The following is a 52,659-nucleotide window of genomic DNA, read 5'->3' as shown; positions in this document are numbered from 1 at the left end:
ACACCTAAAGCATCTAACTGTTCTGCGATGACTAACTTCTGCTCTTTATTGAGCTTACAACCAGGAACTTGTTCTCCATCACGAAGCGTTGTGTCGAAGATTTGGATTGTGTTATTTGACATTTATCAAAATATAGATTAGTATTGTCTAACAAAGTTAAATTTTGAAATTGTCTGAACCACTTAGCTTTATCCTTATTTTACGATGTTCAACACAAAAATTTTATTTCAAATTAATGATTATCAGATTTTTAACCAATATTTCGTTTGATAACTAAAGACCAAAAAGATAATTTGTTTTTACTCGTTAAGTCTCTAACCAAGTCTGAAAAACGACAGTTCAAGCTCTATGTAGGTAGACTAGGTGTCAATGCAGATTCTAAATTTCTTAATCTTTTTAACCTTTTAGATAAAGCCAAAATCTATGACGAGGCATTAATAATAAAAAGTGGCATTGTTAAAAAGCGACAACTTGCTAATGTAAAAGCACATCTTTACAAACAGATTCTAATAAGTCTAAAACTAAATCCTTCTCATCAAAATGTACGTTCTCAAATAAGAGAACAGCTTGATTTTGCTTCGATTTTATATCACAAAGGTTTATATAAACAAGGTCTAAAAATATTAGATAAAGCCAAAGAACTAGCCATAAATAATGAGGAGAAAAATATGGCATTTGAAATTGTAGAACTCGAAAAAATTATTGAAGCTCAATATATCACAAGAAGCATTAGTAATAGAGCTGATGAACTTGTAGTACAAGCAAAAGAGTTTAGCGCCCTAAATGTAATCGCATCTAAATTATCAAACTTATCCCTTCAATTGTACAGTATAATGCTAAAAACCGGATATGTAAAGAATGAAGAGGAAAGTAGAATCGTAAATACATACTTTAATAAGCGGCTTCCGAAAGTTGATATTAAAACACTTGGATTTAGAGAAAAATTATGGCTATACAAGGCTCATTTATGGTATAATTTTTTAATGCAAGACTTTTTAAATTGCTATAAATACTCATCTAAATTAGTGGACTTGTTTTATGAAAATCCTGAGATGATAAATCTGAATCCAGTATTTTTCTTAAAAGGTAACAATTATCTTTTAGAATCTATCTTTTTTCTAAGAAACAGACCTAAATTTATAAAGAAATTAAATGAATTAAAAGCAACCGTAGAGAACCCCAAATTCATTAAAGACCAAAATGTATCTACTCTTGTATTTTTATACACTAATTTTCATAGTATTAATCAACACTTTATTGATGGTAGTTTTGAAGAAGGGTTAGAACTAGTTCCAACAATTGAAAAAGACCTAATTCATTACAAAGATAGAATAGACCCACATCACAAAATGATATTCTATTATAAATTTGCAAGCTTGCATTTTGGCGCAGGCAACAATAAGGCATCTATTAAATATTTAGATAGAATTATTTCTAACAAATCGCTTTCTATGAGAGAAGATTTGCTTTGCTTTTCAAGAGTTTTAAATCTAGTAGCACATTATGAAGCCGGATTAGATTATCATTTAGAATCACTCTTAAAAAGTACATACAAGTTTCTGATTAAAATGAATGACTTGCACGAGGTTCAAAAAGAAATGATAAAATTCATCAGAGGTTTACAAGATATCTATCCTCATGACCTTAAAAATGCATTCAAAGAATTATTAGAAAGATTGAAAACCTACGAAGAACATCCTTATGAGCGTAGATCTTTTTTATATTTAGATATAATTTCATGGCTGGAAAGCAAAATTGAAAACAAATCAGTAGGTGAAATCGTTAAAACTAAATATTTGACAAAGTATGCGCCTTGATAATTAGAAATTCATAAAAAATCCATAAAAACGGTAAATAAATTTGGTTTTTAAATTTTTGTAATGCAATATTTGTATTCATAAAGTTCAAAATCTTACTGAAATGTTATCAAGAAAGGTGGAGGGAATAGACCCGTTGAAGCCTTAGCAACCCTTAGATTTACTAAGAAGGTGCTAAATTCTACTTGAACAAGCAAGTCATTTTTTGCAGGTTCGGATAGATAACTCAAAGCTAATTACTCATCTGTAATTGGTATTTTCTTTATAACATTTTTCTATTAAGTATGCTTCATAAGAAGCTTATTTGGCTTTTGGTTTAATCGTGCTATTTGTTGAGCGAGATTGATGAAGAGAAAACAAATAGATTTTTTGATTAGATAAGAAATAAAAAAATAGCATAGCCTTAGCTACGGTTGTTTTTTATTTTGAAGTATAAGCGAAAAAGATGCTGTTTACTCCATTAATCTTGTTTAGCGAATAGCACTCATTATTAACTCAAATACTTAGAAAAATGAGTACACAAAAATTCGCAACTAAAGCGTTGCATGCAGGACACGATGTCCAAAAAAATGGAGGAACACGAGCAGTTCCTATTTATCAGTCTACGGCCTATGTCTTTAATGACTCAGATCATGCCGCAAACCTTTTTGCCCTCGCTGAAATTGGTAATATTTATACCAGAATTAACAACCCAACTAATGACATTCTAGAGCAAAGATTAGCAGCATTAGAAGGAGGTATTGCGGCAGTAGTTACTGCTTCAGGCACTTCTGCAATCGCAACATCTTTACTTACGTTATTAAAAGCTGGCGACCATATTGTAGCTTCAAACAGCCTCTATGGTGGAACGTATAATTTGCTTAGTGTCACTTTACCAAGACATGGTATTACCACTACATTCGCAGACCCTTCAAAACCTGAAAACTTTAATAAGGCTGCGCAGGAAAACACACGTGCATTCTTTATTGAGTCCTTAGGTAATCCAAAACTAGATGTATTGGATATTGAAGCAATTTCAAAAGAAGCCAAAGCTTATAAAGTTCCGCTAATTGTTGATAATACCGTAGCTACACCTTACTTGTTAAACCCTATTGAATATGGAGCAAATATTGTTATCCATTCATTAACGAAATACATTAATGGAAACGGAACTGCATTAGGTGGGGTTATTATAGATGCCGGTAACTTTGACTGGACCAACGGAAAATTCCCCGAATTCACCGAGCCATCGGCAGGTTATCACGGTTTGGTATATAGCGAAGCATTGGAAGCTGCTGCTTTTATCGCCAAGGTTAGAATTGAAGGTTTGCGAGATTACGGCGGAGCTTTGAGCCCATTTAATGCTTTTCAAATTATTCAAGGGTTAGAAACTCTAGAATTACGTATTAATAAACACAGCGAAAATGCACTAGAACTAGCTAAATGGTTACAAGAGCAACCTGAAGTAACTTGGGTAAATTATCCAGGATTAGAATCTAGCGATTATAATTCTTTAGCTAAAAAATACTTATCTAAGGGACAAAGTGGTATTGTAACTTTTGGTGTTGAAGGCGGCTATGAGGCTGCTAAAATTATTGCCGATAAGACAAAAGTATTCTCTCTGTTAGCCAATATAGGAGATACCAAGTCATTAATTATACATCCTGCAAGTACTACCCATCAGCAATTAAGCGATGAGGCACAAGAGAGTACAGGAGTCACAAAAGATCTTATTCGTCTTTCTGTTGGAATAGAAAATATTGAAGATTTAAAAGCTGATTTAAAAGACACTTTCGCAATTGTAAAACTGCAAAAGACACTTCAAAATTAGCTTTTAGTGTTATTTAGTTTACGCAGGTGTCCTTGCAAGAGGACATCTGTTTAATAATTCAATTTTAACAAGCAGAAAAATGAAAAATTTAAAATATATCCCAATTTCAAATTATAAAACAAAAAATGCAAATACATCAAATATTATGTTGTCTTACCAAACTTTAGGCGTGGAGCTAGGTAAAGCGCCTATTGTGCTGATTATACATGCACTTACAGGAAACTCTAATATTATTGGAGATAATGGATGGTGGAATGATTTAATTGGCAATGATAAATGTATAGACACTAATGAATATACCGTATTGGCTTTCAATATTCCAGGAAATGGTTATGACGCATCAAAAAGTAATCTCATCGAAAATTATAGAAATTATACGGCAAGGGACATTGCCCAAATTTTTGTCAATGGACTTGAACAACTTAATATTGAATCGTTATTTTCGGTAATTGGAGGATCTGTTGGCGGTGGTATAGCATGGGAATTGGCAGCATTAAAGCCAGATTTAATTGAACACTTAATTCCAATAGCCACGGATTGGAAATCTACAGATTGGCTCATTGCAAATTGTCATATTCAAGACGCCATTCTTAATAATTCTAGCAGACCCTTGGAAGATGCCAGAATGCATGCCATGACCCTCTATCGCACACCAGAATCACTTAAACAAAAGTTCGAAAGAACAAAAAAACATGATTCACTTTATAATATTGAATCATGGCTAAATTATCATGGAAATAACTTAAGCAATCGATTTAATTTATCAGCATATAAAATGATGAATCAAATTTTACGAACTATCGATATTACTGAAGGTCGAGGTGATTTTGTGTATGTTGCCTCAAATATTAATTCTAATATTCATATCATTACTATTAACTCGGATCTGTTTTTTAAATCCGATGAAAATTGGAAAGATTTTGTTGAACTAAAAAGTAGAAAGGACAATGTTTCAATTCATGAAATAAAATCCATTCATGGACATGATGCGTTTTTGATAGAGTTCGACCAACTTGCAAAGTTCTTAAAACCTGTGTTCAAAACACAACAAAAACATAAAAAGCGTTATGAGAAAAATGTTGCATAACAACCTTAATTGTATTCAAATTAAAGCTGAACTGTATGTTCGGCTTTTTTTATTTTAATAAGTATCTTCGCTCAGCGAATAAATCATCAATTATATGAATGATAAAAAACTATTCATGATTGAAGCTGTTAATACAGCTTTAAAAGGCATGAGTAAGAATGAAGGTGGACCATTTGGTTGTGTTATCGTTAAAGATGGTAAAATTATTGGTCGTGGCAACAACAAGGTTACCTCAACTAATGACCCTACAGCACATGCCGAAGTTATAGCCATTAGAGATGCATGTAAATCATTAAATTCTTTTCAATTAGAAGGTTGTGAAATATATACCTCTTGCGAACCTTGTCCAATGTGCTTAGGAGCTATTTATTGGGCACGACCAGATAAAGTCTATTATGGTAGTAATCAATCTGATGCCGCACGTATTGGGTTTGATGACGAATTTATTTACAAAGAAATCCCATTACCATATAATAAAAGAAGTATTCCATTTGAGCAGCTTGCTCGTGATGTTGCTATAGAAGCTTTTGAGGAGTGGACCAAGAAGGAAGACAAAATTAAATATTAAATTTTATCACTTTTTCCAAGGACAACTAAATTTTATAATATTTTCTGTAATCTTTAAGAATTAACTTCGACAAAAACTCTTATATTGATTTTTGGTACATAATTTAAAAATATATACATGTCTAAGACCTATTACGATCCAGCAGATTTAAGGAAATTTGGAAATATCACCGAATGGGATGAAGAACTTGGTAACAAGTTCTTTGATTATTATAGTAAAGTATTTGAAGACGGAGCATTAACAGCTCGTGAAAAATCTTTGATTGCATTAGCCGTCTCTCATACAGAACAATGCCCATATTGTATTGATGCTTATACTAAAGATACCTTACAACGTGGAGTAACAAAAGAAGAAATGATGGAAGCCATACATGTTGGTGCCGCAATAAAAAGTGGAGCTACTTTAGTACATGGTGTGCAAATGATGAATAAGGTAAATAAATTAGACGGTTAAATTTAAAACCTTCTTTCTATTTATTACGTAAGTAAAATAAAAGACAACCCAACTAATGATTACGAAATCCTTAAAAAAGCGTGATAGCGATTTAGCAAATAGCAATAGACAAATAGAAATTCTTTCAAATGGTATTTTCCAAAATGGTGAGCTACCAAAATTTAAAGATAAAATTGCAGAAACCAATCAGTTTCCACTGAAAGCTAAAAAGCTTGAAATACTTCAAATCAATGTTGGCTACATGTGTAATCAAGTTTGTGAGCACTGCCATGTAGACGCTGGTCCAGACCGAAAAGAGATTATGACACGAGACACGATGAAACAATGTCTCGAAGTTATAAAAAATTCTGGAGCGCATACGCTAGATTTAACTGGTGGAGCACCAGAAATGAATCCAGATTTTAGATGGTTTGTGGAGGAAGCTGCGAAAGTTGGGATTAAGGATTTTATAGTACGCTCTAACTTAACGATTATTCGTGCCAATAAAAAATATTACGATTTACCAGATTTCTTTAAAAAACATAACGTTCACGTCGTAAGCTCAATGCCACATTGGACGAGAGGCAAAACGGATAAGCAACGTGGAGATGGTGTTTTTGACAAGTCGATTAAAGCACTGCAAGAACTTAATGACGTTGGATACGGAATGCCAGATAGTGACTTACGTTTAGATTTAGTTTATAATCCATCTGGTGCCTTTTTACCAGGAGATCAAACATCCATGGAAAGAGATTTTAAAAAGGCATTACTTGAAGATTTTGGTATTCAATTTCATAATTTATTCGCAATCACAAATTTACCGATAAGCCGTTTCTTGGATTACTTAATAGCTTCAGAGAACTATGAAGATTACATGTATCAATTGGTGGATGCCTATAATCCGTCTGCTGTGGCAAATGTAATGTGTACCAATACACTATCTGTAAGTTGGGATGGTTATTTGTACGACTGTGACTTTAATCAAATGTTAGAATTGCCTGTTAACAGTAAGGCAAAACACATCTCTGATTATAACGAAGATTTATTAGAAGGCAGAACTATAGTCATTTCGCAACACTGTTATGGCTGCACAGCAGGTGCTGGAAGTAGTTGTCAAGGATCAGTCGCATAATCATATGATTAAATCAACTATCCATATAATCGTATTTGTTATTGGGTTTGTAGGCTTCCCACAAGACTCATTATCAGAGGTATTAGAAAAACATAATTCTGAAAGTATTCCTTATATCTCTGTTGAGGAATTAGACAAAGTATACTCAGAAACTATTATTCTAGATGCCAGAGAAATTACAGAATACAATATAAGTCATCTTAAAAATGCAACTCATGTTGGTTATGATGATTTTGATATTTCTGTAATCAAAACAAAGCTTAAAAGTTCTGAATTAAAAATTGTTGTGTATTGCTCAATAGGCGTTCGTTCAGAAGATATTGCAGAAGAGCTTAAAGCGGCTGGTTTTACCAATATTTTTAATTTGTTTGGCGGAATTTTTGAATGGAAAAATAATGGGTTTACGGTTTATGACAATGAAAACAAGCCAACAGATAATGTACATGCTTATTCTAAAAATTGGGGTAAATGGTTGCTAAAGGGAACAAAAGTATATGACTGAAGCACTTGTAATTGTTTTTGTAAAGAACATAAAATTAGGTACTGTAAAAACCAGACTTGCCAAAACCATAGGAGATTTAGGTGCTTTTGAGGTATACACGGAATTAGTGAAAATCACCGAAAAAGCTACCTCCCAAATTTCATTTGATAAGCGCATATATTTTTCTAATTCAGTTGTAGACTATCAATGGTCAAATGAATTTAAGGCTGTTCAATATGGAAGTGATCTTGGTGAACGTATGTTGAACGCCTTTAAAGATGGATTTAATGCTGGTTACAAAAAAATAGTGCTCATTGGATCTGATTTACCTGATATCGATGAAACTCACATCACAAAAGGTATAGAAGCTTTAAGCAAAAGCGATGTTGTTTTTGGTCCTGCGGAAGATGGTGGTTATTATCTTGTTGGACTCAATAAATTAATTCCTGACATATTTAGAAACAAACCTTGGAGTCAACCTCATCTCCTTTATGAAACATTAAAAGAGTTACATAAACTTGACATTGAAGTAAGTACTTTGGAAACCCTAAATGACATAGATACTTATGAAGATTTGATTACGTCAAACTTCTTCAAATCTAATATAAAACTACAAGAAAAAATACAGCAACTAAATGATTAAACAAATTACTGATAGCGTTAATTACTTGCAGAGCAAAGGATTTGAGAATCCAGAAGTTGGTATCATTTTAGGCACAGGCCTTGGTCAGCTTATCAATCAAATAGATATCATCGCTCAAGCAAGCTATAATCACATTCCAAATTTTCCCACAGCAACAGTTGAGTTTCATAAAGGCAAACTTATTTACGGAATGCTTAGTGGAAAGAAAGTTGTGGTAATGCAAGGGCGTTTTCACGTATATGAAGGTTATACATTACAAGATGTTACTTTTCCTGTTAGAATTATGGAAAAACTTGGTATCACAACTCTTTTAGTATCAAATGCCGCTGGTGCTATTAACCTCAACTTTAAAAAAGGAGAATTAATGCTTATTGATGATCATATAAATCTTCAAGGCAGTTCTCCATTAGCATTTAAAGGTGTTTCAGAGTTAGGTGAACGCTTTACAGATATGAGTGCGCCGTATGATAATGAAATCATCGCAAAATTTGAAAACATAGCTAAATTCAATAATATTCAACTTCACAAAGGAGTTTATGCTTCTGTTGTTGGTCCTCAGCTAGAAACACGTGCAGAATATCGCATGCTTAAAATCATTGGTGCTGATGCTGTCGGCATGAGTACCGTACCAGAAATTATAGTTGCTAACCACTTAAACTTAAAAGCAGCGGCAATTTCGGTTTTAACGGATGAGTGCGATCCTGAAAATTTAAAACCTGTTAATATTGCTGAAATCATTGCAATGGCCAATCAGGCCGAACCAAATATGATTACACTTTTTAAAGAATTAATAAAATCATTATAGAATATGGGCTATTTAGAGGCTACAAATACTTTATACAAAGAAGCTGCATTAACACCAGATGTTGGCCTTTGTTGCACTACCAATCCTATTTGGGAGTTACCTGGTTTAAAAATCCCAAGAATAATGCAAGAAATGAATTATGGTTGTGGTTCTACAGTGCACGCTCGTGATTTAACGAATAATCCAAAAATGCTCTACGTTGGTGTTGGAGGAGGCATGGAATTATTACAATTTTCATATTTCAACAGACAAAAAGGAGGCGTTATTGGTGTAGATGTTTTAGATGAAATGTTAGAAGCATCACGTAAAAATTTTATAGAAGCTGAAGCTCAAAACGATTGGTTTAAGTCTGATTTTGTTGAGCTAAAAAAAGGTGATGCTATGAATCTTCCTGTTGAAGATAATAGTATTGATGTGGCTGCTCAAAATTGCTTATTCAATATTTTTAAAGCCGATGATTTAAAGAAAGCCATTGCTGAAATGTATCGTGTATTGAAACCACATGGACGCTTAGTAATGAGTGATCCAACTTGCGAGCAATCCATGAATGAGGAATTACGTAATGACGATCGTCTTAGAGCATTGTGTTTAAGTGGAAGTTTACCAATTGCTGACTATGTAAAAGCATTGACAGATGCTGGATTTGGAACTATTGAAATTAGAGCACGTAAACCATATCGAATTTTAGATCCAAAAAATTACCCAACAGATGAATTAATTTTTATAGAATCAATAGAAGTTGCTGCCATTAAAGATCCTATGCCAGAAGACGGTCCTTGTATATTTACAGGAAAAGCTGCTATCTACTTTGGTGATGAGGATTATTTTGATGATAAAGCAGGTCATGTATTACTTAAAAATCAGCCTTTAGCAATTTGCGATAAAACTGCAGACGCATTGGCAAGCTTAAATAGAAATGATATTTTTATTAGTGAATCTACCTTTCATTATGATGGTGGAGGATGCTGTTAAATAATAGATTTTTATGAGAGTTTTAGTCATAGTTATAAGCTTCTGTATATTGTCTTGCAGTTCGAAAAAAACAGTTGTTGAAAAATCAAATTCTACGCAAGCAGTGGCAGACTCTTTAGTTGTCACCAAAGTACCTAATGCAGTTGAGTCATCTTCTCCACCTTCTATACCAGAACCACCAAATGTTTCTGGCCCTAAAAACATAACAGAAGAGACTAAAGCAAATAAAAATGACTCTTTAGGATTTTATCAAGAGGTCACTAAAAGAACCTTAACTGAACATCAGTTATGGAACGAACTTTTAAAAATATATGTTTCGGAACATGGTAATGTAAATTATTATGCTTTAAAAAAAGACCATAAAAAACTTTTGGGTTATATAAAAGTACTTCAAATCACATATGAAAAAATTAACCCTAAGACCAATAGACCAAAGGAAGATCTTCTTGCCTATTGGATTAATGCTTATAATGCCTTAACTCTTGATTTAATTCTGCGTAATTATCCCTTGAAAAGTATAAAAGATATTAAAGATCCTTGGGATCAGCGTTTGTGGAAATTCGGTGATAAATGGATGAATCTCAATGATATTGAACACCAGATTCTTCGTAAAATGGACGAACCACGAATTCATTTTGCGATTGTTTGCGCATCAGAATCTTGTCCTAGACTTCAGAATGAAGCTTTTACAGCTAGCAAATTAGAAGCGCAACTTACTATAGCCACTAGAGAATTTTTAAGCGATACTACTAAAAACGAAATTTCGGAAACTAAGATTAATCTTTCGAAAATATTCAAATGGTTTAAAAAAGATTTTGAACAAAACGGAACTTTAATTGATTTTCTTAATCAGTACACGGATATCAATATTTCAAATGAAGTGAAAAAGAGTTACAAAGATTATAATTGGGACTTGAATGATTAAATTACCGACTTGTCATTCTGAACTTGATTCAGAATCTCATTAAATGTTAGGTGCTGAAATAATTTGAGCATAACAAAATTCTATGAATAAAATCTCTATAATAATCCCTGTTTTAAACGAATCTAAGTTTATAAAAGATCTACTCTTTCACCTTATAGATAATGCATCACTAAATTCAATTTCTGAAATCATTGTGGTAGATGGAGGAAGTACTGATGGCACTAAAGAGGTCATTGAATCTTTAAATCTAAATATCATCCTTTTGCATTCTGAAAAAGGAAGAGCCAAACAAATGAATCTTGGAGCAAAAAAAGCCAAAGGAGACATACTCTATTTTTTACACGCCGATTCTTTTCCACCGAACAGATATGATAAACTCATTATAGAAGAAGTAAAAAAAGGGAATAATGCAGGTTGTTTTAGGATGCAGTTCGATAGTAACCATTGGTGGTTGCGTTTAGCAAGTTGGTTGACTCAATTTTCCTGGAGAGCTTGCAGAGGTGGTGACCAAAGTCAGTTTATAACACAAACACTTTTTTATGAGATTGGCGGTTATGATGAAGACTATATTATTTACGAAGACAACATATTAATTAACGAATTGTATAAGCGTAATCAATTTGTAGTAATCAACAAAAAAATAAGAACATCAGTCAGACTCTATAAAAAAGTCGGAGTTTGGAAATTACAGTACCACTTTTGGATTATTTATGTTAAACGTTGGTTTGGTGCTTCAGCTGAAGAATTGTTGGTTTATTATCAAAAGCACATTCAATGATTCTACTTATTCCTTCCCTTTTCGTTAGGATATAAATCCTTTAAAATATCACTTTGAAAAATCTCTTTTGTATCTACACCCATAACAGATAATCGGCCTGTAAATGCAGCGCCTGTATCTATATTCCAAACATTAGCTGCACTCATTGGGTGCATTTTAAAATAATTTGTTGTTGGTGTGTGTCCAATATATATTTCGCTATAATGCTTCAAACGGTTTGGATATATTTTAGAGTCTTTTTTAATCCGCTTATCCATAGTCAAAGCCATTTCCCAGAGTGTACGGTCAAAATAAAAACTTTGAATTTCGTATTCACGCTCTACACCATGCATGGATGTAAATCCTGCATGAACAAACAAGCGTTTATTGTCATCAATATGATAGAGCGGCATAGCTTCAAAGAAGTCTAAATGTGTGGCTTTTTGTTCTTTTGTGAAGCTTTGATAGCTTTCAAGAGTTTCCTTACCGCCATGCATATACCATATCTTATTCTCAATGCCTTCAGCTAACCACTGCTCACACCAAACATCATGATTGCCTTTAATAAAAATACAAGAGTTGGTTTTAGCTAACTCAATTAAATATTGAATCACCTGAGCGGATTCACTCCAACCGTCAACATAGTCTCCAAGAAAAATAAGCCGGTCATTTGCAGTCACTTTTGCTTCATCCAGTACTTGAATAAGAGCCCTAAGCCCACCATGTATATCACCTATAACTAATGTTCTCATATGACTTAATATGTTTTATAGTAGTTTTTAATAACCTCTTCTACTGGTTTATTCTGCGGTGTGAACATGTTGTTCTGTAGTCCACCAACTCTGTCATGACTGTGAAACCATTTCCAAACAAAACCACCAGCGAACCAATCCTCATCCCAAAACGTTTTAAAAAGTGCCTCAGTAGCATTTACCTGAGCATCAAGATTAACTAAGCCACTACCTCTATTATAATCCCACGGTTGTTTACCTGTAAAATCAACACTACGATAACCATATTCAGTAAAAAGTACTTGTTTTTTATGTGAATTAGTAAATTTTACTATTTCTGGCTTATGTTTTTCCCAACCAACAATACAATCTTCTACACTAGGTGTTTTGTTGTCACTAACTGGAAAATAAGCGTCAATACCAATATAATCGAGTTTATCCCAAAATGGAGTCTTCCTATATTCATTCCAGTTGGCAGCATAAGTCAATTTACCATTATAAATTAATCGAATTTCATCGATTAGAGCGTTCCAATACTCCGGACGATATTTTGTAAATAATTCTAATTCTGTCCCAATACATAAAATATCTGCTTGAACTTCTTTAGCAAGTTTGGCATACTCCAAAATAAAATCTCTGTAAGAAGCTTCTAACTTCATCCAAGTGTTTTCTGATTGCATCATAATTTCACCTGTAAACTGTCCACGTCCAACCCATAACTGAGGTTTAATCATAACAGCAATATTCGATTTCGCTAGTTCTTGTATGTACTGTTTTGCACCAGCTCTAGTTTCACCAAACCACTGTCTATCTGTGTTATGAATAATTCTTGGATGATCTAAATCTCTAATAAAACCAAAAGGCATGATGGCGGCAAAATTAGCATTGACCGCCACAACCGGCGCAATATTGGTACTATCCACTGGACTACCCGAAGCCACAAAACTTACACCGTTAATTTTTTTTGGTGTAAACGGAGCTGCAGAACAACCCAATAACATCAAACTTAAAACTGCATATAAAAAATAGCGCATAGTGTAAAATTATGTCTAAATTTAAAGAAAATCAGCTAGGTGATTAAGGATTTAACAAAACCTTCGACCTATTATACACTAACAATCAAAATTATATGGAACACATCGTTATTATTGGTAACGGTATTTCTGGTGTTACTCTAGCCAGACATATTAGAAAGCTTTCTGACAAAAAAATTACTATTGTATCAGCTGAGACAGACTATTTCTTTTCTCGTACCGCATTAATGTATGTCTATATGGGACATATGAAATTTGAACATACACAACCGTACGAAAACTGGTTTTGGGAGAAAAATAGAATAAATCTTAAAAAAGGCTATGTAAAAACGGTTAACACGAAATTAAAAACACTTCTTTTTGCAGGAGGAGATACACTTAAGTATGATAAACTAGTTATTGCCACAGGAAGTAAACCCAACAAGTTTGGGTGGCCAGGACAAGATTTAGAAGGTGTTATGGGTATGTATCATAAACAAGACTTAGAGAATCTTGAAAAGTATACACCCAATAAAGACGTTTGTAAACGTACAGTAATTGTTGGCGGAGGTTTAATAGGAATTGAATTAGCAGAAATGTTGAGCTCTCGCAGTATTCCAGTCACATTCTTGGTACGCGAATCTAGTTTCTGGAATGGTGTTTTACCTGAAGGCGAAAGTAAAATGATAAACAGACATATTAAAAACCATCATATTGATTTACGTCTTTCTACAAGCTTAAAGGAAATAAAATCCGATGACAATGGTAAAGTGAAATCTGTGATTATTGAGGAAACTGGCGAAGAATTAGCTTGTAACGTTGTTGGACTTACAGCTGGAGTTTCACCCAATATTGATTTTTTAAAAGATTCAAACATTAAAACTGGTCGAGGAGTAAAAGTAAATCGTTTTTTAGAGACCAACATTAAAGATATATATGCAATTGGAGATTGTGCGGAACAGCACGAAGCTATTGGAAACAGAAGACCTATTGAAGCCGTTTGGTACACTGGTCGGATGATGGGTGAAACTCTAGCGCAGACCATTTGCGGTAATCGACTACAGTATAACCCTGGACATTGGTTTAATTCTGCTAAGTTTTTAGATATAGAATATCAAACCTATGGTTGGGTTCATGGCAGTAAAGGACGACCAGATTACGAAGCTCAGTTTCATTGGAAACATGACGATGACACCAAATGCATCACTGTAGCCTACCATAAAGACACCAATAAATTCTTAGGTATAAATACGTTTGGCATAAGAATGCGTCACGAAACTTTTGACCAATGGCTTACGGAAGAAAGGAATGTGGACTATGTAATGAATCATCTTTCTGATGCCAACTTTGATCCTGAATTCTATCAAAAATTTGAAAATGAGATTTTATCAGCCTACAATAACCAATTACAAACCGCATAATGATGAGTAATAAATTACATCAAAGTATGTCTTTAGCACAACCAGATGCTATACATTTATCCATAAAGCAAAAATTGGCTGTCGGCACAGGAGTGGTAGGTTTGTTTATTCTTGTATTGGCAATCTTTAACATCGATTTACCAAATCATACTATTCTACTTATAACAGCATTATTATTGATTTCAATAGGCACCATCATTTTTGCCAATGACGCCTACCTAACAAAGCAAAAAGTCATAAAAAATGACGGAGTTTGGTTCAAATCCATTTCCTCTCGTGGCACTTTAGCCTGGATTACAGGTATTGTATTAACTGCTTTCTACGTTGTACTCTATTTTTACGAGGGCTTACTTGGTGCAGGTACAGATGGCGTGGATAACACTGGTTTAGTTGCTTTATTTGATCCTCTAAGTCAATTACTAAGTGGTAGACCAGCGAGCCAATGGTTTGTGTATGGCACTTTATATACTATTGCCATTTTAGCTTTTGGTTACAAGTTTATTCTCAAATACAGACATAATAGATATGAACAAATTAGAACGGTCTCAGTGATGTTCTTCCAGTTGGCATTTGCTTTTTTAATACCAGAATTTATGTATGTGATGAATTCTGATTTACCATATTATGATCTTAAAAACATTTGGCCATTAAACTATTATAATTTTGAGCAATATCGTGTCAACGCATTTATCAGTGCTGGTAGTATAGGTATAGGTATGCTAATTTTTGGTGTCGTTTCTATATTTGTAATTACACCAATTCTAACTTATAAATATGGTAAACGCTGGTATTGTTCATGGGTATGCGGTTGTGGTGGCTTAGCGGAAACAGCTGGTGATCCTTTTAGACATCTAAGTGATAAAAGCCAATTTGCATGGCAGGTAGAACGTTGGGTTATTCATAGTGTTTTAGTCTTTGTCGTCTTAATGACAACAGCCGTGATTTATACCTATTTAGGATACGACCCTGATAAATATTGGCTTACGAGAGATGTGTTTTTATATGGTGTTGCAGGATTTCTCACTTTAGTATTTACACTTACCATGGTATTTAAACGCCATGAATTGGGCAAAGATGCAAAATACGGAGCTATCGGTTATTTTGTTGTAATTCTTGCATTAATAGGTATCCATATCTTTAGTTCTGAAACGAAGCTATTTTTATTTAAGGCTGAAACATTGCGCTCCACCTATGGATTTTTAATAGGAGCTATCTTTTCTGGTGTTATAGGCACAGGCTTCTATCCTATTTTTGGCAATAGAGTTTGGTGTCGTTTTGGTTGCCCAATGGCTGCTATACTAGGTTTTCAACAACGCTTGTTTTCAAAATTTAGAATTACAACTAATGGTGGACAATGCATTTCGTGTGGCAATTGCTCAATCTACTGTGAAATGGGTATTGACGTTAGAGCATATGCCCAAAAAGGAGAAAAAATCGTCCGTTCTAGTTGTGTGGGTTGCGGTATTTGTTCAGCAGTTTGTCCGAGAGGGGTTTTAAAACTAGAAAACGATAGTATGAAAGGACGTATAAATCCAAACGAAATTTTATTAGGGAATGATGTTGACCTAATGGATTTAGTAAATCAAAAATAAGAAGTTTACTTTTGCATCCTTAATTTAATTAAATGTCTATAATTAAAGTAATTATTCCTGCTTTTAATGAAGCAGAATCCATCCCTTTAGTCATTAGAGATATTCCAAGTATTGTAAACGAGGTTATCGTAATAAGTAACAACTCAACCGACGATACGGAAAAAAATGCTAAAAATGCAGGAGCCACAGTTCTTACAGAAAACCGTAGAGGTTATGGTTACGCTTGTTTGAAAGGCATGAATTATATCTCTCAACAAGAACAAAAACCAGATATCATCGTTTTTTTAGATGGTGACTACAGTGACTACCCTGAAGAATTAACAAAACTGGTTGAGCCAATTCTAAAAGACAATATAGATTTTGTTGTTGGTGCTAGAGTTAAAAAATTGCGAGAAGAAGGTTCTATGACTAAACCTCAAATCTTTGGCAATTGGTTGGCTACCTCATTAATGAAACTATTTTTTAAATCTACGTTTACGGATTTAGGCCCATTCAGAGCAATAAAATACAGTAAGTTGTTAGACTTAAAAATGGAAGACAAAACTTATGGTTGGACGGTAGAAATGCAACTCAAAGCATTAAAACAAAAGTTGACTTATAGAGAAATTCCTGTCAATTACAGAAACAGAATAGGTGTCTCAAAAGTTTCAGGAACGATAAAAGGTGCTATCTTTGCAGGCGTAAAAATCTTGACATGGATTTTTAAATATAGTTTTAAATGATATACTTCCATTACACTATAATAATCATTTACACTATTGCCATCGTACTCATTTTTATGTACGCCCTGGCACAACTAAACTTGCTTTTTAATTATTTATCTTCAAAAAAAAAGAGAGAACATTGCGACACGTTTGATTTATCTAATCCAGATGAAGTCCCATATGTTACAATCCAACTTCCAGTATTTAATGAGATGTACGTTATGGAGCGCTTACTCGATAACATTGCATTACTTGACTATCCGAAAGAGAAACTTGAAATTCAGGTGTTAGACGACTCTACGGATGAAACTGTGCATACCACAAAAACTCACGTCGAAAAATTAGCAGCAACAGGTTTAGACATTAAACATATTATACGCACAAATAGAGTTGGTTTTAAAGCTGGTGCATTAAAAGAAGGTTTAGAAATTGCAAAAGGAGAATTCATTGCCATTTTTGATGCAGATTTTCTACCACAACCTAACTGGTTAAAACGTACGATTCCCTATTTTAAGAATAAAGATATTGGTGTTGTACAAACGCGTTGGGGACATATTAATAGAAATTATTCTTTGCTTACAAGAATTCAGGCTTTTGCTTTAGACGCACACTTTACTTTAGAGCAAGTCGGAAGAAACTCTAAAGGTCACTTTATTAATTTTAATGGCACAGCAGGTGTATGGCGAAAAGCATGTATTCTCGATGCTGGTAATTGGGAAGGTGATACGTTGACAGAAGATTTAGATCTGAGCTATAGAGCTCAACTGAAAAACTGGAAATTTAAATATCTAGAGAATGTTGAAACTCCTGCTGAACTACCTATTGTGATTAGTGCAGCACGTTCGCAACAATTTAGATGGAATAAAGGAGGTGCCGAGAACTTCAGAAAAATGTTGAAGCGTGTGATAAAGTCAGACAATATTTCTACAAAAACTAAAATACATGGTTTATTACATTTATTGAATAGTACCATGTTCTTAAGTATTTTTATTGTTGCTATTTTGAGTATTCCGATGCTCTATATAAAGAATGAATATGCGCATTTACGCGACTATTTTTATGTAATGAGTTTCTTTATAATGAGTACCATTATTTTCTTTGTGTGTTACTGGTTTATGTACCGTAGCATTTATGGCAGTGGCTTTAAAAAATTCTTTGGATATATCGGTATGTTCTTTACGTTTTTCTCAATAGCTATGGGCTTTTCGTTACACAATTCTATTGCAGTTTTAGAAGGTCATGCTGGTAAACGTAGTGAATTTGTACGCACGCCAAAGTTCAATCTTAGCAAATACAAAGACAACTGGAAAAACAACATATACTTACGCAAAAACTTATCACCTCACGTAATCATTGAAGGCATATTAATGCTCTACTTTGGTTTTGGAATGTACAGTGCTTTTATAGTAGGCGATCAAGGAGGTGACTTTGGATTGTTTCCGTTTCACCTTATGCTGTTTATAGGATTTGGCTATGTCTTTTTTAAGTCTTTGAGTTCTAAAGTTTAGTTTTTTTGACGCCAATTTCACAAATCATCATTGATTTTAACTAATGATTTGCTCCTTAAAGACTTTAGGTCAAAAAACATTTTTCACCTAACTTACTAAATAATTCTATCTTTGGTTTTATGCTCGGATTAACCAATCTGTTTAAATACCATAAAACCTCGTTCATATTCATTTTAATGAGCAGTATTATGTATTTGTCATTTGCTTATGATTTGGTGAGAACGGATACTTTTAAGTTAATTTTACTCTATCTAGCACTGTTTGTTTTTGCTTATCAATTAATTAAATCTACTGGATTCAATTTTCGGTTATTAGTTATCTCTGCCATACTATTTAGACTACTTTTTCTGTTTGCAATTCCCAACTTATCTCAAGATTTTTATCGTTTTATTTGGGATGGGCAAATGACAATTGCTGGTTCAAATCCCTACTTAACTACTCCAGACTATCAAATGGAAATGGGATTGCTTTTAAACTTTCCTAATCAAATTGAATTATATAAAGGTATGGGAGCTTTAAGTTCGTCTCATTTTACCAATTATCCACCATTGAATCAATTGTGTTTTGCAATGGCCACTTTTCTTTCTGGCAAAAGTGTTTTAGGTTCAGTTGTTGTGTTACGAAGCATAATTATTGCTGCAGATATTGGTACTCTTTATTTCGGTAAAAAGCTATTAGAACGTCTCAAATTACCTTCAAACAGAATCTTTTGGTACATTCTCAATCCATTCATCATTATTGAGCTCACAGGGAATCTTCATTTTGAAGGTGTAATGATTTTCTTTCTTGTCTGGAGTTTGTATCTATTGCATTCTGGTAAATGGAAATGGGCTGCTGGCTTGTTAGCTTGTTCTATTTCGGCAAAACTTATTCCTTTAATGTTTTTGCCGTTATACTTTTGGTGGTTCGTTAAAAAGAATAACCCACTAGAAGGGATTAAAAAACTAACCTTATTTTATACAATAACATTACTCACCGTTGTAATTTTATTTCTCCCATTCTTCTCAATGGAATTCATTACCAATTACTCAAAAACAGTTGGACTGTGGTTCGGTAATTTTGAATTTAACGCCAGTATTTATTATATCGCTAGAGAAATAGGTTATGCTATTACTGGCTATAACGAAATAGCTATTATTGCTAAGATTCTACCGATAATCTCTGTACTTATTATTTTAGGATTTTCTTTCTTTAAACGCAATAATTCAATCCCAAAATTAACTACGTCTATACTTTTAGCATTCACTTTTTATCTATTTTTGAGTACAACAGTTCACCCTTGGTATATTGCAACTTTAGTGGTACTATGTGTATTTACTAACTACAGATTTCCTCTAGTTTGGAGCTTGATGATGATTTTAAGTTATTTATCTTATATCAGCATAGGCACTTCAGACAAATCTGAAAATTTATGGATAATTGGATTGGAGTATCTTATTGTATTCACAGCTTTTATTTGGGAAGTTATATTAAAAAAAAGACTGCCAGTCACCTAGCAGTCTTTTTAATACTATAGCTTTTTTAGCTTTATAATTTTGTGCGTTTCATACGTTTCTATGTAACCCTCTTCATCTTCTTCTTCATATTCTGAAACTTCATAGGTAATTTCAAATGTCTTACCACTCATATCTTCAGACTTTAGGTTATATGCTTTTAAAGCTTCTGCAGAAATTTCAGTAAAGAACATGTATTCTTCGCTGTCATCTTCGTCGTCTTTTATTAAAAATGCATAACCATCTTCTTCGTCGTAAGCATCAAATGTACCAACAATAGTGATTACTTGCTTATCTTGAATCTTTACTTTTTTTCTAATAATGCGTTTGCACTAAATACTACAATTGAGAATATAAATACTAATACCTGTTTATTTTTCATGATATTTTTCTTTTAAATTTTGATTCTAAAACTTCTATAGGCAACCAGTTTTATTTAATGCCTAACTGCTTATTCTGAAGCCATAGAATATTACTAAGACTGTTTTGTGTTTTGGGAGTTTACCACCTCAAGCCCATTTACTTTTAGATCATTAGCTGAGATAATGATTACTGTGGTTTTTGTGAAGAATACTTTCTTTGTCTAAATCATTTTTAGAATAAACATATCTACGACTTCTACTAAGATTAAAATGATAATAATCCACTCTAATCGGCTACTTTCTCTATGGTCCATAATATCTTTAAAGAGCTCCAAGTTCTCTTTTATAATTTCAATTCTATCATGGATTAAGTGATATCGATCTTTTAGATCGAAGGTCTTTTTTAATTCTAAATTAAGTTTATTCAACTGTTCGTCTTCCCAGGTAATCTCTGGTGAATCAAAAATATACAGGTTTTCTGAAATCTTATTTTTAATGTTTAACACCTTACCGATAAACCGCTTTAGTTTATTCCCTGAAATATCTAGTTTTCCTTTGGTTTCTAGATACTTGGTGTGTTCATTGGTTTCAATTAATAAGGCTTCTGTTATTTCCGAAAAGCGGTTTAAAGCAACGGACTGTGATGCATTGAGCATTACCAGCCGAATCATTTCTTCGTTAATTTCTGGAAGAATTATGTTATTGAACTGAACTTTTAAAATATTAGCTTCGATAGATACCTCTACCTCTTCTGATATCTTTTCGTCTATAAAGCCTTTACTAAATGGTTTTAAGGCTGAAAAAAATTTAGCTATTTCATCTTTAGACATATTAAAACAGCACAGCATACCATACTGAAATATATATACAAACTTATCTTTTGATGTTTTAAAAAACAACTCATCACTATCGCTAAATAAAAGCGTGCCTTCTAATTGGCTTTTAACTTGCTTAAGGTTAATGTGAGTTGCTACCTGATACGCAAGTGCATTGTACATTAGAAATCTTCGTCCTCAGCTCCAGGTTCTAATTCTGGATCTTGTACAGCATCTGGATCATCATCTTCAAAATCTTCATAGTCGTCTTCATCGTAATTTTCCATTGTCACTTCTAATTTAGTACTAACTTTAACCAAGTACTTTGTATCTTCAGTAGTCACTTCAACAGCTTCGATACTTTCATTTTTAGCATTCTTGAATTTTATAATATGAGCGTCATCGTAACCATCTGGATATTTTTCTACTAATAATGCTAAAATTTCTGGTGTTAGCTTTTTAAAATCTACAATTACGCGTTTAAGGTGTTGGTCTTTTCTATTCATTTTTTTATTTTATTCTTCTCGATATTATTTTGCTCATGCTTCACAAAATCCATCGAATTGACAAAATTTGCCAAATGCTCTTTATGAACTTACATGTTTAAAAGATACGCAAAAATAAGAGGTGCTACAATAGTTGCATCACTTTCTATTATATATTTTGGCGTGTTAATATCTAATTTTCCCCAAGTAATTTTTTCGTTTGGCACAGCTCCAGAATATGATCCGTAACTTGTTGTACTGTCACTTATCTGACAAAAGTAGCTCCAAAATGGCGTATCTGTGCGTTCCATGTCTTGATATAACATTGGTACGACACAAATAGGAAAATCTCCTGCTATACCTCCACCAATTTGAAAGAATCCAATACCGTTTTCAGAATTATCAGTATACCAATCTGCTAAAAACGTCATATATTCAATACCGGATTTCATAGTACTAGCTTTTAGTTCTCCTTTGAGCACGTAACTCGCAAAAATATTTCCCATGGTGCTATCTTCCCAACCTGGACATACAATTGGCAGATTCTTTTCAGCCGCTGCATACATCCAAGAATCTTTTAAATCTATTTCATAGTGTTTTTCCAGAACTCCAGATAATAAGAGTTTATACATATACTCATGTGGTAAATAGCGTTCACCTTTGGCTTCAGCGTCTTTCCAGATGTTCACGATATGTTCTTGTATGCGTCTAAACGCTTCTTCTTCCGGAATACACGTATCTGTAACACGATTTAAACCTTTTTCTAGTAAATCCCACTCATCTTGTGGTGTTAAATCACGATAGTTTGGCACACGCTTGTAATGCGAATGTGCTACCAAATTCATAATATCTTCTTCGAGATTTGCACCTGTACATGATATGATTTGCACCTTATCCTGACGAATCATTTCTGCAAAAATTTTACCTAGTTCTGCCGTACTCATCGCACCTGCTAAAGACACTAACATCTTTGCGCCAGCGTTTAATTGGTCTTCATAACCTTTAGCCGCATCAACTAAAGCCGCAGCATTAAAATGTAGGTAATACTTCTCTATAAATTGTGATATGTTGCCCTTAGTAGTCATCTTCAACATTAAGTTTAGAAAATTTATTAATTCCACTAGATGCTTCATTGAAATTGCTTTCAAAATCATCTTCGGTTGCTTCGTTCATAAATTTATAGCTCAGCATTTTGTAATACAGCTTAGCAGCTAAGAAATCTGATGACCTATCATTCTTATTCGGACATAATTCTACAATATCAAAACCAACGACATTCTTTTCTTCAAACACTTGCTTCAAAAACTCTAAAGTTTCGTACCATAACAATCCACCAGGTTCTGGTGTGCCAGTGCTTGGCATAATTGACGGATCTAAAGCATCTAAATCAAATGTTATAAATACGTTATCGTTCATCTGATCTATAGCAGAATCCATCCATGAATCATCATCGGCCATCTCATGAGCAAAATACGTCTGCTCTTCGTTCATTACTGTTTTTTCAATGGCATCCATAGACCGAATACCAACTTGAATAAGGTTAGTCGTTTGGCTTGCTTCATATACGGCACAAGCATGGTTACATTTAGAACCTTCGTAGCTTTCGCGCAAATCAGCATGTGCATCGATATGCAATACCGTTAAATCTTCAAACATTTCATTAAAGGCTCTAATTGAGCCAATTGAAATAGAATGCTCACCACCGAATAGTGTCACAAACTTGTTCTTTTTAATGTACTTTTTTGTCGCTTGGTGAACAGCATCCACCATAGCTTCAGGTGATGTATTTTCAGTAATTGCATCTGCTAAAAACACACCCTGTTGGTATACTTCAGAATCCGTTTCAATATCATACAACTCCATATTTGCTGAAGCTTCTAAAAAGGCATCTGGTCCTTTATCGGCACCTTTTTGCCATGTACTTGTACCATCATAAGGCACAAGAATCAAAACAATCTTTGATTGGTCTAATTTTGAAAATTGATCTGGAATACCAGCGTAAGTTTTTGTTTTCATTTGTTATTTAAGTTCCAATTAATTGGAAGTGATTTTTTAATGTTTTTTAATTTTGTTGAATTAAAGTTCCTTCGACTTCTGACTCAATTTCAGTTTTGTTCGTCTTATTATAACCTAAGATATTCAGTAAATCTTCGCTTTTTTGTTGTTCTGCAAAGACTTCTGTCATCATTTCGCCTTTACTGTTTCGTTGAATTAAGATATGCTTTGGCGATGGAATTAAACAATGTTGTAAACCGCCAAAACCACCAATAGTTTCCTGATAGGCACCTGTATTGAAAAACCCAATATATAATGGTTTTTCTTTACTGTATTTTGGTAAGTATATAGCATTAACGTGTTGCTCGCTGTTGTAATAATCATCACTATCGCAAGTTAATCCGCCAAGTAAAACACGCTCGTAAGTTTCATGCCAACGGTTAATTGGAAGCATTATAAAGCGCTTATTTATAGCCCAAGTATCAGGTAATGTTGTTATAAAAGAAGAATTTATCATGTTCCATTTTTCACGATCATTTTGTTGTTTTTGATATAACACCTTATAAATCGCTCCACCACTCTCACCAACAGTAAAACTTCCAAATTCAGTGAATATATGTGGTGTATCTACGTCTTCTTCATCACAAACCGTTTTAATCTGATTTACAATTTCATCTACTATATAGCCATAATCAAAATCGAAAGCCAACGAGTTTTTAATAGGAAAACCTCCACCGATATTTAAACTATCTAAGGTTGGGCAAATCTTCTTTAAAGCCGTATACACTTTTAGACATTTGGTGAGCTCATTCCAATAATAGGCATTGTCTCTTATTCCTGTATTAATAAAAAAGTGCAACATTTTGAGTTCTACTTTATCATTATTTTGAATCTGATTCTTGTAGAATGGCACAATGTTTTTGTAGCCTATTCCGAGTCTAGATGTGTAAAACTCAAACTTTGGTTCTTCCTCCGATGCGATACGAATACCCACTTTAAATTTACCATCAATCTCTTGTGAAAGCAAATCTATCTCTTCGTAATTATCTATAATTGGAATACAATTATGTTGACCATTATTAATTAATTCTGCAATATTATTAATGTATTGCTCACGTTTAAAGCCATTGCTCAACACAAAGGTATCGTTTGTTATTTTGCCTTCTGCTTTTAGGCTTTTTACAATATCAATATCGAAAGCTGAAGAGGTTTCAATATGGATATCATTGGTTAAAGCCTCGTCTAAAACGTGCTTAAAATGTGAACTTTTTGTGCAATAGCAGTAGTTGTAATTACCCGTATAATTGTATTTCTTAAACGCATCTGCAAACCATGTTTTTGCACGTTGAATATTATTAGATATTTGCGGTAAATAGGTAAATTTTAAAGGTGCACCATATTGTGCTACCAAAGCCATAAGATTAACATCGTGAAAACGCAAGGCTTTTTCCTCTAGCTTAAATTCTGTCTGAGGAAAATCAAAGGATTGATCAATAAGATCAATGTATTTTGTGTTCATTTTAAAAAGTAAAAAATCAAGTATAAATCATTAAAATATAATCGTCGCTAAAAAAAGTTTACGATATATCAAACTTGAATTTGACTTTGTGTAGTAGGAACAAAACCATATATATGCTGACTGGCAGCTATTGCAGAAGCGGAAGTTAGCTCTAAAATTCGGTTACTTATCTTATAAGCTGTTTTTGAATATGACTTCCTAATTTTCAAAAACCCGAACGTAAAAACAGTTTTCAAGGTGTTCAGCTAAAACTAGTTTCTTATTTATAAATGTAACTAGTTTTCGTAACAAAAGTAGTTTATTTTTAAATACAAAAATCATTTTTAATTTTTTTTTAGAAAATTTAATTTAATGTGTTTTGCTATTTAAACAGTTGTTATTCAATAGTATTCTAATAATTTATTTTCTTTTAGTAACTTAGTTCTATATGGATCATACCATATCTAAAACCGTATTTATCCTATTATGAGGTATTTTATTATATTATTTTTTGTATTCATGTCCTTCTATCTATATGGACAAAATGATAGTCTAAAATACAAGTTGTTACATTCAGAAAACTCAAATTTAGTCACTATAGTAATAGCGTTTGATTCTCTAAGCACAAAGTCTTCCTATTTACAGATTCCTAGGAGTGCTCCTGGAACATATGAAATCACAGAATATCCAAATTTTATACAAGATGTTACTGCATTGACTCTTGATAATAAACGCATTAATGGTTTGAGAGGAGAAGGTTCAATTTTCTTTTTTAGTGAAGTTGCTCAAATTTCCGAAATAGAATATAAGGTCAATATAAAAAATATGGAAAAAGAACTAAAAGGTGGCTTTGCCAGCTCAAAATTGAGAGATCAGTATTTGGGTATTTTAGGATATTCTGTATTTGGAACAATTCCTGGTCTTGAAAATAAGCCTATTGAATCAACTATTACAAGTGATGCTAATTGGCCCATATTTACAACGTTAAAACCGACACAACACTTTAAAAGTGAAACAACCCTAGATATAGATAATTATGCAACACTTGTTGATGCACAGTACCTTTTGGGTAAAAATGTTCAACTTTTTAATGTTGAAGATTCTGAGATTCCATTAATAATTGCAGTATACGCTGAAGATGCTATTAATATAGAAAAAATAGGACGACGTGCATTACTAAGTCTTCAAGGACTTATTCAATATTTTGGTTACATCCCAATGCCACACTATACATTATGCTATGAGTTTTTAGAAGCTTATAGTGAGGAACATTTCTATGGGTTTTCAATGGAACATATGAATAGTATGACATCTAGTTTACCTTTGGAATCTGCCATTACAAGTTACGAACCCGATGCCAATATTGGCAGTATTGTTCATCATATGGGACATTCCTGGATTCCTTTAAGATCTTATGGCAAAGGATATAAACCGTTTGATTGGGCTGTGGCACCTATTATTGAAACCATTTGGCTAAATGAAGGCTTTATTTGGTACGTTATGAGTATCGTTACAAGTAGACCAAATGTCATCACTTTTTTTGAGCGTGTTATAGGCAATGCGCCCAAGTATATACAAGAAAAGTCTTTAAAAGAATTATCTCAATTAGGCTCTACACAGTATTCGGGAGATTTTAATATTGGTAGAAATCTATTTTCAAGAGGAGCACTTATGGCAAAAGAGATGGATGATGCTATAAGAAAAGTGACTAATAACCAACGTAGTTTTAAAGATGCTTTATTAGGATTATTAGAATGGACAGAACAACATCATCGCGCCTATGAATATGATGAAATAGAACCTATTTTATCAAAATCTTGTGATGTTGACTTATCCTTAATTTGGAAAAAATGGCAAGAACCTATTATAACAGACTAACATTCAATAAATCTTAACTATAACATTTTCAATGTATTTACCTCTTGCTCGGTTAAATGCTTCCAGTGACCTCTAGGAATATCTTTTTTCGTTAAGTGACCTATCGCAACGCAGTCAATCTTAACAATATCATATTTAAAATATTCAAAAATGGTACGTAAAATAGTATTACCTGTATTCTTAATTTTTACTCCAATTTTGTTCTTAGATTCTCCTTCGATATAACTAATTTCTTCTACACTTATTAGTTTTCCATCTACTTTAAAGCCTTCTTGAATCTTTTTTAAATCTTCAAACTTTAAGTTTTTATCTAATTCTACCTGAAACAAACGTGCCACACCATTTTTAGAATTTGTGAACTTTTGAACCACTTTATCATCATTTGTAAATAACAATAAGCCTAATGAATTTCTACCTAAACGTCCAATTGGTTTTATATTAGCATGAGTAGCATTTGCTACAAGATCCATAACAGTTCTACCCTTACCTTCCGCAGTTGTTGTGGCAAATCCTTTTGGCTTATTAAGTAAAACGTACACTTTTGCTTCTGGAGTAATGCGCTGACCGTCAAAACGTACGTCGTCTGAACGCTTCACTTTATATCCCATTTCAGTAATCACCTTACCGTTGACCGAAACAAGACCAATAGAAATATTTTCATCAGCTTCTCTGCGAGAACATATACCAGAATTGGCTATGTATTTATTTAAACGAATCTCATCTGGGTTAGATGCTGTTTTAGTCTGTGCTTTCTTTTTAAAAGGAGCATTACCTCTGGCAAAACTTTTAGATTTGCTGTTAGCATTTCCTCTTCCTGAAGCTTTTCCCTTTCCCTTGCTATTTTGATTTCTGCTCATGTTTTAATTTTTTGCAAAGGTATAAGAATAGTTAACATTAACTATTTAATTTCAACAGTAGTTTGTCGTTCTGAATTCACGATTAACTTAGTCACATCTGGTCTGGAGTAATGACCTACAGGGTCGAAATTTTGACGCTCTTCTAAAACACGATTATAGTCAATTGAGTGAATAATTAATCCTTCTTTGTTTAACACAGGTTCTACAATCCATTCCCCATTTGGTCCTGCGATACAACTACCACCATTAGCAAGAGAATCTGGTGCATTTTTGAGTATCTTATCTAAATGTGGTGTACCCTTAGGAAAATCTGATTTAGTCATTAATGCCGAAACAGAAACAACAAAAGAACGTGATTCTCTGGCTATAAATCGCGTTATGTCTTTAGTGTTATGTTCACTACCTGGCCAAACTGCAATATGCAAGTTCTCACCTTGTCCATATAGTGCCGTTCTTGGCAATGGCATCCAATTTTCCCAACAATTGAGTCCACCAACCGTAAATGCTTTGAGCGGATGAACTTTAAGACCATTACCATCTCCTGGTGACCAAGTTAAGCGTTCGTCGTAAGTGGGTTGTAGTTTTCTATGTACTGATTTAATCTCTCCTTCTTCATTAATATAAACTAAGGACGCATAGATACTATGACCGCCTCTATCTGTAGGTCGTTCTATGATGCCTAAATACACGGCTATGTTATGTTTTTTAGCTAACTGGCAAACTGAATTTAATTCTCCTTTTTCAATGCAAATCGCATTATTCACATAATGTGCATGTAATGATTTATTCACTTCTGTATTCCATTCTGCACCTCCTGTTAATGCCAGCCAAAACGGATAACCAGGTAATAATGCTTCTCCAAAAACTATGAGCTCACAGTGTTCTTTAGCAGCATCAATAATAGATTTCTCAATTTTATGAAGTGTCGCACTTTTATCTAACCATACAGGTGCAATTTGTGCTAAAGCAATCTTTAGGCTGGTATTCATTTAAATTCGGTTTAAAACGATAGATATATCAATTAGCAAAATAGAAAATACACCAGCAACAATGATAAACTTAAGTATGTTATGCAGTATTAGATAGTGTGTTTTAGTATTAGATCTCCATAGGATAAAAAGAAATAGAAATAGTAATAAAATGCTTAAGTAAAAGAAATAAAACATTTGACCGATCTTAAAATAAAAGATAAGTATAAATGCCGACGCAATAGTTAAAACTGCAACTACTGTTAACATGTATTTAGAGACTTTCTCACCATACACAACAGGAACTGTGCGATAATTGAGTGCTAAATCTCCTTTTATATTTTCCAAATCTTTAGCGAGTTCTCTCATAGATACTAACAAGAATAAAAATATAGCATGTGCGAAAACAACCAGTTCAAAATTTTGATAATAAATAAAAATGGCAAAAAATGGCGTCACAGTAAGAATGGCGGATACAATATTACCTGTCATAGGTTGTTTTTTTAACTTATGCGAGTAAAACCATATAGCGAAAATATAAAGCGCGAAGAAAATCACAGCTTTAAAAGACACATAACTTGCAAAAACAACCGCTAGAAAATTAAGAACAAAATAAAACGATAGTTTTGTGTTTTGACTCACTAACCTATCTAACATTGTCTTAGTAGGCTTATTAATTAAGTCTTTTTCGGAATCGTAGAAATTATTGATAATATAACCTGCTGCTATTGTAGCAGAAGATGCCAATACTAGCATTAATAGATTGGGATCAAATAATACTGATTTTACAGGCTTATCATGAGCAAAAATGTAAACTGAAGCTAAATACTGGGCAATGACTACAACAAGAATATTATATCCGCGTACAACAGAAAAGAGACTAAAAAATTTTAGAAGAATATGTTTCTGCCGTCTTGAAAGCATAAAAATTGAATTAATCCTTAGAACGAATAGATTTTATGCCTAACCAAATAAAAACTAAGACAAAAATTACAATGAAAACAGCAAAAATTTTAAAACCTAAACTGAATTCGATTAAATCCATGAAATATTAGAAATTATAAACAACCTCTAACTTTTGACCTTTAAGAGCTTCTTTTGCTCTATCTATATTTTCAGTGAAACCAAGGATGTAACCTCCTCCACCAGATCCACAAAGTTTTAAATAGTACTCGTTTGTTTCAATACCTTTTTTCCAAAGGTCATGAAACTGCTGAGGAATCATCGGTTTAAAATTATTCAATACAATCTTAGAAAGTTGTTTCGTATTGTTAAATAAAGATTTAATGTCTCCTTTTAAGAAGTCATCGACACAGGCATCAGTATGTTTTATAAACTGATCTTTTAGCATACTACGGAAACCTTCATTCTTCATGTTTTCCATAAATATACTTACCATTGGTGCTGTTTCTCCCACAATACCACTATCTAATAAAAATACAGCACCCTTGCCTTCTGTTTGTTGAGAAGGAATACCAGTTGCTTCGATATTATCTTTAGAGTTTATTAATATTGGTAGACTTAAATAACTGTTTAATGGGTCTAAACCAGACGATTTTCCATGAAAGAACGATTCCATTTCAGAGAAAATAGCTTTTAATTTTAAAAGCTTCTCTCTTGTTAAGTTTTCTAAAACCGTGATTTTATCATTAGCGTACTTATCGTAAATGGCTGCTACTAATGCTCCACTACTTCCAACTCCGTAACCTTGTGGTATCGATGAGTCAAAATACATACCTGAATCAACATCCTTTTGCAGTGTTGCAATATCAAACGTCACCAAATTTTCATCTAAATCCTTAAGGTATCCAACAAAACGCTTTAAACTTTCATTAGATTTAATAGCCTCTTTAGTCGGATTTTCTTCCACTTTTAATGCGCCATTGTAAAAATTATAAGGAATAGATAAACCCTTGGAGTCCTTGATGATTCCGTATTCTCCGAATAATAGAATCTTTGAATAAAATAGTGGTCCTTTCATATTTTTTTGAGGCTGGATTAGGTTACAACGGTGTAGCACCTTTACCAACACTATCACAAATATAGTGACCGTTTTGGCAATATGCAACTAACTCCCTCTTAATGAATTCATAAACTTTTATTTCTTCTGCCTTAGGAAACAACACATGTACATTAGCACCAGCATCTAAAGTGAAGCAAATGTTAGAGTCATTTTTTGCTCTGTAAGCCCAAATTTTATTAATTATTTCTAAGGTATTTGGTTTCATTAAAATAAAATATGGCATACTCGTCATCATCATGGCGTGAAGCGTTAGGGCTTCACTTTCAACAATCTCTATAAACCCTTTCATATTGCCAGAAGCTAATACCTTAGTTAGTTCGGCTAAATTTTGATGTGCTTGTGCAAAACGTTCTTTGGCAAATGGATGACCATACATTAGTTTGTGACCAACGGTACTACTAACTTGCTTTTCACCTTTATCGACTAATAATATTGCATCTTGATAATTCTTGAAATTCGGATGGACTTCACCATCAAATCGTACACCAAACAAATCTGAACTTTCGGTACTTTCATTTTTTCCCCAAACTACAAGTTCGCCTTCTATACTTCTGCAGGCGCTACCAGAACCAAGTCTTGCTAAGAATGATGCTTTTTGGTTGAAGTACATTTGAGATTTTTCGTCACTCATACTTCGCTCTGTCGAAATGACATCAGATGTGAGTTCTTGTTCAATACTCATTAAGCATAGAGCAATGGCACTCATACCAGATGCTGAGGATGCTATGCCAGAACTATGTGGAAACGTGTTTGAGGTTTCAATTTTAAAATGATAGTCTCTTAAAAAAGGCATATATAATTCAATACGCTCAAAAAATGTTTGAATTTTTGGTTTAAAGGCTTCATTTTTCTCTCCTTCAAAAAACACATCAAAACTAAAGTCATTTCCTGATTTCTTAGTATAAGTAACTTCCGTAATAGTTTTACAATCTGAAAGTGTAAAACTTAGTGATGGGTTTTCTGGAATTTGATGTTCCTTTTTTCCCCAATATTTGACTAAAGCAATATTACTTGGAGAGGACCATTTAACTGATCCTCTATCAATATTTGAGTTATATGTAGTAAGAATAAAACCTTTTTCTGTCATGATATATTGAAATCTGCTGCAAAAATAGAGAAATTCTAGAGGTTTACTTCACTTTCTGTTGCCATGCTGATCAATTTTAGCATAGTTTTATAATTTCTTGCTGTAGCATTTACCTCTAATTTTTTTTCGAAATAGTTTAAACTAAACTTGGCTCTCCCATAGCCCTTTGGACTATAAAAATAGCTACAGTCCTCGATGATATGGTAGTACTCATTCTCAAAAGTCTTTTTTGAGGCTTCAACTTTGTTTTCTTCAGTTGGTTTGGTATTTAATATAGCGAAATAGCTGCTCTCCTTTTCATCTTGCGGAAATGGGCACCTATTAAAAATAGTATGTAGTTGGTCTTTCGTTCTTACCATGACGGGTACATCAAAGGCAAATTTGTCTTTTATGACGTTATTAATCTTTTGCTCTATTGCCAATTGATCTGAAATATCAGATTGAAGACAAATATTACCACTCTGTATGTATGTCTTCACGTTTTTAAAACCGCTTTGAGTGAGTAATTCTCTTAAATCAGCCATAGGTACTTTTTTATGTCCACCAACATTGATACCTCTCAAAAGTGCAATGTATGTATTCATAATTTAGCTATTGATTGTGATACAATATAAGCACCTGTCCAAGCATTTTGAAAATTAAATCCACCAGTAACTGCATCAACATTAATCACTTCGCCTGCGAAATAAAGATTTGGAATACGTTTACTCTCATAGGTTTTAAAGTTGACTTCTTTTAAATCGACACCACCTGCAGTTACAAATTCTTCTTTAAATGTACTTTTACCAGTAACATGAAATACGGCTTTTGTTAATTGCAACGTTAAAGCCTCTAACTGCTGCTTATTAATATCTGCCCAACGTTCTGTCTCATTAATATCTGAAGCTAAGACTAATTGTTTCCAAAGACGTTTTGGCAAATTAAACTGTGCTGAATTTATCACTAATTTTTTAGCTAGTATAAGTTTATGTTTTTTGAGATTTTCAAGACACCCATCATATTCTTGTCGAATAAAATTTACTTCAATTTTAAAGTTGTAATCGAGCTCATTAAGTTTTATTGCACCAAAAGCGGACAACTTTAAAATAGCCGGAGCACTCATCCCAACATGCGTAATTAATAATGGACCTTCCGAAATTAAATTCGTTCCAACAACTTTTACTTCAGCGTCTTTAGCTACAACGCCAGGAATATCTTTGATACGTTTGTCTTTTATATCGAAGGTAAAAAGAGATGGCACAGGTTGTACAATGGTGTGACCCAAACTCTTGAGCAAATTCCAAATTTTTGGATTGCTTCCTGTAGCAACAACCAGTTTTTGACACTCTATGTCACCTTGCGAAGTTACTATTGAGAAGTTATTTTCACTTCTAGAAATAGCTTTAACTGAATGGTTATATAGAACATCGACATTATGCTTTTTAGCTTCATTTAAAAAGCAATCAATAATCGTTTGCGAAGAGTTTGTAACCGGAAACATTCTACCATCATCTTCAATTTTAAGTTCAACTCCACGTTCTTCAAACCATGCAATAGTATCACCTGTCATAAATGTGTGAAAGGGGCCTAATAGTTCTTTTTCACCTCTAGGGTAATTGTGCACTAATTCTGAAGGAATAAACTCAGCATGAGTCACATTACAGCGTCCTCCACCAGATATTTTCACTTTTTGAAGCCCTTCTTTACCACGTTCTAAAATGCCGACCGATAATTCGGAATGATTTTCAGCAATATTTATTGCAGCAAAGAAACCGGCTGCTCCACCACCAATTATTATGATATCTTTTTGTCTTTGCAAGAGTTTGATTTAAGAAGATTTTATGACTAATTCTTTGTTATTAAAGGCTTCATTGATTAATCTTGAAGTGATGCAATAAAACTACAATGATAAATCTTAAAAGACTAATATTTATTATCCTTATAACAGTTTCATGTCAATCTATCGGTCAATTAAAACTCATAGGAAGTATTAACAACAGCATAGAAGAGGCTTCAGCTGCAGAAATGATTCCAAACTCAAACCTCATATGGACCATACAAGATTCTGGCAATGATAGTGAGCTGTATGGTTTAGATAAAAAAGGAAAAATTGTACGAGATATTGCAATTACCAATGCTAGTAATATTGATTGGGAAGATCTCACTTCTGATTATCATGGGAATATATACATTGGTGATTTTGGTAACAACAACGAAAAACGTGAAATTTTTAGAATCATAAAGATCAAAAACGAAGATTTAAATAAAACGAGTGTGAAAGCAGAAATTATTGAATTTACTTTACCAAAAAAACAAGATTCAAAAGATTTTGAAGGCTTCTTTTTATTGAATAACTCATTTTATATTTTTAGTAAAGAAACTAAAAAATTCATAATACTTAAAGTTCCTAATAAAATAGGGAGACATGAGGCTATTATTCGGTCTGACTTTAACTTGGACGGAAAAGACAATAAGATCACATCTGCAGATATCAGTGATGATGGCAAAACTGTTGTGTTATTAAATCATGATAAGTTATGGAAACTTTCTGATATTAAAGGAGATGATTTCTTTTCTGGAAACGTTGAAGAACTGAAATTCGACCACAATACACAAAAAGAGGGTATCTGCTTTAAAGATAGCAGTACCGTTTACATCATCGATGAACGCAATGGTGTAGAAGGAGGAAACATTTATAGCTTCAATATTAATTAGAAATTTAAGCCAAAACCAAAGGAAAATCTCAAGCCATCTTCTCCTGTAAAAAAGTTGAAGGTACCAGCTACAGCATCTGCTACAGCTACCCAAAAACCACCACCATAAGAATTATGCCATTTGTCTGAAGAATCATTCTTAACCCAAACACGTCCTACATCTACTCCAGAAAAAACACCAATTTGCATAGGAAACCAAGCTGTTTTAAAACTGCTAAAACTATAGCGTAAGTCGGCATTTGTCACAAAAGAATTTTTACCTGTAAATCGTTCAGTTCTATAACCTCTTAAACCAGCGCCTCCATCACCAATATTAGCTCCCTGGTAGAATAAGAAATCATCACCAAAACGCAATTGGGTTCTAAAATCTGTTTGTAGAACTAATTTTCTATTAACGCTTAGGGCATTAAAAAATCTTAGGTGCGCATTAACGTAACCAAATATATTATTGAATTCTTCAATTTCGGTTTTTGCACCTGCTACAATATTAAAATCCATACCTCTAGATGTGGCAATCTCATCGTCAGCACTATGATAATTGAATTCTGTTTCTAAAGCAGTAAAGAAACGTCGCTCGTAAAATTTATCATTAGATTGTGGCACAAAATCGGTTATAAATCTATCGTCTGTATCATCTAATTTAATGCCTTCAAAAACAGCTCTAAAACCATAATCACTAACATAACCCGATGATTTCATAGCACCAATATCAAAACCGAGAATACTGGTTTTTACTCTGTTGTAGTCTAAATCTAAGTCATCGTCATTATTTTCAGTTTCATTACCAATTCCAAAAAAATTATTAGTAAAATTTGCACTTGTATAAACACCTCCAATATGCAAATTCCATTCACCAAAAATGTTGGCAAATTGTCCATTGTATTTTAAGTCAAATCCTTCTGTTGCGAAATAATAACCACCTGTAAATTTGTGTTGTTGTGAAAATGGGTTGCGTTCAAAACCTTTCTTTGTCATTGCTAAGCCCATACCTATTTTAAAACCGTCATCAGGATTAAAACCTATACTAGGAGTAAGAATACTAGCCTTAGTAATAAATTTTTTGAAATCATAAAGGTTGGATGTGTAGTTATCTGTGAATTTAAGTTGGCCTCCTTTATTAGTTTCTACTGTATTCTTTTTCGATTTATGGTCGTAAACTTTTATTCGACGTCCGTTCTTAATTATGTATGTATCATTACCTTGTCCTCCGATTAGTCTGGTATAGATTAAGTTGTTTGCTTTTCCATTGACCTCAAATATGTCTTTATCATCTAAGCCGTAGACCCAAATTTCTTTTGTAATGTCTCTATTGTATGTTCTATCAACGATGACATCAGCTTTTTCACCACCTTTTATTCTCCAGATCTGGACTCGGGTTTCTTGATCGCCAGTTCTTGTAATTTCTATATAATCATCCTTATCAGTAGCTGTAAGAATTACCAATTCATCGAGATAATTGGAATATCTTGTAGAGATATCTATCAAATTATCACGTCTTCCTTTGAGCTTAGATTTAATATCTTCAATAGTTTTATCCAGAATTTCTTTTGGAAGATTTGAAAACGCAGCTTCTATGACCTCATCGGTTACCTGATTTTTTAAAAATTCTGCTTGTTCTAACCAAACGGATTTATCGGCTTGTTTTAATAATGCTTTATCCAATTTATGTCCTGCATTATTCATCCATCTAACGTCTTCTAAATCCGTATCATAGACCTGAAGTTGTTTTGTAGCACTTGATATGGTCCTTCCTATATCTAAAAGCGTTCCATCAAAATTTGAAAAGACCTGGTCTCTATCTCTTGGAATAGCTCTATAAACCTTATCACCGTTGGGCTGGTCGAACTGTGCCCAACGCCATTGATCCTGATGTCTATCCCAATCTCCTATTAACATATCAAATAAGCGTGCTCTTACATATGCCACCTCATCAATCTTATACTCTTCATCCTTTCTTATTTTTTCAATAATATCATGTGTGCTTTCTATATCATCAGCGTAACCAAAGTTTTTTTCATCTGTATAATTATCTTCTGGTCGCTCTTCAATCATGTATAATTCACCTCCATATTCATCATTGTATTTACCAAGATGTTTGTGTTTAGGAATATAGAATAACTCTGGATTTGTGTGTAGTACCTCAGCCGCATCAGACAACTTCGGAACCGCTAAAAACGCATAGGGATGTGCTGCCGTGTAAAAATCTAAGATTAAATCTTCAACAATGGTTTCATCAAATTCATTTTCAATATAGTTGTCCTTAAAAACTACAGTTTGTATATATTGGGTCGCACTCTTTCTTAATGCACGCATATTTAATTCTCTACCATCTTTTAACTTTAATCGTAAAGAACGTGTTTGGTGTCCACCTCCCTTTCGAACAACTTCTAAGCCGCCATATAATGTATCTAAAGTAGCGACCTTAGCTGTTATTTTCTTACTGTAAACATCTCTATAATTTTCTCCCCAAACGGCTTCAAAAAAACCAGTTTTATCAGTCTCCTCTTTTGAATAAATAGATACTTCTACCGTGTTCGGAAAACTATCTGGTAAGACAGATATATCAAAATCTGGGCTATTTGGCGGAATCACTTCTTTTTGATAAATCGGTTTAGGCTCACCATCGACCGCACTAAAAAATTGTACCCAAGAGCTACCATCCTTATAGACTAAAAGCTTTGCAAAACCTTGTTTTCCATATGAAAATAAGCCATTATCGCTTAAAGTTGCGTAAGACTCTTTAGCACCAGAACCAGAAACAACTTGCTTTATTCTACCTTCTTCGATATATTGTAAAGTATGCTCATGACCTGAAACAAAAACCAATTTATCACTATCAACAGCTAGAGTTTCTAATCGTTTCATTAACTCATTATAACGCTCATTATAACGATCTTGAATAGATACACCACCTTGCGTTCTCAATTGCGCTGCCAGTGTCGCTAAAACAGGCAACGGAATTTTTCTCTGGCCAGGAAACAAGTGTTTAGTCGCTGCAAATTGCCCTCCATGAACTCCGTTGGTATACATTGGATGATGCATAGCGAAAACAATAGTTTTATTCTGAGCTTTTTTTAATTCACCTTCTACTTCTAGAAAAAAGCGCTCTCTTGTTTTTATCTCGCATTCATCATTAATACCAGGATTATCATTCCAATTTTCTAAATACCACTGTGTATCTATTATAATTAGCTGAACTGTCTCACTGATATCAATACTTTCTAAAGGACAACCATTTTCTGGTTGAAACGTGTTTTTTCCTAACGCATCTTCAATATACTTTTCTTGGCGTTTGACTCCCTTTAAACCATCTGCATACCAATCATGATTTCCTGGAATAAATATTGTTTTTCCTTTAAAATCTGAAACTGCACCGACTTGTGCGTTTAATGCGTTTTCGGCTTCCTCTCTTTGTTTATGATTTTTTTTAGGTAATCCTGCTGGATATATATTGTCACCAAGGTAAATGGTATAATTTGACTTGTCCTCTGGTTCTTTTTCTAAATGTTTTTTAAATGCCATTAGAGCATCTGAATACCCATTCATTGGCGATTTACCAGCGTCACCAACCAGATAAAAAATATTATCTAAAGGCTTATCTGGTAAGGTTTGTACCTCAAAATCATCATCTGCATACTGCACTTTAAACGTCGCGCAGGAATGTATTAAAAGTATGATTACTACAAGATTTAATAATCTAGTAAGTTTTGACATATTAAGTTTATATTTTTTTCCAAAGACTGTCTGTAAAGTAATGTTTACAGTCTAGGAAGTTAGTGTTATTACTAAAATTAGTGCGTTCTGCTAAGCTACGAATATCGTCAATAGCATATTTTTTAGAGAGTTCTGTCCATATCAATTCATTGTAATCAAAATCAATGGTCTTATTTAAAGCTTTAATCTTAACATGTTGTTTTTTAAGACTTACAATGTAACTTTTTACTTCACCAGTAATTGGATTGTAATGACAGTAAAAGTCAAAATCATCTATCTTAAAATCAGCTTCTAGCTCTCTATTAATTCGCAATAATAAATTGAGATTGAATCGTTTTGTGATTCCATGTTTATCATAATAGGCATTATGAATCGTTACTGGGTTCTTTTTAAGGTCAAAACCAATTAAAAGCTTATCTCCTTTTTTCATATTTTCATTGAATAGCTCTAACAAACGCAGTGCCTTATCCTCTTTATAATTTCCGATGTTACCACCCAGAAACAATAATAGGCTAGGATACTTACTTTGCTTATTTACTTTTAATAATTCGAAGTAATCACCAACTTTAGGCTTAATATTAATGCTTGGTAATCTTTCTTTTAATCGAGCCGTGAGAATATCAATAGCTTCTTTTGAGATATCTATTGGGACATAATTAAAACTGATTTTATTATTCACTAAATACTCCAAGAGTTTAAAGGTCTTAAATCCGTCACCTGCACCTAACTCCACAATATTAAAAGTTCCTGAAAATTGAAGTGCATCAATAATCTTTTTAGACTGCATTGATAAGATTTCGAACTCAGCATCTGTGAGATAATACTCTGGCATATTCATTATTTCCTGAAATATGCGACTGCCATTATCATCATAGAAGTATTTTGAGGATAAATATTTTTGTTTAGCTGTTAAGCCATTAAGCACATCTTGTGCAAATGTATTTGCCATATTATTTTACAAGTCTTATTCCAGAAAATAACCAACGCATTTCTGAATGAAAAAAATTACGGTATGTCGGTCTGCTATGGTTTTTGGAGGTTGCTACAGAATGTCCTCTTAGCACCATTTGATTCACCATAAATTTACCATTGTACTCACCTAAGACACCATCTACCTTAGTGTAATTAGGATACGGTAAATAGGCACTATTAGTCCATTCCCACAGTTGTCCATAATTAAATTGAGGTGACGCTACTTCCCATTCAAATTCAGTTGGCAAACGCATGCCTTTCCATTGTGCAAAGGCGAAAGCCTCATAAAAAGATATGTGAGTTACAGGGAGGTCTAATTCTATCTCACCAAACCCATTCAAGGTATAGAATTTCCATCGTTTATCTTTATAATGCCAATACATTGGTGCTAAAACCTCTTTATTTTTAATGTAATCCCAACCCTCTGCATGCCATAAGTTAAAATCTTTGTAACCACCATCATTTATAAACTCTAAATATTCTCCATTTGTAATCAACTTATTGGAGATTTCATATTCATGAAGGTAAACATTGTGTCTTCCTAATTCGTTATCAAAGCAGAAGTTATCACCTTCATGACCTATTTCATAAACTCCTTCAGGAATACTTATAAAATCTCGCGAATGCTTCTCTTTTTGTAGCTGAATTGGATAGTCTAAAGTTGGAAAAGATGGTTGGTGACCGAATATGTACTTTATATCATAGATTAAAAGTTCTTGATGTTGCTGCTCATGCTGAAGCCCGATTCCTATAACATCACTTATCTCAACGGAAATATCTTCCGATAAAAACTTTGCCATATGCATGTCTACATAGGCTCTATAATCTAATACCTCATTTAAAGTTGGTCTTGTCATTAGTCCGCGACTGCTTCTCATCACACGCTCTCCAACATTATTATAATAACTATTAAAGTAATACGTATAGTCTGGATGAAAGACTTCATAACCCTTCATATACGTTGTTAGAACAAATTGCTCAAAAAACCACGTCGTATGTGCTAAATGCCATTTTGGAGGTGACACAAATTCAACAGGCTGTATGGATGTATCTTCAGGATTTAGTGACTGACAGATATCTTGAGTTGTCTGTCGTGTCTCTAAGAATTCTGACTTTGTTATGGTTTTGGTTGTTATCGTTTCCAATTTTAATTTTTAATTATTTCAGTTTCAAATATTACTTCGCTTGCAATGGTTTTATGCACTGGACAGCGCGAGGCGATTTCCTTTAGCCTCTCTTTTTGAGTAGCGTCTAGTTGACCTACAAATTTTAGCTTTTTACTGATATGATCTAAGTATTTTGGCTTATCTCCTGCAAATTGTAAATCATCACTGTGTTTTCTTGAGTGCGATATATAAACAAACACTTCTTGTAAATCCCATTTTTTTCGTTCCGCATACATTTTAAGTGTCATAACTGTACAGGCTGCTAATGCTGCATTTAAATACTCGTAAGGTGACGGACCGAAATCACTTCCTCCAATACTTGATGGTTCATCTGCCAAGAAGGTGTGGTTTTTGGTTTGAATAGAGGTTGTAAAATTATCTTCAATAATATTTAAATGACCAACTAATTGTTCCCCTTCCGTACTTAGCATTGTATTTTCTTCTTTAGGAAAATAACGCTTAGCCCAAGTCCCAATAACGTCTCCTGCATATTGACTATCTCTTTCATCTGTCAATAAATGGTCAGCATTATCTAATGTTACAAAACTCTTTGGATGATGAGCGTTTCTATATAGTTGTTCTGCATTCTCTATACCCACAATTTTATCAAATGGTGCATGCATAATCAATAACGGCTTTCTTAGACTTTTAATCGTTTTTGGCAAATCTGTTTTTTCAAATTCTTCAAGAAAACCTTTGTTGATTACAAATGGTCTTCCACCAATATTGACTTCTACTTCTTCATCATCTTTTACATCTTCCACTTGATGTGTAAACAAATGCTTTACATGGTTTACCGTCGCTGGTGCTCCAATGGTCGCAACTGCTTTTACAGCATCTAACTCAGAAGCCGCTACCAGTACAGCTGCACCACCCAAAGAATGACCAATCAACAAACTTGGAGCCTCGTAGTGCTTTTTCATGTAGGCATGAACATCCATTAAATCTTCAACATTTGCAGAAAAATGACTATCCGCAAATTCACCTTCACTGCGACCCAAACCTGTAAAATCGAATCGTACTACAGCAAAACCATCTTGAGTTAAAGCTCTACTCACATGTCTCACTGCATTTAAACTACTACTACATGTAAAACAATGTGCAAAAATGGCATAGTAGTTTGGTTTTTGATTCGCAGGAAGCTCTAAAGAGGCATTGAGTACAAATCCTTTTTTATTCTCTATTTTGAGTTTTTTGCTTTTCATTTTATGCTGAATTTAGTTCAGTATACCTCTACTCTTCTACTACTACACCTCTCCAGAACGCAACATGGTTTTTAATGCCTTTAGCCAATTCTGAAACTTGTGGATAAAACCAAGCTGCATCTGTGTTTTCTTTACCATCTACATCTAAGGTATAATAGTATGCTGTCCCTTTCCAAGGGCAAACTGTATGCGTTTCGCTAGATTTAAAAAATTCTTTATTTATACTATCATGTGGGAAATAGTGATTTCCTTCTATAACAACTGTATTGTTGCTTTCTGCTATAACCTGATTATTCCAAATGGCTTTCATATTTATCGTTTTAATGTATTTTGACTGGGCTCAATAGACCGTTTCTAATTTTAATTTAAGAACTACAAGACAACATAGAACAGCCTACTTTATGCCTTGCCCATTCTGGGCGTTTTGCAAACCATTTCTCAAATTCCGGCTGCTCAGTATATGGTTTTTTGAGGACTTGAAATAATTCATCCACTAAATTATAATCACCTTTGTTAGCATCATCAATTGCCAATTGTGCCATATAATTTCTTAGCACATACTTAGGATTTACAGCATTCATTATTTCCTTTCTTTCAATATCTGATAAATTCTCTATTTTTAACCTTTGATGATACGCATTAAACCAAGATTGCCATTGCTCTATTACTACATCTTTTAACTCTTCTGGTTTATAAAAGGCTTCAGAAATACTATCTAAATTATTTTTCGAATTTTCTTTCTTACAATTAGCTAAATTCCTGAAGAAAATAGTCATATCCGTTTCTGTGAGTAAAAGGCACTGTTCTAAACGCTCTATTAACTTGGAATCCTCTGAATCCTTTAATTGCAAGCCTAACTTAGAACGCATCATGTCTAGTGATTTATCATCAAAATCTTTTTGAAATTGATTTAAGATATTTTCAAATGGTTCTGCATCTTCAACCAAAGGATATAAGGCATTTGCGAGCTGCAGCAGGTTCCATAGACCAACATTAGGCTGGTTACCATATCGATAGCGTTTATTCTGGCGGTCTGTAGTGTTTGGCGTCCATCCAAAATCAAAGCCTTCGAGCCAACCGTAAGGGCCATAATCTATAGTTAAACCTAGAATAGACATGTTATCGGTATTCATGACACCATGGACAAAACCTACGCGTTGCCAATGTACAATCATCTCTAACGTCCGTTGTGACACTTCACTAAAAAACTTGATATAAGTGTCTTTCGATGGTTTACCTAAGGACGAAAAGAAGTATTTAATGGTATAATCGGTTATCTTTTTTAGATTTATATGGTCTTGTCTTGCTGCAAACAACTCAAAATTTCCGAAACGAATAAAGGTTGGTGCTACACGACACACAATGGCTCCTTTTTCATAGTCGGCATTACCATCGTAAAGCATATCTCTCAAAACATCGTCTCCGGACAACATTAAACTCAATGCTCTGGTTGTAGGTATTCCTAAATGATGCATGGCTTCACTACACAGATATTCCCTTATTGAAGATCTTAAAACCGCCAATCCATCTCCTTGTCTAGAATACGGTGTTTCTCCTGAGCCTTTAAGCTGCAAAGCCCAGCGTTTATCATTGTGCTTAATTTCAAATAGATTTATAGCTCTGCCATCACCTAATTGCCCAGCCCAATTTCCAAATTGGTGTCCTGCATAAGCCATGGCATAAGGTTTGGTTTTAGGATATACTTTTGTACCAGAAAATATATTTAAAAATTCTTCAGATTGTAGTTCTTCTTCACTTATACCTAAATTCTGAGCCATTTCTTTTGAAGCATGAGCTAATTTAGGGTTTGAAGGTACTTTAGGAAGAACGTAAGAGTGTGTAGCATTAAATACTTTTCGTCTCGTATTTTCCCGGATAGGATCAGATGGTAATTCGTTATTAAAGGTATTCGCTATTTTTAATTTCATAAAATGAAACCAAAAGTTATTTTTGGTTGAAATGTTGTTTAAGTTTTGTCGACAAATACATGGAAATATTACATTGTCTTGTCACTTTATAAAAATACAACTTCGAAGGTTGCCTTGCATTTAATAAAATGTTAAGTCTTGTATTTTTCGTAATTTAGACCTAATTCTAAAATTTAAACCCTTTATGGCAAAGTCTCTTATTGAAGACACACAAGAATTTGTGTTTAACCTATTAAAAGAGGAACTTCCTAACACATTTATTTATCATAATAATACACACACAGAACGGGTTTTAAAAAGCACAAGAGAACTTATAGAAAACTCTGATATTACGAAAGAAGAGGCTGAAATTTTAGAATTAACAGCATTACTGCATGATGTTGGCTACACGATAAGTTCTGAAAATCATGAAGCTGAAAGTGTGAAAATTGCTGAAACCTTTTTAAAGAGCAAAGGTGTTGGTAAAAACATTATTAAGTCTGTTTCAGATTGTATAATGGCCACTAAATTTGATTCAACACCGACCAATAAACTTGAAAAAATAATTCGAGATGCAGATGCTTCGCATTTTGGAAAGAAGTACTTCAATGAAGCTAGTGAATTTTTAAGAATAGAACTAGAGTTACGTGGTATTAAGTCCTATTCTCCGGCAGAGTGGCGCGCTGAAAATATTAAAGTCTTAACGGAGAAACATCAATACCATACAGAATATGCTTTAAAAAATTGGCAACCAAGAAAGGAAAAAAACCTTGCCAAATTAATGGGCAAAAAGAAAAAGCGTAAAAGAAAAATTAACATTGAAAAACTTAAGGCGAAGTACAAAGCACGTTACAAAAGTGAAAGTCCAGATCGTGGTGTGCAAACATTCTATAGGGTAGCATTGAGAAATCATATAAAGTTAAGTGACATTGCAGATACTAAAGCCAATATTTTATTATCAGTAAATGCTATTATTATTTCTGTTGTCTTGGCAAATTTAATATCTAAATTAGATACTAACCCTTATCTCACATGGCCTACTGTTATTTTTACCTTGTTTTGTGTGATATCTATGGTTTTATCGATTATTGCCACACGTCCTAATGTTACTAGTGGTCAATTCACTAAAGAAGATGTAAAAAACCAAAAAGTGAATTTAAGTTTCTTTGGAAACTTTCATAAAATGGAATTGGATGAATTTGAATGGGCCATAAAAGAAATGGTACAAGACAAGGACTATATATACAAAGCGCTGACCAAAGATTTATACTTTTTAGGTAAAGTACTTGAGCGTAAATACAGATTATTAAGAATCACATACACGGTGTTTATGATTGGTATTATTGTCTCTTTAATTTCTTTTGGAATTGCGGTAAAGAATAATCCGGGAATTGAAATTGAAGATGTGATACCAGAAAAGGCCACAACCTACAATTTTCAGCAAAATAAAGTGGATAAAAGAATTTTTAAGATTTAATAGTTTCCATTAAATCATCGTAAGTATAGAAATTTTTATCATCATTTTCATTGTGATAAAGTATATTCACTCTCAACGCCTTTAATCCAGTAACGCCTTGTAAATCTTCGAGCTCAAGAATTTCTAAATCATAATCCAGAACATTTTTAGACTGTAAGAATCTAATGTATCTCACATATTCTTCCTCGTCTTCTTTTTGAGAATAAACTATAGTAAGTTTACCTTTTTCAGTAATACGTTCTTCGGTGCCTTTTATAAATGCTTTGTCGACGCGTTTTTTTACAACTTCATATCGTGCATTGTAAGTTCCGTCTACATCAAAGCGTTTTTCATCCATTCTAAAACGGATAGATAACGGTTGATTAAACACCAATACCATAGATGCGACATCTAATCCTAGAGGATACTCATGTTGACTTTGGTAATATTCATTTTCCATCTCACACATTACCTGAAGTTGCCATAACCTCAGATTATAAAGATAAATCATGTTAAAGCTATCGTGCTTTGTTATAGATTCACCAATATACATATTGTGCTCTACACCGTCAGTTTTGAAACGTTCAAAGAAATGCGGATACATTTTCTGAGCCTCAACTTGTTTTTCATCTATTAATGATGACATATTAGTATTAATTAACTTAACCGTATCATCATAATGCCTTCTGTAAAAATAGATAACATCTAAATCATCATCTATTTTACTGAAGTAATCTTCAATGTCTTCTTTTACGGCAGACTCTGTTTGTGCAATTAATTCAAAAACCGGTTTCACCTCATCTCTTAAAAACACGGTTATTGCATGTTCACTATCTACTTTGAAATTTGTTTTTAAATCGTTATTGAATTCAATAATTTGAAACTTTATTTGCTCGTAGATTGGTAAACTTTTTTCTTCTAATGTTTTATTTAAGATTTTTTCCGCCAGACTTAACTGAAGGGATAAATCTTTTTGAGTAGCATTATTTCTTGCTTTTGATGATTCTTTTACATCAATCTGCCCGAATAATGGATATACATCCTCAAATGCAATTTTCTTAAAGGTTGGCGATTCTCCTGTATTAAATTCTGTTTTTATATAATTTCTTGCTTCCTGAACAAATTTCCAATGTACACTAGAGTGTATAGATGTGCATTCTTTTTGAATAATGGCTTCTACTAAATTCGCTTCTTCATTTTTAGAACGTTCAACAGCCGAAACAATAAATGGCATCACATCCACCAATTTGTTCGCGTTAATACTATTTAAAACTTTAGGTTTATCAGAAACAATTTCCAAAATACCCATTAGTCCTTGCTCATTAGCAATTGGAGCTAAAATGGCACTTTTAATGCCTTGTTCTTTTAATGCTTTGTACTGAGGAGCCTTTCCTTTAGATATTTTACAAAACTTATCTACATCAGAAACCGCATAAAACTTCTTATCCTTCATTAAGGTCTGGTAAGACCAGTTACACATTGCCTCAGAACATTTTAATGTCGCATTATCATTTAAAAGATAACTTTCCATCCCAACACCATAAACACGTTCAAAGCTTTCATCCTCTTCTATATAAATAGAAAAACCAACTTTTATATCTTTTAACCCTAATAGCGAACGGAAAATTTCATGAAAACTTTTCATAAAGTTTTCACTCTTGCGTTTATCTTCACCAATTAATGATGATTTAATATTAGAAATCGATTGATCGTCCGTAACATCGAAAATATTTGAAATTACAAAGCCCTTAAATTCATAACTATTAGGTGGAAATTTCTCTTTCCAAAGGTCAATGTTCTCAAAATTATCCAATAACTCGTCATAATCTTCCTGAGTAATTTTTGGAGCAGATGATTTTGGTGCGATTTCCGTAAAATCGGCGTTATACAGAATCTTGTAATATCTTAATATACCGTTTGCATCAGGTATTTCTTAAAAAAATGGACGTTTAAAGTTTAAACTATAACCGTAACAAAAGTTTAATATGATTGTGCAAGCTATAATATAGGTTTGATCTGTTGGCATATTTTTTATTTCCAACTCAAAGTCCTTACCAGCAGTTTCTAATATAGCATTAAATCGCTCAGAAGAATTAAAAATAAAATTTTGAAAAGGAATTGTCGCTGTTTTAATTTCATTCTTTGTCAATATAGGACTGAATGAATCTTGTAATATTCCTTCTATTTCTTTTTCGTATTTCTCAAAAATTGAATAGTCACTAAAGCCGTCCCTTAAAATAGGATTTTCTTCTGCTATTTTTATCACACGACGTGCATTAGACGCAATAAAATCATTATCTGCAGTAATTAAATTTTCATACTGATTTAATAATTTATTGAAGCTAACCTTAATAATAAAAGGTGATTCTATGTTATTGTTTATATCCAAAAAACTCAAGTTATGTAGTAGCAAAGTTACAATATTATAAGTAGTCGTTATTTAAGAGACTATCTTACATATTAGAATGTAACACTTGAGATTGTTAAAATTGCACTAAAAACCAAGATGACCGTATGTCCAGTTTTCTCCGTCACTAACAAAAATTAAAGTTTTGGTTGTTACGTTGGCTCCACTTAAAGTTACATTTGTTGTTCCGGTAGTACTATTGTCACCTGCAAAAAACTCAACACCTGTTCCTTGAGGGACGATTGAAGCATCATTTGAATTATCTATATTTCTGAGAATATAGTCTGCCTGGAAATTCTATTGCATCTGGTAATCGAAACTGTTGTCCTGAAGAAAAAGGTTCTATGGAAATATATACACCATCATCTATCTCTTGTAGTGAAGCATCTACGGGTGTGAGTTTTATGTGTTTAATAGACAAATTGCCATTAATATCCAAAGTACTCTTGGGATCTGTTGTATTAACACCAACTCCATCTATCTGCGCATTAAGCACAACTGAAAATGTACTTAATAGTAGTAAAGTTACTAATTTTTTCATAGGGACAAATTTTTATTTCTTTTTCAAACTTATGGCAAAACCACCACCTTCAGCAAGTTTTACATTTAAGGTAGAGTTTTTATCTATTTCAATAGTTTGAATATCAATATCTAATGGATTATCGTTCCAATGCGCATTTTCTCCATCTTTATAAATAATTACCTTATAGTTTTCTGACTCATCTAAGAAATCAAAGTTTAATTCAATTTCTCTAGAGTTTTCATCAGTTATTCCTCCAACAAACCAATTTCCGGTTTCTCGTTCTTTTCTTGCAATGGTCACATAATCACCAACTTCGCCATTTAAAACTAAGGATTTTTCCCAATCTACGCCAACATCTCGGATAAACTGCAATGGTTCTGGGTTAGCTTCGTAATGCTCTACTAAATCAGCGGCCATTTGTATAGGACTATAAATCACAACATACAAGGCTAATTGCTGTGCTAAGGTTGTATTGACCTGATTATTTTGTTTGTATTCGTCGAATTTAATATTGAATATTCCAGGTGTAAAATCAATAGGACCAGCCAACATTCTTGTGAATGCAACAATTGGCAAATGCTCAGGTGGATTACCTCCATCTTCTGCCCAGGCATTAAATTCTTGTCCTCTTAGACCTTCTCGCGAAATAATATTTGGATATGTTCGTCTTAAACCTGTTGCTTTAATAGGTTCGTGCGCATTAACGGCAACTTCATATTCAGCAGCTTTGATAGCTGCATTATTATATTGATTAACCATATACTGCCCATGGTGATATTCTCCTTTTGGTAAAATCTTACCAACATATCCTGATTTTACGGCGTGCATACCATACTTCTGCATTAGTGCGTAAGCCGTGTCCCGCCGTTTTTCATAGGTTTCTGTGGCTGCAGAGGTCTCATGATGCATTATGATTTCTACATCTTTTTCTTTAGCATAGCGTGTCACTTCATCAATATCGTAATCTGGGTATGGAGTTACAAAATCAAAGACACCTTCTCTTTCTTCAAAGCCTATCCAATGCTCCCAGCCTGTATTCCAACCTTCTACTAAAACTCCACCTATATTGTTATTAGCTGAAAAGTCAATAAATCGCTTTACATTTTCTGTAGTTGCTCCATGGGTTCCGTTGGACTTTCCTGGGTCGGTCCACGTATTCATATCTTGTGTCATGCCATAGTCCCAAGAGGATTTTCCTAAGTGCATTTCCCACCAAACACCTGTATATTTCATAGGTGTGAACCATGATACGTCACCAATTTTATTGGGTTCATTTAAATTTACAATAAGATTAGATGCTATTAAATCTGGTGCGTTATCTGTAATCTGAATAGTTCTCCACGGTGTATTAAATGGCAAACTTCGCTTAACCTTATAATCTGTGTTTTCTGAACCTACTAATTCACTTTTGAGATTCAAATTCTCAGTATCAACTTTCAAAGTCATACCAGAATAATTTACTAATGCAGCTTCATGAAAACTTAAATGAATTCCATTTTTACCAACCATAGTTACTGGTGTATTAACCGCATTTTCAGGAATATATGTTTGTGCTAAATTCACGTGTTCAGCATACGCCTTAGCATCTATTTCTGAAAGTTCTGTTGTACTATATAAATGTTCATAGATATCCCAATCGCCAGGTATCCAAAACGTTTTATAATCTTCAGTAAGATTAAATTCCGTGTGCTCTTCTTTTATTAAAGCTTCTGTCCAACCTTCTTGCTCTGGGAATTCATAACGAAAACCTATACCATCATCGTAGACTTTAAAAACGATGTTTAATTTTCGTTTTAAATCTGAGATTTCTTGGAGCTCAATCTTAAGTTGATTGTAATTATTAACCACATCAATTTGTTCTCCCCAAGGCATTTGCCAGGTTTCATTCAAAGATGTTTTTGAAGTTCGTAAAATCTTAAAATTATCAGTTAATAATTTTGAATCTTTAAATTCAAAAGCCATATAAGAGGTATCAACAATGACACTATTTTTGAAATGAATAACGTAATACGGTCGTCCTTGATTATTTAAACTAAAATTCACCTTAATTGCGTTGTTCGGAGATTCACTTTCTACAACTAGATTGTCCTCATTAGAACATGAGAACAAAAACAGTATTGCTAAAGTTTTTAATAAATGAAATTTCATAATTATTTCTGTTCTAATAATACAACATCATAGTCTGAATCTATTGCTACCCGACCGTTTTCTACTTTAGAAGTTATACCTGAATACGCATCGTGTAACGTATCACCGTCTTTAAATATTTTAGATACATCAATCGATTTAGGTCCTTTGTGTACATCCAAACCAACTACCACTAGATCTTTAAAGTCATCTTTTTGGTAGCTTCTGTAAAAGTAATAGGGTTGTGAAGTAATCATTTGATGAATCCCAGCACCAATCGCAGGATGTTTAGCTCTAAACTGACCTAGTTTCTGCCAGTGGGTTAGAATATCTTTAGTCTTACCACTTTCTTGTATATCATCCCAATTCATAAAAGAACGTAATGTCGCATCACCTACAGTTCCTTCTATTATCAATGACCTAGCCGATTCATCACCATAATATACTTGAGAAGTTCCAGGAGATAACAAAAGTTTGTTGGCAGTTTCTAATGGCTTTTCTCGAGATGGGTCAAATGGACTTCCATCATCATGAGAACTTAAATAGTTTAAGACTCCAAAACGTTTTAATTCATTATTCAAAACAGTTGAATATCTCATGTAAAGATTTTGATAATCAAATTCTTTTGCGTTCCATTTAAATTCAAAATTTATTTGACCAGAGAACATGTTATCGTAATAGTTTACTTTTTTATCGCCATAATCGAAAAATTTCCCACCGCTAATGCCATAGTTGTATACTTCACCAACCAAATAGAAGTCATTGTCATCTAGAACTTTGTCAGGATTATTCTTTTTATATTCAGAAAATGCATAATCGCACTCTGTTTTAAATTCCTCCCATACATAGGCTTCGGTATGTTTAACAGTATCTGCTCTGTAACCATCCACACCAAATTCTGTAATGTAATCCGTTAACCATTTAATGATATAAAAACGAGGAGCTCTAGGATAGCCCGTTCTTTCGAAAAACGCATCAAGTTCTTTAATTTCTTGTTCGTAACGTCCTTCTGTTTTCCATTTTTCAACTAGTTGCGATGGTAAATCGACATTCTCATTACTTTCAGTTCTAATATCCGGAAGGTTTGCAACCAATGTGCAACTCACCGTGTTTTCGTAGTTGTCGTAAGAACATTGTTTATCAGTACGCACCCAATCATTTGGCCAAACTGGGTCTTTCTCTGTAACAGGTCCTGTATGATTAATAACCGCATCTAATACAATTCTAATACCTTTAGCGTGCGCTTCTTTAACCAACTCGTGTAAATCTTCCTTTGTACCAAAATTAGGATCTATACGTGTCCAGTCTTTTGCCCAATAGCCATGAAATCCATAAGTAACACCTGTACCTTCATCGGTTCCGCCATGTATTTGCTCAACAATTGGTGTCATCCAAATGGCATTGATGCCTAAATCTGTAAAATAGCCTTCTTTTACTTTTTGAGTTATTCCTTTGATATCACCTCCTTTGAACCCTCTTAATTTGCCAGTTTCTTTTGTTCTATCAAAGTTGATATCATTTGAGGTATAGCCATTATTAAAACGATCGGTTAGTAAAAAATAAAGATTCGCTCCTTCCCAAATAAAGGGTGCATCAGAGCCAGAAGGGTCAACTAAATTTGCTTTTACATCCGCCGCTTTAGGGTTGTTCTTACAATTTGTGAGCATTAGGCTGAGTATTATTAATGTGATTCTAATTTTCATTATTACAATTAGGTTTTATTTGATATATATTTTATAGCTCCAAGGTTTTAAATCTAGAATTGTGTTTTCATCCAAAACTAGGCTTTCTTCAGATTCAAAATCTCTGTAATTACCTTGATAAAGGGCTTCTTTAAATTTAACAGCTTTCTTTGTTGGTGAAAAATTAAATACCGCAAACACTTTATCCTTATCATTTTGTCGTACAAAGCTAAATACATCACTTTCGAAATTATTAGGGACTTTTATCATTCTGTTGCCCCATTTAGCATGCCATAATGCTGTATTTTGTTTCATTAAACGGAACAGCTTCTGATATAAATCGCCTATCGGATGCGACTGCCAATTAATAGCATCTTTTTCAAAAAACTCTAATCGTTTTTCATTACCAGCCTCCTGACCGTTATACATAAGTGGCATACCTTCACCAATAACTGATAAGGCTATTGCCGCCTCTAAACCGTCACCAAATTGCTCATACATGGTACCTTCCCATGCGTTTTTATCATGATTGCTAACGAACGTCATGCGCATGCTATTCTCTGGAAATGCACTCTCGTTCCACGAATAATAGACATACAATTTATTTACATCGGCTTGCCCTTTACATATGTTGTGAACCGCTTCATTCCAGCTCCAAGCATAGGTCATGTCAAATGCTTCAGCGTGAAGATCTCTCGATTCCCATTCCGCCAACATAAAAACGGGTTTTATAGCGTCTAATTCTTTACGGACGTTATTCCAAAATTCTATCGGAACAAATCCTGCAACGTCACAACGGTAACCATCTACATTAGCTTCTTTTACCCAATATTTTAAAGCTTCCGTCATGTATTGTCTTACTTCTGGCTTGTTGTAATCTAAATCAATAATATCACTCCAATCCCACCAAGGTGTTGGTCTAAAATCACCTTTATAATCTTTATCGTA

Annotated in this window: 47 protein-coding genes, 1 pseudogene and 1 riboswitch (1 of these 49 cut by a window edge); of the genes and pseudogenes, 20 read left to right on the top strand and 28 right to left on the bottom strand. The window is 33.5% G+C overall.

All coding sequences use genetic code 11. The features are described 5' to 3' along the window. A pseudogene (locus ACTG3Y_RS02755) lies at positions 1 to 122 on the bottom strand (2-isopropylmalate synthase); the annotation flags it as partial. Positions 123 to 269: 147 nt separating this feature from the next. Between ACTG3Y_RS02755 and ACTG3Y_RS02750 the strand changes: the two are divergent. From ACTG3Y_RS02750 to ACTG3Y_RS02695, 12 genes are all read left to right on the top strand, one after another. Continuing rightward, complete coding sequence (locus tag ACTG3Y_RS02750; RefSeq protein WP_439151397.1) at positions 270 to 1,817, top strand: hypothetical protein; 1,548 nt, start codon at positions 270 to 272, stop codon at positions 1,815 to 1,817. Between the two features lie 103 nt (positions 1,818 to 1,920). Then, positions 1,921 to 2,045: riboswitch (SAM riboswitch) on the top strand. Positions 2,046 to 2,328: 283 nt separating this feature from the next. Then, positions 2,329 to 3,627, top strand: coding sequence for an O-acetylhomoserine aminocarboxypropyltransferase/cysteine synthase family protein (locus tag ACTG3Y_RS02745; RefSeq protein WP_439151395.1), 1,299 nt, complete (start codon positions 2,329 to 2,331; stop codon positions 3,625 to 3,627). Between the two features lie 79 nt (positions 3,628 to 3,706). Next, positions 3,707 to 4,714, top strand: a complete 1,008-nt coding sequence (locus tag ACTG3Y_RS02740) for an alpha/beta fold hydrolase (RefSeq protein WP_439151394.1) — start codon at positions 3,707 to 3,709, stop codon at positions 4,712 to 4,714. Positions 4,715 to 4,808: 94 nt separating this feature from the next. Then, the gene (locus ACTG3Y_RS02735; protein WP_439151393.1) at positions 4,809 to 5,282 is read left to right on the top strand and encodes a nucleoside deaminase; all 474 of its coding nucleotides are present in this window, start codon (positions 4,809 to 4,811) and stop codon (positions 5,280 to 5,282) included. Between the two features lie 117 nt (positions 5,283 to 5,399). Continuing rightward, on the top strand, positions 5,400 to 5,735 hold the full coding sequence (locus tag ACTG3Y_RS02730; RefSeq protein ID WP_439151392.1) for an arsenosugar biosynthesis-associated peroxidase-like protein: 336 nt from the start codon (positions 5,400 to 5,402) through the stop codon (positions 5,733 to 5,735). A 55-nt stretch (positions 5,736 to 5,790) separates the two neighbouring features. After that, positions 5,791 to 6,846, top strand: coding sequence for an arsenosugar biosynthesis radical SAM (seleno)protein ArsS (gene arsS / locus ACTG3Y_RS02725; RefSeq protein ID WP_439151391.1), 1,056 nt, complete (start codon positions 5,791 to 5,793; stop codon positions 6,844 to 6,846). Next, on the top strand, positions 6,797 to 7,348 hold the full coding sequence (locus tag ACTG3Y_RS02720) for a rhodanese-like domain-containing protein (protein ID WP_439151390.1): 552 nt from the start codon (positions 6,797 to 6,799) through the stop codon (positions 7,346 to 7,348). The genes arsS and ACTG3Y_RS02720 overlap by 50 nt, the downstream gene beginning before the upstream one ends. Then, positions 7,341 to 7,970 carry a TIGR04282 family arsenosugar biosynthesis glycosyltransferase gene (locus tag ACTG3Y_RS02715; RefSeq protein ID WP_439151389.1) on the top strand — a complete coding sequence of 210 codons (630 nt, stop codon included), beginning with the start codon at positions 7,341 to 7,343 and terminating at the stop codon, positions 7,968 to 7,970. Before ACTG3Y_RS02720 ends, ACTG3Y_RS02715 begins: the two co-directional genes overlap by 8 nt. After that, positions 7,963 to 8,775 (top strand): purine-nucleoside phosphorylase, encoded by an 813-nt coding sequence (locus ACTG3Y_RS02710; RefSeq protein WP_439151388.1) that lies wholly within the window; start codon positions 7,963 to 7,965, stop codon positions 8,773 to 8,775. The genes ACTG3Y_RS02715 and ACTG3Y_RS02710 overlap by 8 nt, the downstream gene beginning before the upstream one ends. A gap of 3 nt (positions 8,776 to 8,778) precedes the next feature. Beyond that, a complete protein-coding gene (gene arsM / locus ACTG3Y_RS02705; RefSeq protein WP_439151387.1) occupies positions 8,779 to 9,747 on the top strand; it encodes an arsenosugar biosynthesis arsenite methyltransferase ArsM in 969 nt (322 codons plus the stop codon). Between the two features lie 13 nt (positions 9,748 to 9,760). Beyond that, a complete protein-coding gene (locus ACTG3Y_RS02700; RefSeq protein WP_439151386.1) occupies positions 9,761 to 10,672 on the top strand; it encodes a DUF547 domain-containing protein in 912 nt (303 codons plus the stop codon). Positions 10,673 to 10,754: 82 nt separating this feature from the next. Beyond that, positions 10,755 to 11,450, top strand: a complete 696-nt coding sequence (locus tag ACTG3Y_RS02695; protein WP_439151385.1) for a TIGR04283 family arsenosugar biosynthesis glycosyltransferase — start codon at positions 10,755 to 10,757, stop codon at positions 11,448 to 11,450. Positions 11,451 to 11,452: 2 nt separating this feature from the next. Here the strand turns inward: ACTG3Y_RS02695 and ACTG3Y_RS02690 are convergent, their stop codons facing one another. Together ACTG3Y_RS02690 and ACTG3Y_RS02685 are read right to left on the bottom strand one after the other, a co-directional pair. After that, positions 11,453 to 12,181: a metallophosphoesterase family protein gene (locus tag ACTG3Y_RS02690; protein ID WP_439151384.1), complete on the bottom strand. Its 729-nt coding sequence runs from the start codon at positions 12,179 to 12,181 to the stop codon at positions 11,453 to 11,455. Positions 12,182 to 12,186: 5 nt separating this feature from the next. Beyond that, the gene (locus ACTG3Y_RS02685) at positions 12,187 to 13,194 is read right to left on the bottom strand and encodes a glycoside hydrolase family 113 (RefSeq protein ID WP_439151383.1); all 1,008 of its coding nucleotides are present in this window, start codon (positions 13,192 to 13,194) and stop codon (positions 12,187 to 12,189) included. A 95-nt stretch (positions 13,195 to 13,289) separates the two neighbouring features. Here ACTG3Y_RS02685 and ACTG3Y_RS02680 point away from each other — a divergent pair, with 95 nt between their 5' ends. From ACTG3Y_RS02680 to ACTG3Y_RS02660, 5 genes are all read left to right on the top strand, one after another. Continuing rightward, on the top strand, positions 13,290 to 14,594 hold the full coding sequence (locus tag ACTG3Y_RS02680; protein ID WP_439151382.1) for an NAD(P)/FAD-dependent oxidoreductase: 1,305 nt from the start codon (positions 13,290 to 13,292) through the stop codon (positions 14,592 to 14,594). Positions 14,595 to 14,596: 2 nt separating this feature from the next. Then, a complete protein-coding gene (locus tag ACTG3Y_RS02675; protein ID WP_439151381.1) occupies positions 14,597 to 16,186 on the top strand; it encodes a 4Fe-4S binding protein in 1,590 nt (529 codons plus the stop codon). A 32-nt stretch (positions 16,187 to 16,218) separates the two neighbouring features. Continuing rightward, positions 16,219 to 16,908: a glycosyltransferase family 2 protein gene (locus tag ACTG3Y_RS02670; protein ID WP_439151380.1), complete on the top strand. Its 690-nt coding sequence runs from the start codon at positions 16,219 to 16,221 to the stop codon at positions 16,906 to 16,908. Next, on the top strand, positions 16,905 to 18,398 hold the full coding sequence (locus ACTG3Y_RS02665) for a cellulose synthase family protein (RefSeq protein WP_439151379.1): 1,494 nt from the start codon (positions 16,905 to 16,907) through the stop codon (positions 18,396 to 18,398). The genes ACTG3Y_RS02670 and ACTG3Y_RS02665 overlap by 4 nt, the downstream gene beginning before the upstream one ends. A 119-nt stretch (positions 18,399 to 18,517) precedes the next feature. Next, positions 18,518 to 19,894, top strand: a complete 1,377-nt coding sequence (locus ACTG3Y_RS02660) for a mannosyltransferase (RefSeq protein ID WP_439151378.1) — start codon at positions 18,518 to 18,520, stop codon at positions 19,892 to 19,894. Between the two features lie 14 nt (positions 19,895 to 19,908). Here the strand turns inward: ACTG3Y_RS02660 and ACTG3Y_RS02655 are convergent, their stop codons facing one another. The 6 genes from ACTG3Y_RS02655 to ACTG3Y_RS02630 all read right to left on the bottom strand — a co-directional run bounded on the left by ACTG3Y_RS02655 (position 19,909) and on the right by ACTG3Y_RS02630 (position 25,067). Beyond that, positions 19,909 to 20,085 carry a hypothetical protein gene (locus ACTG3Y_RS02655; RefSeq protein WP_439151377.1) on the bottom strand — a complete coding sequence of 59 codons (177 nt, stop codon included), beginning with the start codon at positions 20,083 to 20,085 and terminating at the stop codon, positions 19,909 to 19,911. Positions 20,086 to 20,474: 389 nt separating this feature from the next. Continuing rightward, the gene (locus ACTG3Y_RS02650) at positions 20,475 to 21,251 is read right to left on the bottom strand and encodes an RMD1 family protein (protein ID WP_439151376.1); all 777 of its coding nucleotides are present in this window, start codon (positions 21,249 to 21,251) and stop codon (positions 20,475 to 20,477) included. Next, positions 21,251 to 21,574, bottom strand: coding sequence for a hypothetical protein (locus ACTG3Y_RS02645; protein WP_439151375.1), 324 nt, complete (start codon positions 21,572 to 21,574; stop codon positions 21,251 to 21,253). The genes ACTG3Y_RS02650 and ACTG3Y_RS02645 overlap by 1 nt, the downstream gene beginning before the upstream one ends. A gap of 89 nt (positions 21,575 to 21,663) precedes the next feature. After that, a complete protein-coding gene (locus tag ACTG3Y_RS02640; RefSeq protein WP_439151374.1) occupies positions 21,664 to 22,638 on the bottom strand; it encodes a deoxyhypusine synthase family protein in 975 nt (324 codons plus the stop codon). Beyond that, positions 22,628 to 23,569 (bottom strand): agmatinase, encoded by a 942-nt coding sequence (speB, locus tag ACTG3Y_RS02635; RefSeq protein WP_439151373.1) that lies wholly within the window; start codon positions 23,567 to 23,569, stop codon positions 22,628 to 22,630. The genes ACTG3Y_RS02640 and speB overlap by 11 nt, the downstream gene beginning before the upstream one ends. Positions 23,570 to 23,615: 46 nt before the next feature. Further along, on the bottom strand, positions 23,616 to 25,067 hold the full coding sequence (locus tag ACTG3Y_RS02630; RefSeq protein ID WP_439151372.1) for an arginine decarboxylase: 1,452 nt from the start codon (positions 25,065 to 25,067) through the stop codon (positions 23,616 to 23,618). 465 nt (positions 25,068 to 25,532) lie between these two features. Between ACTG3Y_RS02630 and ACTG3Y_RS02625 the strand changes: the two genes are divergently transcribed. Beyond that, on the top strand, positions 25,533 to 26,924 hold the full coding sequence (locus ACTG3Y_RS02625) for a M61 family metallopeptidase (RefSeq protein WP_439151371.1): 1,392 nt from the start codon (positions 25,533 to 25,535) through the stop codon (positions 26,922 to 26,924). Positions 26,925 to 26,941: 17 nt separating this feature from the next. Here the strand turns inward: ACTG3Y_RS02625 and ACTG3Y_RS02620 are convergent, their stop codons facing one another. The 7 genes from ACTG3Y_RS02620 to ACTG3Y_RS02590 form a co-directional block, all read right to left on the bottom strand. Further along, entirely contained in the window at positions 26,942 to 27,781 is an 840-nt protein-coding gene (locus ACTG3Y_RS02620; protein ID WP_439151370.1) for a pseudouridine synthase, read from the bottom strand. A 41-nt stretch (positions 27,782 to 27,822) separates the two neighbouring features. Further along, a complete protein-coding gene (locus ACTG3Y_RS02615; protein WP_439151369.1) occupies positions 27,823 to 28,770 on the bottom strand; it encodes a carbon-nitrogen hydrolase family protein in 948 nt (315 codons plus the stop codon). Next, complete coding sequence (locus tag ACTG3Y_RS02610) at positions 28,771 to 29,673, bottom strand: geranylgeranylglycerol-phosphate geranylgeranyltransferase (protein WP_439151368.1); 903 nt, start codon at positions 29,671 to 29,673, stop codon at positions 28,771 to 28,773. 127 nt (positions 29,674 to 29,800) lie between these two features. Further along, complete coding sequence (locus tag ACTG3Y_RS02605; RefSeq protein ID WP_439151367.1) at positions 29,801 to 30,730, bottom strand: mevalonate kinase family protein; 930 nt, start codon at positions 30,728 to 30,730, stop codon at positions 29,801 to 29,803. A 22-nt stretch (positions 30,731 to 30,752) separates the two neighbouring features. After that, positions 30,753 to 31,859 carry a diphosphomevalonate/mevalonate 3,5-bisphosphate decarboxylase family protein gene (locus ACTG3Y_RS02600; protein ID WP_439151366.1) on the bottom strand — a complete coding sequence of 369 codons (1,107 nt, stop codon included), beginning with the start codon at positions 31,857 to 31,859 and terminating at the stop codon, positions 30,753 to 30,755. 35 nt (positions 31,860 to 31,894) lie between these two features. Continuing rightward, entirely contained in the window at positions 31,895 to 32,443 is a 549-nt protein-coding gene (locus tag ACTG3Y_RS02595) for a DUF1697 domain-containing protein (RefSeq protein ID WP_439151365.1), read from the bottom strand. Continuing rightward, a complete protein-coding gene (locus tag ACTG3Y_RS02590) occupies positions 32,440 to 33,657 on the bottom strand; it encodes an NAD(P)/FAD-dependent oxidoreductase (protein ID WP_439151364.1) in 1,218 nt (405 codons plus the stop codon). Before ACTG3Y_RS02590 ends, ACTG3Y_RS02595 begins: the two co-directional genes overlap by 4 nt. Before the next feature lie 86 nt (positions 33,658 to 33,743). On the opposite strand from ACTG3Y_RS02590, the gene ACTG3Y_RS02585 reads away from it, so the two are divergent. After that, positions 33,744 to 34,553, top strand: coding sequence for an SdiA-regulated domain-containing protein (locus tag ACTG3Y_RS02585; RefSeq protein ID WP_439151363.1), 810 nt, complete (start codon positions 33,744 to 33,746; stop codon positions 34,551 to 34,553). Here the strand turns inward: ACTG3Y_RS02585 and ACTG3Y_RS02580 are convergent. Genes ACTG3Y_RS02580 through ACTG3Y_RS02555 form a run of 6 tightly spaced genes read right to left on the bottom strand, consistent with a single transcriptional unit; the run spans position 34,550 to position 43,537 of the window. Beyond that, entirely contained in the window at positions 34,550 to 38,266 is a 3,717-nt protein-coding gene (locus ACTG3Y_RS02580) for a metallophosphoesterase (protein WP_439151362.1), read from the bottom strand. The genes ACTG3Y_RS02585 and ACTG3Y_RS02580 overlap by 4 nt on opposite strands. 7 nt (positions 38,267 to 38,273) lie before the next feature. After that, positions 38,274 to 39,215 (bottom strand): L-histidine N(alpha)-methyltransferase, encoded by a 942-nt coding sequence (locus ACTG3Y_RS02575; RefSeq protein ID WP_439151361.1) that lies wholly within the window; start codon positions 39,213 to 39,215, stop codon positions 38,274 to 38,276. Position 39,216: 1 nt separating this feature from the next. Next, positions 39,217 to 40,383, bottom strand: coding sequence for an ergothioneine biosynthesis protein EgtB (egtB, locus tag ACTG3Y_RS02570; RefSeq protein WP_439151360.1), 1,167 nt, complete (start codon positions 40,381 to 40,383; stop codon positions 39,217 to 39,219). Positions 40,384 to 40,385: 2 nt separating this feature from the next. Continuing rightward, the gene (locus tag ACTG3Y_RS02565) at positions 40,386 to 41,609 is read right to left on the bottom strand and encodes a bifunctional alpha/beta hydrolase/OsmC family protein (protein WP_439151359.1); all 1,224 of its coding nucleotides are present in this window, start codon (positions 41,607 to 41,609) and stop codon (positions 40,386 to 40,388) included. A 28-nt stretch (positions 41,610 to 41,637) separates the two neighbouring features. Beyond that, complete coding sequence (locus ACTG3Y_RS02560) at positions 41,638 to 41,919, bottom strand: DUF427 domain-containing protein (protein WP_439151358.1); 282 nt, start codon at positions 41,917 to 41,919, stop codon at positions 41,638 to 41,640. A gap of 55 nt (positions 41,920 to 41,974) precedes the next feature. Beyond that, the gene (locus ACTG3Y_RS02555; RefSeq protein WP_439151357.1) at positions 41,975 to 43,537 is read right to left on the bottom strand and encodes a protein adenylyltransferase SelO; all 1,563 of its coding nucleotides are present in this window, start codon (positions 43,535 to 43,537) and stop codon (positions 41,975 to 41,977) included. Between the two features lie 184 nt (positions 43,538 to 43,721). On the opposite strand from ACTG3Y_RS02555, the gene ACTG3Y_RS02550 reads away from it, so the two are divergent. Then, a complete protein-coding gene (locus tag ACTG3Y_RS02550; RefSeq protein ID WP_439151356.1) occupies positions 43,722 to 44,993 on the top strand; it encodes a Pycsar system effector family protein in 1,272 nt (423 codons plus the stop codon). Here ACTG3Y_RS02550 and ACTG3Y_RS02545 read toward each other — a convergent pair. The 6 genes from ACTG3Y_RS02545 to ACTG3Y_RS02520 form a co-directional block, all read right to left on the bottom strand. Next, positions 44,983 to 46,785: a GAF domain-containing protein gene (locus ACTG3Y_RS02545; protein WP_439151355.1), complete on the bottom strand. Its 1,803-nt coding sequence runs from the start codon at positions 46,783 to 46,785 to the stop codon at positions 44,983 to 44,985. The genes ACTG3Y_RS02550 and ACTG3Y_RS02545 overlap by 11 nt on opposite strands. Positions 46,786 to 46,905: 120 nt before the next feature. Next, on the bottom strand, positions 46,906 to 47,361 hold the full coding sequence (locus ACTG3Y_RS02540) for a hypothetical protein (protein WP_439151354.1): 456 nt from the start codon (positions 47,359 to 47,361) through the stop codon (positions 46,906 to 46,908). Between the two features lie 277 nt (positions 47,362 to 47,638). Then, positions 47,639 to 47,920: a hypothetical protein gene (locus tag ACTG3Y_RS02535; RefSeq protein WP_439151353.1), complete on the bottom strand. Its 282-nt coding sequence runs from the start codon at positions 47,918 to 47,920 to the stop codon at positions 47,639 to 47,641. Between the two features lie 12 nt (positions 47,921 to 47,932). Further along, positions 47,933 to 50,050: a glycoside hydrolase family 97 protein gene (locus ACTG3Y_RS02530; protein ID WP_439151352.1), complete on the bottom strand. Its 2,118-nt coding sequence runs from the start codon at positions 50,048 to 50,050 to the stop codon at positions 47,933 to 47,935. A gap of 2 nt (positions 50,051 to 50,052) precedes the next feature. Then, on the bottom strand, positions 50,053 to 51,696 hold the full coding sequence (locus ACTG3Y_RS02525; RefSeq protein WP_439151351.1) for an alpha-amylase family glycosyl hydrolase: 1,644 nt from the start codon (positions 51,694 to 51,696) through the stop codon (positions 50,053 to 50,055). Between the two features lie 51 nt (positions 51,697 to 51,747). Continuing rightward, positions 51,748 to 52,659: the 3' portion of an alpha-amylase family glycosyl hydrolase gene (locus ACTG3Y_RS02520; RefSeq protein ID WP_439151350.1), read on the bottom strand. The gene runs 486 nt beyond the window's last position; the window shows 912 of its 1,398 coding nt (coding positions 487-1,398); its start codon lies off the right edge, out of view — the gene reads right to left on this strand; the stop codon is at positions 51,748 to 51,750.

The sequence above is a fragment of the Winogradskyella sp. genome (assembly GCF_965656915.1).
Classification (GTDB): domain Bacteria; phylum Bacteroidota; class Bacteroidia; order Flavobacteriales; family Flavobacteriaceae; genus Winogradskyella.
This window is presented reverse-complemented; position numbering and strand designations above follow the sequence as displayed.

Coding starts and splice junctions, on each gene's coding strand:
- ACTG3Y_RS02745 (WP_439151395.1), top strand. CDS start 2,329: ATGAGTACACAAAAATTCGCAACTAAAGCGTTGCATGCAGGACACGAT.
- ACTG3Y_RS02740 (WP_439151394.1), top strand. CDS start 3,707: ATGAAAAATTTAAAATATATCCCAATTTCAAATTATAAAACAAAAAAT.
- ACTG3Y_RS02735 (WP_439151393.1), top strand. CDS start 4,809: ATGAATGATAAAAAACTATTCATGATTGAAGCTGTTAATACAGCTTTA.
- ACTG3Y_RS02730 (WP_439151392.1), top strand. CDS start 5,400: ATGTCTAAGACCTATTACGATCCAGCAGATTTAAGGAAATTTGGAAAT.
- arsS (WP_439151391.1), top strand. CDS start 5,791: ATGATTACGAAATCCTTAAAAAAGCGTGATAGCGATTTAGCAAATAGC.
- ACTG3Y_RS02720 (WP_439151390.1), top strand. CDS start 6,797: ATGGCTGCACAGCAGGTGCTGGAAGTAGTTGTCAAGGATCAGTCGCAT.
- ACTG3Y_RS02715 (WP_439151389.1), top strand. CDS start 7,341: ATGACTGAAGCACTTGTAATTGTTTTTGTAAAGAACATAAAATTAGGT.
- ACTG3Y_RS02710 (WP_439151388.1), top strand. CDS start 7,963: ATGATTAAACAAATTACTGATAGCGTTAATTACTTGCAGAGCAAAGGA.
- arsM (WP_439151387.1), top strand. CDS start 8,779: ATGGGCTATTTAGAGGCTACAAATACTTTATACAAAGAAGCTGCATTA.
- ACTG3Y_RS02700 (WP_439151386.1), top strand. CDS start 9,761: ATGAGAGTTTTAGTCATAGTTATAAGCTTCTGTATATTGTCTTGCAGT.
- ACTG3Y_RS02695 (WP_439151385.1), top strand. CDS start 10,755: ATGAATAAAATCTCTATAATAATCCCTGTTTTAAACGAATCTAAGTTT.
- ACTG3Y_RS02690 (WP_439151384.1), bottom strand. CDS start 12,181: ATGAGAACATTAGTTATAGGTGATATACATGGTGGGCTTAGGGCTCTT.
- ACTG3Y_RS02685 (WP_439151383.1), bottom strand. CDS start 13,194: ATGCGCTATTTTTTATATGCAGTTTTAAGTTTGATGTTATTGGGTTGT.
- ACTG3Y_RS02680 (WP_439151382.1), top strand. CDS start 13,290: ATGGAACACATCGTTATTATTGGTAACGGTATTTCTGGTGTTACTCTA.
- ACTG3Y_RS02675 (WP_439151381.1), top strand. CDS start 14,597: ATGAGTAATAAATTACATCAAAGTATGTCTTTAGCACAACCAGATGCT.
- ACTG3Y_RS02670 (WP_439151380.1), top strand. CDS start 16,219: ATGTCTATAATTAAAGTAATTATTCCTGCTTTTAATGAAGCAGAATCC.
- ACTG3Y_RS02665 (WP_439151379.1), top strand. CDS start 16,905: ATGATATACTTCCATTACACTATAATAATCATTTACACTATTGCCATC.
- ACTG3Y_RS02660 (WP_439151378.1), top strand. CDS start 18,518: ATGCTCGGATTAACCAATCTGTTTAAATACCATAAAACCTCGTTCATA.
- ACTG3Y_RS02655 (WP_439151377.1), bottom strand. CDS start 20,085: ATGTTCTTTACTGAAATTTCTGCAGAAGCTTTAAAAGCATATAACCTA.
- ACTG3Y_RS02650 (WP_439151376.1), bottom strand. CDS start 21,251: ATGTACAATGCACTTGCGTATCAGGTAGCAACTCACATTAACCTTAAG.
- ACTG3Y_RS02645 (WP_439151375.1), bottom strand. CDS start 21,574: ATGAATAGAAAAGACCAACACCTTAAACGCGTAATTGTAGATTTTAAA.
- ACTG3Y_RS02640 (WP_439151374.1), bottom strand. CDS start 22,638: ATGACTACTAAGGGCAACATATCACAATTTATAGAGAAGTATTACCTA.
- speB (WP_439151373.1), bottom strand. CDS start 23,569: ATGAAAACAAAAACTTACGCTGGTATTCCAGATCAATTTTCAAAATTA.
- ACTG3Y_RS02630 (WP_439151372.1), bottom strand. CDS start 25,067: ATGAACACAAAATACATTGATCTTATTGATCAATCCTTTGATTTTCCT.
- ACTG3Y_RS02625 (WP_439151371.1), top strand. CDS start 25,533: ATGAGGTATTTTATTATATTATTTTTTGTATTCATGTCCTTCTATCTA.
- ACTG3Y_RS02620 (WP_439151370.1), bottom strand. CDS start 27,781: ATGAGCAGAAATCAAAATAGCAAGGGAAAGGGAAAAGCTTCAGGAAGA.
- ACTG3Y_RS02615 (WP_439151369.1), bottom strand. CDS start 28,770: ATGAATACCAGCCTAAAGATTGCTTTAGCACAAATTGCACCTGTATGG.
- ACTG3Y_RS02610 (WP_439151368.1), bottom strand. CDS start 29,673: ATGCTTTCAAGACGGCAGAAACATATTCTTCTAAAATTTTTTAGTCTC.
- ACTG3Y_RS02605 (WP_439151367.1), bottom strand. CDS start 30,730: ATGAAAGGACCACTATTTTATTCAAAGATTCTATTATTCGGAGAATAC.
- ACTG3Y_RS02600 (WP_439151366.1), bottom strand. CDS start 31,859: ATGACAGAAAAAGGTTTTATTCTTACTACATATAACTCAAATATTGAT.
- ACTG3Y_RS02595 (WP_439151365.1), bottom strand. CDS start 32,443: ATGAATACATACATTGCACTTTTGAGAGGTATCAATGTTGGTGGACAT.
- ACTG3Y_RS02585 (WP_439151363.1), top strand. CDS start 33,744: ATGATAAATCTTAAAAGACTAATATTTATTATCCTTATAACAGTTTCA.
- ACTG3Y_RS02580 (WP_439151362.1), bottom strand. CDS start 38,266: ATGTCAAAACTTACTAGATTATTAAATCTTGTAGTAATCATACTTTTA.
- ACTG3Y_RS02575 (WP_439151361.1), bottom strand. CDS start 39,215: ATGGCAAATACATTTGCACAAGATGTGCTTAATGGCTTAACAGCTAAA.
- ACTG3Y_RS02565 (WP_439151359.1), bottom strand. CDS start 41,609: ATGAAAAGCAAAAAACTCAAAATAGAGAATAAAAAAGGATTTGTACTC.
- ACTG3Y_RS02560 (WP_439151358.1), bottom strand. CDS start 41,919: ATGAAAGCCATTTGGAATAATCAGGTTATAGCAGAAAGCAACAATACA.
- ACTG3Y_RS02555 (WP_439151357.1), bottom strand. CDS start 43,537: ATGAAATTAAAAATAGCGAATACCTTTAATAACGAATTACCATCTGAT.
- ACTG3Y_RS02550 (WP_439151356.1), top strand. CDS start 43,722: ATGGCAAAGTCTCTTATTGAAGACACACAAGAATTTGTGTTTAACCTA.
- ACTG3Y_RS02535 (WP_439151353.1), bottom strand. CDS start 47,920: ATGAAAAAATTAGTAACTTTACTACTATTAAGTACATTTTCAGTTGTG.
- ACTG3Y_RS02530 (WP_439151352.1), bottom strand. CDS start 50,050: ATGAAATTTCATTTATTAAAAACTTTAGCAATACTGTTTTTGTTCTCA.
- ACTG3Y_RS02525 (WP_439151351.1), bottom strand. CDS start 51,696: ATGCTCACAAATTGTAAGAACAACCCTAAAGCGGCGGATGTAAAAGCA.